The organism is Bradyrhizobium sp. AUGA SZCCT0160 (assembly GCF_018130105.1).
Lineage (GTDB): Bacteria > Pseudomonadota > Alphaproteobacteria > Rhizobiales > Xanthobacteraceae > Bradyrhizobium.
Genome location: NZ_JAFCMD010000002.1, coordinates 1 through 57,129, shown reverse-complemented (window position 1 = coordinate 57,129; position 57,129 = coordinate 1). Strand labels below are relative to the sequence as shown.

50 protein-coding genes (1 of these 50 only partly in view) are annotated in these 57,129 nt (G+C 63.0%); 23 read left to right on the top strand and 27 right to left on the bottom strand.

The window, feature by feature from the left end:
* Positions 1 to 660, bottom strand: partial view of a LysR family transcriptional regulator gene (locus JQ558_RS03830; RefSeq protein ID WP_212209581.1) — the 5' portion only. Its footprint begins 255 nt before the window's first position; 660 of the gene's 915 nt are visible here — the first part of the coding sequence; it begins with the start codon at positions 658 to 660; its stop codon lies off the left edge, out of view.
* Between the two features lie 41 nt (positions 661 to 701).
* Entirely contained in the window at positions 702 to 1,556 is an 855-nt protein-coding gene (locus JQ558_RS03825; protein ID WP_212292936.1) for a hypothetical protein, read from the bottom strand.
* Positions 1,557 to 1,833: 277 nt separating this feature from the next.
* Here JQ558_RS03825 and JQ558_RS03820 point away from each other — a divergent pair, with 277 nt between their 5' ends.
* From JQ558_RS03820 to JQ558_RS03805, 4 genes are all read left to right on the top strand, one after another.
* Positions 1,834 to 2,586, top strand: a complete 753-nt coding sequence (locus tag JQ558_RS03820; protein WP_212292935.1) for an SDR family NAD(P)-dependent oxidoreductase — start codon at positions 1,834 to 1,836, stop codon at positions 2,584 to 2,586.
* 73 nt (positions 2,587 to 2,659) lie between these two features.
* Entirely contained in the window at positions 2,660 to 3,358 is a 699-nt protein-coding gene (locus JQ558_RS03815; RefSeq protein ID WP_212209578.1) for a pirin family protein, read from the top strand.
* Between the two features lie 149 nt (positions 3,359 to 3,507).
* On the top strand, positions 3,508 to 4,107 hold the full coding sequence (wrbA, locus tag JQ558_RS03810) for an NAD(P)H:quinone oxidoreductase (RefSeq protein ID WP_212275696.1): 600 nt from the start codon (positions 3,508 to 3,510) through the stop codon (positions 4,105 to 4,107).
* A 295-nt stretch (positions 4,108 to 4,402) separates the two neighbouring features.
* Positions 4,403 to 5,350 carry a DUF5996 family protein gene (locus tag JQ558_RS03805; RefSeq protein ID WP_212292934.1) on the top strand — a complete coding sequence of 316 codons (948 nt, stop codon included), beginning with the start codon at positions 4,403 to 4,405 and terminating at the stop codon, positions 5,348 to 5,350.
* Between the two features lie 7 nt (positions 5,351 to 5,357).
* Here the strand turns inward: JQ558_RS03805 and JQ558_RS03800 are convergent, their stop codons facing one another.
* From JQ558_RS03800 to JQ558_RS03785, 4 genes are all read right to left on the bottom strand, one after another.
* Positions 5,358 to 6,212, bottom strand: coding sequence for a protein-L-isoaspartate O-methyltransferase (locus tag JQ558_RS03800; RefSeq protein ID WP_212292933.1), 855 nt, complete (start codon positions 6,210 to 6,212; stop codon positions 5,358 to 5,360).
* A 150-nt stretch (positions 6,213 to 6,362) separates the two neighbouring features.
* Positions 6,363 to 6,557 carry a hypothetical protein gene (locus JQ558_RS03795; protein WP_212292932.1) on the bottom strand — a complete coding sequence of 65 codons (195 nt, stop codon included), beginning with the start codon at positions 6,555 to 6,557 and terminating at the stop codon, positions 6,363 to 6,365.
* A 167-nt stretch (positions 6,558 to 6,724) separates the two neighbouring features.
* On the bottom strand, positions 6,725 to 7,921 hold the full coding sequence (locus tag JQ558_RS03790; RefSeq protein WP_212292931.1) for a GNAT family N-acetyltransferase: 1,197 nt from the start codon (positions 7,919 to 7,921) through the stop codon (positions 6,725 to 6,727).
* A gap of 13 nt (positions 7,922 to 7,934) precedes the next feature.
* On the bottom strand, positions 7,935 to 8,885 hold the full coding sequence (locus JQ558_RS03785; protein WP_212209572.1) for a hypothetical protein: 951 nt from the start codon (positions 8,883 to 8,885) through the stop codon (positions 7,935 to 7,937).
* A 257-nt stretch (positions 8,886 to 9,142) separates the two neighbouring features.
* On the opposite strand from JQ558_RS03785, the gene JQ558_RS03780 reads away from it, so the two are divergent.
* Positions 9,143 to 10,234, top strand: coding sequence for a glycosyltransferase (locus JQ558_RS03780; protein ID WP_212292930.1), 1,092 nt, complete (start codon positions 9,143 to 9,145; stop codon positions 10,232 to 10,234).
* Between the two features lie 3 nt (positions 10,235 to 10,237).
* Here the strand turns inward: JQ558_RS03780 and JQ558_RS38070 are convergent, their stop codons facing one another.
* From JQ558_RS38070 to JQ558_RS03760, 4 genes are all read right to left on the bottom strand, one after another.
* Positions 10,238 to 11,551 (bottom strand): O-antigen ligase, encoded by a 1,314-nt coding sequence (locus JQ558_RS38070; RefSeq protein ID WP_212292929.1) that lies wholly within the window; start codon positions 11,549 to 11,551, stop codon positions 10,238 to 10,240.
* On the bottom strand, positions 11,548 to 12,549 hold the full coding sequence (locus tag JQ558_RS03770; protein ID WP_212292928.1) for a glycosyltransferase family 2 protein: 1,002 nt from the start codon (positions 12,547 to 12,549) through the stop codon (positions 11,548 to 11,550). Before JQ558_RS03770 ends, JQ558_RS38070 begins: the two co-directional genes overlap by 4 nt.
* 169 nt (positions 12,550 to 12,718) lie before the next feature.
* Positions 12,719 to 13,642, bottom strand: a complete 924-nt coding sequence (locus tag JQ558_RS03765) for a glycoside hydrolase family 26 protein (protein WP_212292927.1) — start codon at positions 13,640 to 13,642, stop codon at positions 12,719 to 12,721.
* 52 nt (positions 13,643 to 13,694) lie between these two features.
* Positions 13,695 to 15,590 (bottom strand): acyltransferase family protein, encoded by a 1,896-nt coding sequence (locus JQ558_RS03760; protein WP_212292926.1) that lies wholly within the window; start codon positions 15,588 to 15,590, stop codon positions 13,695 to 13,697.
* Between the two features lie 511 nt (positions 15,591 to 16,101).
* Between JQ558_RS03760 and JQ558_RS03755 the strand changes: the two genes are divergently transcribed.
* The 6 genes from JQ558_RS03755 (at position 16,102) to galE (ending at position 23,393) form a co-directional block, all read left to right on the top strand.
* Positions 16,102 to 17,541 (top strand): lipopolysaccharide biosynthesis protein, encoded by a 1,440-nt coding sequence (locus JQ558_RS03755; protein WP_212292925.1) that lies wholly within the window; start codon positions 16,102 to 16,104, stop codon positions 17,539 to 17,541.
* A 6-nt stretch (positions 17,542 to 17,547) separates the two neighbouring features.
* Positions 17,548 to 18,354, top strand: coding sequence for a bifunctional 2-polyprenyl-6-hydroxyphenol methylase/3-demethylubiquinol 3-O-methyltransferase UbiG (locus JQ558_RS03750; RefSeq protein ID WP_212292924.1), 807 nt, complete (start codon positions 17,548 to 17,550; stop codon positions 18,352 to 18,354).
* A gap of 2 nt (positions 18,355 to 18,356) precedes the next feature.
* Positions 18,357 to 19,109 carry a polysaccharide deacetylase family protein gene (locus tag JQ558_RS03745; protein WP_249142332.1) on the top strand — a complete coding sequence of 251 codons (753 nt, stop codon included), beginning with the start codon at positions 18,357 to 18,359 and terminating at the stop codon, positions 19,107 to 19,109.
* Between the two features lie 156 nt (positions 19,110 to 19,265).
* Complete coding sequence (locus JQ558_RS03740; RefSeq protein ID WP_212275716.1) at positions 19,266 to 21,569, top strand: exopolysaccharide transport family protein; 2,304 nt, start codon at positions 19,266 to 19,268, stop codon at positions 21,567 to 21,569.
* Complete coding sequence (locus JQ558_RS03735) at positions 21,562 to 22,383, top strand: WecB/TagA/CpsF family glycosyltransferase (RefSeq protein ID WP_212209563.1); 822 nt, start codon at positions 21,562 to 21,564, stop codon at positions 22,381 to 22,383. Before JQ558_RS03740 ends, JQ558_RS03735 begins: the two co-directional genes overlap by 8 nt.
* Positions 22,383 to 23,393, top strand: coding sequence for a UDP-glucose 4-epimerase GalE (gene galE / locus JQ558_RS03730; RefSeq protein ID WP_212292923.1), 1,011 nt, complete (start codon positions 22,383 to 22,385; stop codon positions 23,391 to 23,393). Before JQ558_RS03735 ends, galE begins: the two co-directional genes overlap by 1 nt.
* Before the next feature lie 101 nt (positions 23,394 to 23,494).
* Here the strand turns inward: galE and JQ558_RS03725 are convergent, their stop codons facing one another.
* Entirely contained in the window at positions 23,495 to 24,445 is a 951-nt protein-coding gene (locus tag JQ558_RS03725; protein WP_212292922.1) for a DUF6492 family protein, read from the bottom strand.
* Between the two features lie 351 nt (positions 24,446 to 24,796).
* Here JQ558_RS03725 and JQ558_RS03720 point away from each other — a divergent pair, with 351 nt between their 5' ends.
* Together JQ558_RS03720 and JQ558_RS03715 are read left to right on the top strand one after the other, a co-directional pair.
* The gene (locus tag JQ558_RS03720; RefSeq protein ID WP_212209560.1) at positions 24,797 to 25,036 is read left to right on the top strand and encodes a DUF2171 domain-containing protein; all 240 of its coding nucleotides are present in this window, start codon (positions 24,797 to 24,799) and stop codon (positions 25,034 to 25,036) included.
* A 64-nt stretch (positions 25,037 to 25,100) separates the two neighbouring features.
* A complete protein-coding gene (locus JQ558_RS03715; protein ID WP_212209559.1) occupies positions 25,101 to 25,442 on the top strand; it encodes a hypothetical protein in 342 nt (113 codons plus the stop codon).
* Here JQ558_RS03715 and JQ558_RS03710 read toward each other — a convergent pair.
* Entirely contained in the window at positions 25,416 to 29,519 is a 4,104-nt protein-coding gene (locus tag JQ558_RS03710; RefSeq protein WP_212292921.1) for a GAF domain-containing protein, read from the bottom strand. The genes JQ558_RS03715 and JQ558_RS03710 overlap by 27 nt on opposite strands.
* Positions 29,520 to 29,896: 377 nt before the next feature.
* Between JQ558_RS03710 and JQ558_RS03705 the strand changes: the two genes are divergently transcribed.
* Genes JQ558_RS03705 through JQ558_RS03695 form a run of 3 tightly spaced genes read left to right on the top strand, consistent with a single transcriptional unit; the run spans position 29,897 to position 33,149 of the window.
* Positions 29,897 to 30,949 (top strand): Ldh family oxidoreductase, encoded by a 1,053-nt coding sequence (locus JQ558_RS03705; RefSeq protein ID WP_212275726.1) that lies wholly within the window; start codon positions 29,897 to 29,899, stop codon positions 30,947 to 30,949.
* 31 nt (positions 30,950 to 30,980) lie between these two features.
* Positions 30,981 to 32,348, top strand: a complete 1,368-nt coding sequence (locus JQ558_RS03700) for an LLM class flavin-dependent oxidoreductase (protein WP_212292920.1) — start codon at positions 30,981 to 30,983, stop codon at positions 32,346 to 32,348.
* Positions 32,349 to 32,363: 15 nt separating this feature from the next.
* Entirely contained in the window at positions 32,364 to 33,149 is a 786-nt protein-coding gene (locus JQ558_RS03695; RefSeq protein WP_212292919.1) for a fumarylacetoacetate hydrolase family protein, read from the top strand.
* A 5-nt stretch (positions 33,150 to 33,154) separates the two neighbouring features.
* Here the strand turns inward: JQ558_RS03695 and JQ558_RS03690 are convergent, their stop codons facing one another.
* The 7 genes from JQ558_RS03690 to JQ558_RS03660 all read right to left on the bottom strand — a co-directional run bounded on the left by JQ558_RS03690 (position 33,155) and on the right by JQ558_RS03660 (position 39,557).
* On the bottom strand, positions 33,155 to 34,138 hold the full coding sequence (locus JQ558_RS03690; RefSeq protein ID WP_212292918.1) for a tripartite tricarboxylate transporter substrate binding protein: 984 nt from the start codon (positions 34,136 to 34,138) through the stop codon (positions 33,155 to 33,157).
* 95 nt (positions 34,139 to 34,233) lie between these two features.
* Entirely contained in the window at positions 34,234 to 35,091 is an 858-nt protein-coding gene (locus JQ558_RS03685) for a D-amino-acid transaminase (RefSeq protein ID WP_212292917.1), read from the bottom strand.
* A gap of 182 nt (positions 35,092 to 35,273) precedes the next feature.
* Complete coding sequence (locus tag JQ558_RS03680) at positions 35,274 to 36,005, bottom strand: amino acid ABC transporter ATP-binding protein (RefSeq protein WP_212209552.1); 732 nt, start codon at positions 36,003 to 36,005, stop codon at positions 35,274 to 35,276.
* Between the two features lie 9 nt (positions 36,006 to 36,014).
* Positions 36,015 to 36,707 carry an amino acid ABC transporter permease gene (locus tag JQ558_RS03675; protein WP_212209551.1) on the bottom strand — a complete coding sequence of 231 codons (693 nt, stop codon included), beginning with the start codon at positions 36,705 to 36,707 and terminating at the stop codon, positions 36,015 to 36,017.
* Positions 36,708 to 36,710: 3 nt separating this feature from the next.
* Positions 36,711 to 37,442 carry an amino acid ABC transporter permease gene (locus JQ558_RS03670; RefSeq protein ID WP_212209550.1) on the bottom strand — a complete coding sequence of 244 codons (732 nt, stop codon included), beginning with the start codon at positions 37,440 to 37,442 and terminating at the stop codon, positions 36,711 to 36,713.
* Positions 37,443 to 37,522: 80 nt separating this feature from the next.
* Complete coding sequence (locus tag JQ558_RS03665; protein WP_212209662.1) at positions 37,523 to 38,374, bottom strand: amino acid ABC transporter substrate-binding protein; 852 nt, start codon at positions 38,372 to 38,374, stop codon at positions 37,523 to 37,525.
* A 91-nt stretch (positions 38,375 to 38,465) separates the two neighbouring features.
* Positions 38,466 to 39,557 carry a LysR family transcriptional regulator gene (locus JQ558_RS03660; protein WP_249142330.1) on the bottom strand — a complete coding sequence of 364 codons (1,092 nt, stop codon included), beginning with the start codon at positions 39,555 to 39,557 and terminating at the stop codon, positions 38,466 to 38,468.
* Positions 39,558 to 39,864: 307 nt separating this feature from the next.
* Between JQ558_RS03660 and JQ558_RS03655 the strand changes: the two genes are divergently transcribed.
* Positions 39,865 to 41,130, top strand: a complete 1,266-nt coding sequence (locus JQ558_RS03655; RefSeq protein WP_212292916.1) for a D-amino acid dehydrogenase — start codon at positions 39,865 to 39,867, stop codon at positions 41,128 to 41,130.
* A 14-nt stretch (positions 41,131 to 41,144) separates the two neighbouring features.
* On the opposite strand, the gene JQ558_RS03650 is transcribed toward JQ558_RS03655, so the two are convergent.
* Together JQ558_RS03650 and JQ558_RS03645 are read right to left on the bottom strand one after the other, a co-directional pair.
* Positions 41,145 to 42,008 (bottom strand): alpha/beta fold hydrolase, encoded by an 864-nt coding sequence (locus tag JQ558_RS03650; RefSeq protein WP_212292915.1) that lies wholly within the window; start codon positions 42,006 to 42,008, stop codon positions 41,145 to 41,147.
* Entirely contained in the window at positions 42,005 to 42,421 is a 417-nt protein-coding gene (locus JQ558_RS03645; protein WP_212209547.1) for a hypothetical protein, read from the bottom strand. The genes JQ558_RS03650 and JQ558_RS03645 overlap by 4 nt, the downstream gene beginning before the upstream one ends.
* Before the next feature lie 344 nt (positions 42,422 to 42,765).
* Between JQ558_RS03645 and JQ558_RS03640 the strand changes: the two genes are divergently transcribed.
* The 3 genes from JQ558_RS03640 to JQ558_RS03630 all read left to right on the top strand — a co-directional run bounded on the left by JQ558_RS03640 (position 42,766) and on the right by JQ558_RS03630 (position 45,912).
* Entirely contained in the window at positions 42,766 to 43,731 is a 966-nt protein-coding gene (locus JQ558_RS03640; protein ID WP_212209546.1) for a tripartite tricarboxylate transporter substrate binding protein, read from the top strand.
* Positions 43,732 to 43,910: 179 nt separating this feature from the next.
* Complete coding sequence (locus tag JQ558_RS03635) at positions 43,911 to 44,396, top strand: tripartite tricarboxylate transporter TctB family protein (RefSeq protein ID WP_212292914.1); 486 nt, start codon at positions 43,911 to 43,913, stop codon at positions 44,394 to 44,396.
* A gap of 7 nt (positions 44,397 to 44,403) precedes the next feature.
* The gene (locus JQ558_RS03630; protein ID WP_212292913.1) at positions 44,404 to 45,912 is read left to right on the top strand and encodes a tripartite tricarboxylate transporter permease; all 1,509 of its coding nucleotides are present in this window, start codon (positions 44,404 to 44,406) and stop codon (positions 45,910 to 45,912) included.
* 3 nt (positions 45,913 to 45,915) lie between these two features.
* Here the strand turns inward: JQ558_RS03630 and JQ558_RS03625 are convergent, their stop codons facing one another.
* Positions 45,916 to 46,752 carry an IclR family transcriptional regulator gene (locus JQ558_RS03625; protein WP_212292912.1) on the bottom strand — a complete coding sequence of 279 codons (837 nt, stop codon included), beginning with the start codon at positions 46,750 to 46,752 and terminating at the stop codon, positions 45,916 to 45,918.
* Positions 46,753 to 46,918: 166 nt separating this feature from the next.
* Positions 46,919 to 48,304: a M20 family metallopeptidase gene (locus JQ558_RS03620; RefSeq protein ID WP_212292911.1), complete on the bottom strand. Its 1,386-nt coding sequence runs from the start codon at positions 48,302 to 48,304 to the stop codon at positions 46,919 to 46,921.
* Positions 48,305 to 48,487: 183 nt separating this feature from the next.
* Between JQ558_RS03620 and JQ558_RS03615 the strand changes: the two genes are divergently transcribed.
* Positions 48,488 to 49,876, top strand: a complete 1,389-nt coding sequence (locus tag JQ558_RS03615; protein ID WP_212292910.1) for an LLM class flavin-dependent oxidoreductase — start codon at positions 48,488 to 48,490, stop codon at positions 49,874 to 49,876.
* A 185-nt stretch (positions 49,877 to 50,061) separates the two neighbouring features.
* Here the strand turns inward: JQ558_RS03615 and JQ558_RS03610 are convergent, their stop codons facing one another.
* The 3 genes from JQ558_RS03610 to JQ558_RS03600 form a co-directional block, all read right to left on the bottom strand.
* The gene (locus tag JQ558_RS03610) at positions 50,062 to 51,726 is read right to left on the bottom strand and encodes a thiamine pyrophosphate-binding protein (protein ID WP_212292909.1); all 1,665 of its coding nucleotides are present in this window, start codon (positions 51,724 to 51,726) and stop codon (positions 50,062 to 50,064) included.
* A 124-nt stretch (positions 51,727 to 51,850) separates the two neighbouring features.
* A complete protein-coding gene (locus JQ558_RS03605) occupies positions 51,851 to 52,366 on the bottom strand; it encodes a GFA family protein (protein WP_212292908.1) in 516 nt (171 codons plus the stop codon).
* Between the two features lie 104 nt (positions 52,367 to 52,470).
* Positions 52,471 to 53,598: an alkene reductase gene (locus JQ558_RS03600; RefSeq protein ID WP_212292907.1), complete on the bottom strand. Its 1,128-nt coding sequence runs from the start codon at positions 53,596 to 53,598 to the stop codon at positions 52,471 to 52,473.
* 138 nt (positions 53,599 to 53,736) lie between these two features.
* Here JQ558_RS03600 and JQ558_RS03595 point away from each other — a divergent pair, with 138 nt between their 5' ends.
* Complete coding sequence (locus tag JQ558_RS03595) at positions 53,737 to 54,114, top strand: winged helix-turn-helix domain-containing protein (RefSeq protein WP_212209537.1); 378 nt, start codon at positions 53,737 to 53,739, stop codon at positions 54,112 to 54,114.
* A gap of 147 nt (positions 54,115 to 54,261) precedes the next feature.
* On the opposite strand, the gene JQ558_RS03590 is transcribed toward JQ558_RS03595, so the two are convergent.
* Positions 54,262 to 55,758, bottom strand: a complete 1,497-nt coding sequence (locus JQ558_RS03590; protein ID WP_212292906.1) for an aldehyde dehydrogenase family protein — start codon at positions 55,756 to 55,758, stop codon at positions 54,262 to 54,264.
* Between the two features lie 217 nt (positions 55,759 to 55,975).
* Here JQ558_RS03590 and JQ558_RS03585 point away from each other — a divergent pair, with 217 nt between their 5' ends.
* On the top strand, positions 55,976 to 56,827 hold the full coding sequence (locus JQ558_RS03585) for an SDR family oxidoreductase (RefSeq protein WP_212275738.1): 852 nt from the start codon (positions 55,976 to 55,978) through the stop codon (positions 56,825 to 56,827).
* The last annotated feature ends 302 nt before the right edge of the window (positions 56,828 to 57,129 follow it).

Genomic DNA, 57,129 nt, shown 5'->3' with positions numbered 1-57,129 from the left:
GCCGGCCGGGCGCACGCTGGCCTGCTCGCCAGCGGCGTTGGTGTAGTGCCAGACGCCGGGCGTCGAGAGATAGGCGTAGCCGAAGCATTTGTGCTGGGACAGATGCATCGGATGCGTCGGCCGGCCGTGGCGCTTGAGATAGGACGGCGCGGCCACCGTGTAGCGCGGCATCGCGCACAGCCGCCGCGCGATCAGCGAGGAATCCGGCAACCGCGCGATGCGCAGGCCGGCATCAAAGCCCTCGCCGATCAGATCCACCGTCGCGTCGCTTAAGTGCAGGTCGATCGAGACTTCCGGATATCGCTCGAGGAATTCCGGCAATAGCGGCGCTACTGATTTCACGCCGAACGTCATCGGCACCGCGAGCCGCACCAGCCCGCGCGGCGCCGTCGATTGTGACAGCGCCTCGTTCTCGGCCGCCTCGCCGTCGACCAGGAGCTGCGTCGCACGCTCGGCCAGCTTTTGTCCGGCGTCGGTGAGCGCCAGCCGCCGAGAGGTGCGGTTGAACAGCCGCGCGCCGAGCCGTTGTTCGAGCCGGCTTACCGCCTTCGATACCGTGGCCTTGGACAGCGCGAGCTCGGTTGCCGCTGATGCAAACGACCGCAGTTCCACGACCTTCGCAAAAATCGCGAGCGCTTCGAAATCCGGGAGTTTCGGCATTCGGCCGCCTGTCGGATGTGATTGGTCGGGCCTCGCCCAACTCAGGATGCAAGCTTGACGATACCATAGGGATTGAATTTGAAATCGCCTTCCGCGTAATCGGACTCGAAGGACAGTTTGGCGCGGCGCGACTTGAGCGTTGCCTCCAGTCCTTGCCGCGCGATCTCGTCAGCGACCGCGTCCATGGTCGCGACGGCTTGCCGTTCACTGCCATGGGATTTCGGCACGAACACTTCGGGCAAGCCCGCCAGGTGAAAACCGACGCTTTCCAGATAATCGTCCGAGGCCAGCGGCCGTTTGGCGAATGCCAGGCGGCAAACGCGGCGCAACGCGAAGTCATCATCGGATTTCAGCGCGGCACTGGCCTGAAGGATGAGTTCGTTCCACCTGACGAGGCCGTGCGCGACACCGGCGCTCTCGCCCTTGACGGCGGTAGCCCCCGCCTTGATGACCTGGTGGACGAGCATCAAGGCACCGGTGGAAACGACGATGGCGGTTTCCGTCGTCATGGGCGGACCGAGCACGTACAGCACCGATTGGTGATTTTCCACCGCGTCATCATCGGCGCTGGAGCGGGCATTGGGATGCACGCGATCCCAGGAAACCCCAAACGAGCGGCTCATGCGCGGATCCGGTTTGTCCTGGGAATAGGTCTGATCGATGCCAAAGCCGGTGGCAAAATCGCGGATGGCCATCGAAGCCGCGTCCGACAGCTTCGCCAGGCCCTGTTTGCCGCCGAGGAAACACAGAACGTGCCGGGGCTTGACGGATGCACGCCGCGCTTTCGCCGCGGCGTCCTGACCGGACGCGGCCGGCTTCTGGCCGCCGGCGTCTGACGGGCTCGCCATCAGCAATACTCCTATCATTCCCAATAGTCCGCGGCGAACGGCGTTCATGCCTCACTCCTTGATGCGGCGCCGAACGGCGGTGCCCTGACCCTCCCCGTAGCTGACGCCCGAGTGACTAGGCATCAGTGTGGTCAACCCGCCCGGCGGTTCGGTCTGGGAGACCGGATTCCGCTGCCTTGGTGATCGGAAATATGGATTTGCCAGCCCGGCCTCCCCTTCCGCCTAGATCATAAATAGAAACAATGTGTTTCGATAGTTTCTATTTATATACCACGTCGGGAGGCATATCCAATGGCCATCGGAATTCAAGCAACGGAGAAATCCAATGGCCGGGAAACTTTCGGGCAAGGTAGCCCTCGTCACCGGCGGCTCCCGCGGTATCGGCGCAGCCAGCGCCCGCGCCCTCGCGGATCACGGCGCCAACGTCGCCATCAGCTATGTCGCCTCCCCTGACAAGGCCGAAGCCGTCGTCAAGGAGTTGAAGGCCAAGGGTGTCGAAGCCCGCGCCTTCAAGGCCGACCAGGCTTCCACTGTTGAAGTCGAGCAATTGGTGAATGACGTCGCCAAGCACTTTGGCCGGCTCGACATTCTCGTCAACAATGCCGGCGTCGCCGTCAGCGGCGCAGTCGATGATGCCAACGCCGACACCGCGGCACTGGCGCGGCAGGACGCGATCAATGTGCATGGCGTCGTCACCGCGATCCGTACAGCCTCGAAGCTGATGGGCGAAGGCGGACGCATCGTCACCATCGGTTCGGGCATTGCGACCCGCGCATCGTTCCCGGGCCTCGCCGACTACGCCGCCACCAAGGCTGCGATCGTCGGCTACAGCAAGGGCGCATCGCGCGACCTCGGCCCCCGCGGCATCACTGTGAACGTGCTGCAGCCGGGCTCGATCGATACCGACATGAACCCGAAGGACGGCGGCGATTTCGCCGAAGCCCAGCGTACGCAGCACGCGCTGCAACGCTACGGCACCGCCGAAGAGATCGCAGCCGGCGTCGTGTTCCTCACCAGCCCGGACGCCTCGTTCGTTACCGGCACCGTGCTCAACGTCGATGGCGGCTTCGGCGCCTAGTTCAATTCATGCAGGCGAGGCCGGGCGCGTGGCGCCTGGCACCTCGCACAAAACTTAACAAGGAGTATTTCCCATGATCGAACTCAGACCTTTTGCAGAACTCGGCGGCGCCGACCACGGCTGGCTGAAGGCAAAGCATCACTTCTCCTTCGGCAGCCATTATGACCCCGACAATATGGGTCACGGCTCGCTGCGGGTGTGGAACGACGACGAGATCGCCCCCAATACCGGCTTTCCCGCCCATCCCCACGCCAACATGGAAATCATCACCTATGTGCGCGAAGGCGCGATCACGCATCAGGATTCACTTGGCAACAAGGGCCGCACTGAAGCCGGCGACGTGCAGGTGATGAGCGCGGGATCCGGCATCCGTCACGCCGAGTACAATCTGGAGCCGACCAATACACGGATCTTCCAGATCTGGATCGAGCCGACCACGCAAGGCGGCCAGCCGACCTGGGGCGCCAAGCCGTTTCCGAAGTCGGACCGTTCCGGCAAGCTCGTCACCATCGCCAGCGGCATTGCCGGCGACAAGGATGCGCTGCCGATCCGCGCCGATGCCCGCGTGCTCGCCACCACGCTGAAGGCCGGCGAGAGCGCGGAATACGAAGCCGGCAAGGCGCGGCACCTCTATCTGGTGCCGGCGGCCGGCAGCGTCGAAGTCAACGGCGTGCGCGTCAACGCCCGCGACGGCGCGGCGATCCGCGATGAAGCCAGGCTGACGATTACGGCGCTGGAAGACAGCGAACTGGTGCTGGTCGACGCGGCGTAGTCCCCACACTCACTCCTCGTCATGCCCGGGCTTGGCCCGGGCATCCACCCCGCTCCGCGAGAATCTTCGAAGCCGATGGATTGCCGGGTCAAGCCCGGCAATGACAGCTACCAATTAACAACCACCTACAACCTCAAAGGAAAGCCATCATGGCCAAAGTACTCGTGCTCTATTATTCCGCTTACGGTCACATCGAGGCGATGGCGAACGCCATCGCCGAGGGCGCGCGCGAAGCCGGCGCTACCGTCGACATCAAGCGCGTGCCCGAACTGGTGCCCGCCGAGGTCGCCAAGGCTTCGTATTACAAGGTCGATCAGGCAGCTCCCGTCGCCAAGGTCGAAGAACTTGCCAATTACGATGCCATCATCGTCGGCACCGGCACCCGCTTCGGGCGGATGGCGTCGCAGATGGCGAACTTCCTCGATCAGGCCGGCGGCCTCTGGGCCAAGGGCTCGTTGCACGGCAAGGTCGGCGGCGCCTTCACCGCGACTGCGACCCAACACGGCGGCCAGGAGACCACGCTGTTCTCGATCATCACCAATCTGTTGCACTTCGGCATGACCATCGTCGGCCTCAACTACGGCTTTGCCGGTCAGATGAAGCTCGATGAAGTCACCGGCGGCGCACCCTATGGGGCGACCACGATCACCGGCGGCGACGGCAGCCGCCAGCCGAGCGACAACGAGCTCGCCGGCGCGCGCTATCAAGGACGCGTGATCGCGGAGACCGCCAGGAAACTCCATAGCTAACTGCATGGCTGATGCGAGACGGGCGGCATTCTCATTTGAGATTGCCGCCCCATTTATCCATTGGGGACGATGGATTCAGCATGGTCGAACTTCTCTTTATGGCTCAACTGGTGCGCCGTCCGCTGCAGGCGATTGCACGGCGGTGGTGGTGCCGCAGTCTCTACCGCGCCTCGCGCGGCCAGCGGCGATGCCCGGAATGCACCAGATTGTGAAATCGGTCTGACGGTTTCGTGGTACGAAACGGATTCGTGATACGGAATCCACCACTCGCTTTTCACCGATACGGGGTTTAGGCATGAGCAATTTTTCGCAACCCCCGTGGCCGGAATTGCCGACCGCGGCGTGGCGTGACACCTATGCGACGCTGCATCTCTGGACCCAGATCGTCGGCAAGATCAGGTTGAGCAAGACCCCCTGGCTGAACCATTCCTGGCATGTGGCGCTCTATGTTACTCCGCGCGGGCTGACGACGTCGCCAGTCCCGGACGGCACGCGAACGTTCCAGATCGATCTTGATTTCATCGATCACGTCCTGCGCATCTCGACCAGCGATGGCGCGAAGCGGCAGTTTGCGCTTTCGGGAAAATCGGTTGCCAGCTTCTACGCCGCCACCATGATGACGCTGACCGAGCTGGACATTTCCGTCACCATCGACGAAATGCCGAACGAACTACCGGACCCGGTCCGGTTTTCGGAAGATAACGTCCACGCTTCCTACGATCCCGAAGCGATCAAGGACTTTCTGCAGATTCTCGTGAACTGCGATCGCGTCTTCAAACAGTTCCGCACCGGATTCCTCGGCAAGGCCAGCCCGGTGCATTTCTTCTGGGGCAGCTTTGATCTGGCGGTGACCCGCTTCTCCGGCCGTCGCGCGCCACGTCATCCCGGTGGCGTACCGTATCTGTCCGACGACGTCGCCTGCGAGGCCTATTCGCACGAAGTCAGCAGCGCCGGCTTCTGGCCGGGAAGCGGCGCGATCGATTATCCCGCGTTCTACTGCTATGCCTATCCGGAGCCTGCGGGCTTTCGCGCGACGAAGGTGCGGCCCGACGCGGCGTTCTTCAGCGAAGCGCTCGGCGAATTCATCCTGCCCTACGATGCCGTGCGCACGGCTGATGATCCCGACCAGGCGTTGCTGGATTTCCTGCAAAGCACTTATGAAGCCGCGGCGATTTCAGCGAAATGGGATCGCGACGCGCTGGAATGCGACTTGGGCCAACCCGGCGTGGTGCGGCAGGTCTAGGCGCGGATCAATTCTCGTGGACAGCGTCGGCTTCTGCCGTTGAAAGCCACCAGCCATCGCCGGCAAACCAGCAGGTGTCGTCGATGGCGCCATCGAGCCGGAGCGACCGCACGTCTTCCCACCCCTGCAGAAACGCCTCCGTCAGGCGGCGGCCGGCATCCTCGTCCTGAAGACCGATGCAGCCAATAAACTGTGCCCGGCCACGGAACCTTGCCGGCCAAACCGCACCCTGATCGGGACGTGTGACCAGCAGCATCCCGCCATGCACACCCGCGGGCGCAAGCGGAAACAACAGCCGGCCACCGCGACGCAACGCATCGAGCCACTGTTGGGCTGGCTGGGCCGCACCGGCACACACGTAGATCAAATCCGCTTTCGGCAGATCCGCCGCAATGCCCGATTTTGACTGAACATTCACCTGTGGCAGGTCTTTCAGGTTGTCGCGCGCGCGATCCGCCAGGCCTCCGTCAATCTCATAGGCGTGCACCTGCCCGCGCGGCCCGACGAGTTGTGCGAGGATCGCGGTGTAATATCCCGTGCCCACGCCAACTTGTAGAACCGTCTCACCTTCCTTCAATTCGCAGCCATCGAGCCAATAAGCATGCGCGCTGGGCATTCCGATATTGAGATGTTGCGCGCTATCCAGCGCGACCAGCGTATTTTGATAGATAAACGCCGGATCATCGTTCGGGGTCGTTACGTAATCATGCGCGCCGAGCGCAATCAGCCAGGGCCCCGGGCCCACAAACGGTTCGCGCTTGACTACACGAAAGGCCTGTTCAATCCGGGAATCGCGGACCTTGGCGGCGGCGCAGACAAGGCTGGCATAGAATGAATGCAGATTTTCCGACCGCTCTTGCATGATCAACTTCCGGCATTGCGATGCTCGATCCTATTCGAGGCTGTCGCCTGCAGGAAGCTTCGCACGATGGGCAAAAACCGGGAAGCGCCGCCATCACGGCGAAACGGGATCGCGATATGCGTTCCAAGTCCAATCGGAAATGAAGCGGCGCTAATGCTGCAATTGCGGCTTCACGACCGTCTGCCGAACTTCGGCGCCGCAGTCGGCGCATTCAAAGGTGAAGTCGATCTTCGCCATGCTCCAATGCGGCTCGACGTCCCTTACAAACATCGGAATCCCGATGCAGCTCGGACAAATGACGAAAGCTGGCTCGATGTCGTCGTGCTGGTGGATATAGGCTGGCATGTCGGCACTCCCCACGGAAGCATTCAGCTGTAGCCCTTGACCCGACCATCAGCATACGCCGCTGCACTAAAGGCGATCATGAACTCTTGCGAACACAGGTAGAACAGCCGCACAATCCTGCCCAGTGTGACAGATTTGCACGACCGTGTCGTCTCTGCCACAGCGCGTCAGTTCTCTTCGCGCGGCAAGGGTTTACCGGGCGCCCGCTTCAAATAGGCGCTGAGCTTCGGATAGTTGCGCAGCTCGCGCGCGGCGCGGTCGCGCAATGCGTAGGGCAACCCGCGCAGGCTCAAGGCGGCGCTGATGTCGACCAGCGGCAGCGGTGTCACGCCAAAACGCCGCTTATAGTCATAATCGCCCACGCTGAAGTCGAACTCGCGCACGCCGTCGCTGTGCAAGGCGGCCATGGTACGTTCGATGACCAGCCGGCCCGGCGAACAACTCGACCATTTGTCGCCGGCATTGCTGACCCGCAGCATGACGTAGCGTGACCCACAGCGAACGCCGAGCAAGGTCGCGACGACTTCCTCGCCGACCGTCAGCGCCGACAACACGGCATAGCCCTCGCCGACGCCATCACGCACGAGGTTTCGATAGAAATCGGCACAGGCCCCGTCGCCGAGGATGAAGTTTACCCCTAGATGTTGCATCCGGGCGCTCTGTTGCGCATCCAGGGCGGCAAGAACGCGCAAGGCTTCGTCGTTCTCTCCTGCGATCTTGAATGTAGCGCCGGGATAGGCCGTAAACGCGCGCCAGCACCGTTCGAGAACCTTGCGCACGTCGCGCTTCAGCGAACGCTTGTACTGGTCGAAATCCTCGCCTGTGGTGACGAGATTGCCGTTTAGCGAGCACGGCCCGGCTCCATCCAGCATCGCCAGCGGATTGGATCCGCCCTGCAGATCGAGCGGCATTTTCTTGAAGCGAATGAGATCAGCGCCGCCAGGCAACCGGCGCAACGCCAGTCGCAGCTCGCGCCACAGGATGGCTGCCGCCTTTGGTTCGCGCGGCGCGGCCGGTCCGAGCAGCGGCGCGTTGTAGTCGGTCAGTTCGAGGTCGGCGAACTCCACGACGCACATGCGCTTCAGCTTGCGCCTGATCAGCGGCAGCAGCAGCGCGACTTCCCCTGTCGCACGATCCCTGACGGTTGCAACGAGTGGCTCGATATCCGGCTGTCCGGCGAACGCGCCATACCATGCCGCGAGCCACTTCTCGTGCTGGAAGATGGTCGTCTGTCCGCGACGATACGCACCGTCCCAGTTACCTGCGACGGTATCCCAATTGTCGAACTCCACGGAGAACGCCGCAACCTGCGACGTGCGGTTCCGCCCCACGTGCCGTGCTGCGTCGTTTGTCAGTGTTGTCACAATCAAGCCGCCTTCATGCCGCCCTGGAAAGATTGTTGGAAAGATCGACCACCTGCTCCGGATGGTCGTGGTCGAGCCGGAATTCGATCTCGTTCCGCGCCTTGCGCTCGCGCTTGATCCAGGACGTGTTGCGCAGCGCCTTCTGCATCACCGCCTTGCCCCAGAACGCCGGCCCCTTGAGCGAACGGCTCTTGGGCGTATATCCGAAGCGATTGCGCAACAGACCGTTGGCCAGATTGACGATCCGGGTCCGCCTGATCTCTTCATTCTCGTAACCCACCGTCATGGAGATGTTGACGGTGCCGAGATTGTCGACGCGATGCGGCGCGTTCAGCGGCCAGTTCAGCATTTGCCCAGGCTCGAGATCGAGCACGGTCGCATAGCGATCGTACCATTCGTGATAGGGCATATCGAGTTCGAGCTCGAACAGCTGGATGTCCTCGAGGTTCTTCGGAGTCACGAAGGGAGGGTTCGACGGATAGATATGGACGCGCTTGCGGCCGGCGATTTGAATCAGGCTCTGGCCGGGAAGATCGGCGTGGTAGTGAACCTGCGCCTTCGGCGCCGAGAGCAGAATGCCGGCGTTGTACTGGTGCGGCAGCGCGAAGTGCGGGACCTTCTCGCCGATTTCGGCGAACATCTGAGCCAGCAGGTCGCTGTAGCGGGAGTCGATATCCGAAACCATGCGCAGGTTGAGCCACAGGTCGCCCCTGGAAATCGCGTCGATGACCTGATGGCCGCTGAAATTGCCGATATCGCCGTGCCGCCAGATACGCTTGTCGCCCTTCACGCCGGTCTGCATCAGGCTGTAATGCTCGCGCGGATAATTCTCAATCAATGCGGCAAGCTGATCCATCGAGAACAACGGCGACTTGTGCATGTTGTGCGCAAGCCGGATTGGTTGGTGTCCCCACAGCACCGAATGGGTGTCGTCCCAATTACTGAAAATGCGATCTGCCGCCATCGTCCAACTCCTTTTGACCAAATTTTTTTCGCCCGGATGACGACCGATTTCGGCTGCGTCCTGCACGCTGTCCCGAAATCTCAGATGGCTGCCACGCCGTCGGTCATCCGATGTCCCGTTATGAGACGGCCGGATCACCTTCGCGCTCCAACTGGCAAGAAGGATGCCGCAGGGGTGTCGCACCCACTTACCGGACGATAAGGTCTGGGATGTATGGCTAACGCTGGCATAACCGAGAGAGCGCCGGCGACCCCACGATGGCTTCAGAACCGCAATATCGGGCGCTGTTTCTCGGCGCGGGACCGCAAATGCAGTGCGGCGTCGGGCAATTCACGCGATTGCTGGGCGAGTGGATCGAAAAGGCCGAACCCGGCAGTTGCACGACGTTAACCCTGACGCGATCGGAAGGGTCATTCACCGAAATCTGGGGCGCCGTCGGCTCCGCACGGAGCGTGGTCTGCAACTTTCCGATCGTGGCCTGGAAGCGCGTGATGTTCACACCGCTGCTGGCGATGGCCATGGCGCGGCTGCGGCGGCGCAAAACTGTCCTGATTCAGCACGAATGGGCCGGGCTGCATTGGCTGCGCCGGATCACCTATATCCCGGCCCTCCTGCTCGCCAACACCATCGTCATGTTCTCGCCGCTGGTGCGGCGGGAACTCGCCGAGGATTCCCTGGTGGGCTGGACCGCGAAGAAATGCGTGCTGGCCCCGCTGCCGCCGAACATAGAGGCGCCTGCAGGGATGGCGGCTTCGGACTTGCGCCGGCGTCTCGTTGCAGCAAGGCAAGACGGCCGGCTGGTGATCGGTCATTTCGGCTCGATCTATCCGGCCAAGCAACCCAATGCGCTGCTGGAGATCGGCGCGATCCTCAAGCAGCGTGGGCTGCGGCCACTGATCGTCTATGTCGGCTCCTTCATCCGCGGCACAGACAATGTCGAGGAGGAATTCCATGCCCGCGCCACCGAACTCGGGATCGCCGATGATGTGATCGTGTCCGGCTTCGTCGCCTCCGATCACGAGGTGTTCGGGCTGTTCGGCGCGGTCGACGGGTTCTGTTATCCGCTCGACGAAGGGCTCACCGCGCGCCGCTCCAGCGTTCTTGCCTGCGTGCAGGCCGGCCGGCCGCTGATCGTGACCGGCCCCGCGCTGCCTGACGAATTCGACCATCATGCGCGCTTCAAGGAATTGATCGATCGCGGCGCCATCGTGCTCGTGCCGCGCGGATCGAGCGCGGACGCCTACGCCGATGGCATCGTTGCTGCGCTGAAACGGCCGCCGGTGCAGGCCGCGTTCGACTTCGATGGGTGGTGGCAGGACGTCGCGAACGCGGTTCGCGCCCAGCTCTAAGCCTCACTCCCGGACGCGAAATCGCGCCAGATAGTGCAAGCCGAACACCGCCACCAGGAAGGTGAACCACAGGGGATCGGCGCGGTCGAGGAAGAAGCTCTCCATCGCCGACAGATAGAGTCCGAACAGCCAGATGCGCAACAGCGCCATCGCCAGCGGACCATTGTTGCCGCCCTGATCGGCTTGCTGGAAATTCCGTAGCGGCACGATCACCAGCACGACGACGAGCAGGATCAGTCCGGGCAGGCCCATGCCGAGCGCGGTATCGAGATAACCATTGTGGCTGTGCGCCGCGAACGCGGCCCATTCCTTGCCCGCCGGCAACTCCTCGAACGCCTTGCTGCCCCAAAACGCCACGAAGCCGTAGCCGGTTGCCAGCCGCTGCCGCAGCGCGTCCAGCGCAAAATTCCAGATGTCGGTACGGCCGGTGAAGGTCGAATCCAGCGGCAGCAGCTTGGCGACCGCAGCCAGACCTTCGCTCATGACGGTGCCGACGCTGAGCATGTTCAGCAATAGCAGCGGCGTCAGGAGCAGGATCGCCCGCACCCAGAACGAGCGAAACACCGAGGTAAGCGAGGTCAGCAGCAGCACGGCGAAGCACAGCGTCAGCGAACTCTTGCCGGCGGCATGAAACAGAAACAAGGAACTAAGGCCGATGATGACCGCGCCGGACAGAAGTGCGCCGGAGCGCGCGATGTAGATACCCAGGAACAGCAGCATCGCCATCACGCCGGCTGCCACGTTCTTGTGACCGAAGGCGCCGCGCCAGTCGCCGGCAAGAAGCGGCTCCTGCGGATCGGTTGCCTGATGGATCGCAAACTGCGGCGCCAGCAGGATTCCGAGGTAACAGACCGCGAGCAGGATCAGCGCTGCGATGCTGAGCAAACGCATCAGTTCGCTTTGCGATTTCGGCAACAAAAACATGGTCGACGTGACGGCGATAACACACGCCGTCAAAACAAACCGCCGCATCGATGTGGCGGGATCGACCGACAGAACCACCGTCACACAGACCCATCCGGCAAACAGCAAGAACGATGGCGTCAGCAAAGTCGCCAGCCCGCGCATGTTGTTGCGCGCCGCGAGCGCAATCATCAGCACCGCGAGGGCGCCGAACACCAGATAGGTCGGCGCCTCATTGCCGGTACTGACTTCGCCGATTTGTATGTCGCCGAGATCGGCGAACGGCCGCAATGAAATCCATGCCAGCACCAACGCTCCGACGAACGCGGCGCAGCGAACGACATCCAGCACTTGCTGCCGCCAAACCCCTCCTGCGACGATACGAAGCTGAGACGTGATGGCGAGTTGGCTCACGTGATCTTCGAGGCCTTGTAGGGTTGAGGTTCGATGCCGATTGCGGCCAGCACGCTCCCGATTGCCACCGTCATCGGATGCATCGCTATGATGCGGTCGCGCTCCGTCAGGGCCGCCCGCGCGGCCTGGAGAAACGACAGCGGAAACGCCGCCAGCAATTTCAGCGTCAGCCTGGCGCGCAGCCAGAGTGTCGGTGTCGCCTTGCGCTGGACGTGATAATTGATCGCGCCGATCCGCAAGCCGCGGCTGATCAGCCAGCTGAGCCTGGTTCGGCTCGGTGGCACCGTCTCGCTGATCGTGGCCTCCGCCACCCAGTGAAACCGCATACCCAGACGCAGGCAGCGGTAGAAGAAATCGGTGTCGCCGCCGCCGAGGAAATTGAAACGCAGATCGAACGCCGGGGCGTCGACGCGCTCGAACACCGAGCGCCTGATCAGGCAATTGCCGCAGCCATAGATCACCGGAACCGGTCCGGACGTGTCGTAGGCCGGCGCGAAGGCCGGATGACGACGCAGCCCGCGCTTTCGCGCGTCATCGAAGTCAGGCATGACCGGCCCGCCGACGATGTCAGCCCCGGTGGCTTCGGCCGTCAATATCATGCGCTCCAGCCAGTCCGGCGAGGCAATTTCGTCATCGTCGATCATCAGGAAACTTGACGCTGCCGGGAAGGTTGCCAGCGCCGTCTCGAACGCCGCGTTGATCGCATGGCAATTGCCCTGCCGTGGTTCGACCACGCAGAGACCGGGGAACTTGTTCGATGCCAGGAACTCGGTCGCAACCGGAACGCTCTCGCTCCGCAGCGCATCGTTCTCGACCATGACAACCGCAAAGCGGTGACCGGTACGCTGGCCGGCGAGCGATTCCAGGGTCTGCCGCAGATGCTGCGGCCGGCGAAAGCAGGGAATGCAGACGACGATCCCGATCGAAGCAGGATCGAGGGCCGGCGAGATCGCCGCCAGGGCGCGGGCGGCGTTCGGCATGGTGTCAGCGGTTTCCATCGGCGGGCAATCCGTTCAAACTCTGGCGCATGACGTTTGCTATGGGTCCAGACGATACAAGAGCATTGCTGCGATATCCGGTCCGACAGGATGCCTGGTGGTGGCGAATTGTTCCCGACGGTTAATGGACGGGGTTAAGTTTGAATTAAATCAGGTTCAGGCTCGGGGCTCAGCGGCTGAACAGCTTGCCGAACAGCTTCTGGGATTTGGGAAACTGCCCGTTGGAGATCCGCGTGGGCCACAATCCGTCGACGTCGAAATAAGCGGCGTAGGCGATGTTGTTCCTGTTCTTCACGAACCAGTCATGCATCTGCTGAATGAAGTACGGATTGTCGCCGAAATTGCCGACGCCCCATTCCGGATAGCTCATCGGCTTGCCGTGCCTGGCGGCAAAGTCGCGGTGCCATTCCAGGCCGAACGGCGCCTTGAGATAGAAGGTGTTCCACCGCTCTTCCGGCGAGCCCTCATGTTTGAAATCGTAGATATCCAGACCGATGTAGTCGACGACATCGTCACCCGGATAGGCCAGGTCCGCCGGCGTGTCCTGCGTTCCCCATCCCGGACACCAATCATATTTGAATGTGTCGGAGTGGCGACGGAAGATCCCGACCACGCGCCGGAACGCCGCGATGTAATCGGCTTCATGATCCTTGGCGAACCACGCCATCTGCGACAGATTCATCTCCCAGCCGAGACGGATGATCGCCCTTGGCTGCGCATCGGCAATCGCACGGGCAGCCGCCTCGAACTCGCCGTCGTGCACGCCATTGGCGACGTCGACGAGCGGCGTCCCCGGAACTGTCAGCGGCACCGACCAGACGACATTCCGCGACGGGTTGAGCTTCTTCCAGATGCCGGGAACCCAGGTCAGCTTGTGGAAATCCTCCCAATTCGCCTGGCCGTAGAAATCGACGCCCACCACCGACGATGGCGGCTGTTTCAACCATTTTTCCCAGGCCTGCAGGGTACGCTCGCGCCCAACGGGGCCCCAATCGACGAAGGCTCCGGCGAATTTTGCAGGACTGGAGTTGACGCGCGGAGCGGCGTTGCTGTCGACGCGGGCGAGCAACAGCAGGCTCAACACAAGGGCCACCAGGAAAAATACCAGGCGCCTGAGGCCAACCCGGCGGCGAGGCGCGGGACGCTCAGTTCGAAACATTAGACGTCCTCGTCAATTTGTTACCGAAGACAGCAGACAGCCTTCGGCCGACTTCGGCTGCGCCCTTGTCAGTGAGATGCCCCTCGTCGAACTGCATCGGAATATCGGCTTCGACAAACTCGTCGCAATGACCATCTCGGCAGACCGCGTCGTAGACGGATGAATAGCTCGCGCCGTGCGCCTTTACCAAGGCGCTCATGACGCGATCACGCTCCCGAATTCCGGGTGTGCGCTTCGTGCTGGCAAGGGCTGGATGGTCGCGAAGAATCCCGTCGATCAGGAGGCGTGGAAGAGCGGCGGCGTATTCGACGATCGGTCCAAGTACGACGACGTCGATTCCCCTGGATTTCAGGGTATCCAGCGTGGCCGACAGGTTCGGCAGATCCTCATCCTTCCATGAGGCAGCGAGTACGACCTTGTCGACACGGTTGTTGACGAGGAAGTCGTTGAACGCCAGTTCCATCACATCGCGGCAAGCCTTCAATCCGCCTCTCGGCTCCCCCGGAACGGCCGGGCGGCATTCGCTTGCAGTCGCCTGCAAGATGTTCACCTGCGGCATGGCGGCGGATAGCCCGGACCAGAGATGCGCGGCATGGCTGTCGCCAATGAGCAGATAATTCGGCCGCGCCGGATCCAGTTTCAGGCAGGTTTCGACATCGAACCGCTGGCGGTTGGCCGATATGAAGCAGCGTCCGGTCCGGAACGCGGCGGACGAATCGTAGGCAAGATAGGTGCCGATATCCACCACGCGTTGCGGAAAACGGTATGGCGCGCCGCCCACGACGAACACCAGGGCGCACAGCGCGAACGTCGAGCCCATCGCGGCTGACGCGGCGCCGAACACAGCGACCTTCGATGTCTGCCGCGCCATCGAACGGAACGGCAATTCGACCAGCTTCCACGACAGATAGGCGAGCCCCACCGCCAGCGTGATCAACGTCAGTTTGGTCGACGCTGCGGATTCTGCGCCGAACAGCAAATCGGTGCGCTGGAATACGATCAACGGCCAGTGCCACAAATAGAGCGAATAGGATATCAACCCGATCGCGACCAGAGGCGGCAGTGACAGCAATCGTCCGGCCATCGATATCCCGCTCTCGCTGGACGCGATTACCAGCACCGCACCGAGGCAGGCGAGTGACGTCATCAGCAGAAGCGGCACTGATGCCGATCCAAGCAGGATCACGCCAATCAGCAGCAGCAACCCGGCTCCGCCACAAATGTTCTTCCAGAACGTGGTTTCCGGCACCGGAATGAATTTGATCGCCAGCATCGCGCCCAGCGCCAGCTCCCAGGCGCGGAACGGCGTGAGATAGAATGTAAAGTTCGCATTTCTCATGCTCATGGCGATGGCTGCAGCAAACGAAATCGCAGCGATAACCGCAAACAGCAATCTGGCGCGCTTCGGAAACCGCCGATAGACAAAAAGCATCAGCAGCGGGGCGATGAAGTAGAACTGCTCCTCGACGCTGAGCGACCAGGTATGCAGCAGCGGTTTTGTTTCGGCCGGCGCATCGAAGTATCCAGAGGTCTGCGCAAAATAGGCATTGGAAACCGAGCCGATCGCGCTGGCAAGGCTCTTTGCATAGCCAATCAATTCGGCCGGCAAGAAATAGATATAGGCGAAGACGCTCGTCACCAGGAACATGACGAACAGCGCCGGCAGGATTCGCAAGATTCGTCGCTTGTAGAAATTGCCAAGCGAGAACGATCCGTTGCGGATGTCCGCATCGATCATGCCGCAGATCAGGTAGCCCGAGATGACAAAGAAGATGTCGACGCCGACGAAGCCGCCTGCGAAACCGGGCACACCGACATGGTAAAGAACCACCGGAACAACAGCGAGGGCCCGCAGCCCGTCAATATCCGCACGATACTTCATTGCAGGAACCTCGCGACGCTGCCGCAACCGCGACCGGCCTTCACCGTTTCAAAAGCGGACACTCTGGACAATCCAGGTGTGCCGAAACGGGCTGATGCCACCGCGACCTCCGCGGGCAACGGGAAATTGGCTTGGAATGGCGGACAATCTGTCATGGGGCACACTTCTGGCGATGAACATCGGCGATGCGGAGTAGCCTTCTGCAATATCCGGGCAACCTCGCCAAAAGCGCCGCTTCGCGCACGTATTGCGTTTCCATCGTGGTTACCGCGCGCGGTTAACCGGCTTGCGACGGTGAGACAAACACAGAATTAACCACATCAAATCGCGGCGACCGTTAGCGGAACCGTCCGGCACCGATCTTGCTCAAGGGTCAGGCAAAGGGATTCCGAGTCCAGAAAGCGCCCGCCTTGAACGTCATCGTCAACGAGATTTCCGAGATCGACCGAGTAGCGTCGTGCGACGCCGTGCTCGGGCGCGGAGTCACGGGCAAGCCCGCGGGGCTCGCAGCATGCTGATCGGACAAGCCAGCATCAATTTGACCGCCAATATCATCTCGGCCTTGCTGGGCCTGTTGAGCGTGTTCGTTTTCACGCGGCTGTTCTCGCCGCATGATTATGGCGTCTATCTGCTGGGCATCGGTTTTGCGTCCGTCATCAGCGTTTTCCTCGTCGGCTGGTTCCGTAATCTCATCCTGAGCGGTCACGCCCGCGACGACGGCCCCGACGTGCGCGGCCGCGTCATCTCGGGCTACCTGATCTGCTGTCTCACCGCGCCGATCGCCTATGTGCTTGGACGATTGGTTGGATTGGACACGCATGCGGCGCTGGCGGCAGTCGTGCTTTCGGTCGCGATCGGCCTGTTCGAACTGACCCAGGATCTGGTTCGCGCCCGGCTGATGGCATTTTCGGTCATGAAGGCGACGCTGGTCCGCGCCGGCGCCGTGCTCGCCCTCGGCATGATCGTGGCACTGGTCAGCCCGTCTGGCTTCCTGCTGCTGCTGTCGTCCGCGCTCGCCTACCTGCTTGCGGTGCTGGTGCAGTCGCGCACCGCCTGGCGCGGTACCAAGGTCAAGTTCGACGGCACCGGCCTTGCGGCGCTGGCGAAGACCGGCCTTCCCCTTACCCTCTCTCTCACTCTGCTCGCGATTTCCAGCGTCACCGATCGCTTCATGATCGCCAATCTGGTGGGTGCGGCGGACGCCGGCAAATATGTCGCCGCGCTCGATCTGGTCCGGCAGACCCTGATGATGCCGGCCATGAGCGCCGCCGCGGCGTTCTTCCCGATGGCGGTGCAGATTCACGCCAGCAAGGGCGACGCGGCGGTGCGGTCGCATCTGTCCGAATGCGTCGAGTTGCTGCTCAGCATCACGCTGCCGGCCTGCCTCGGCTTCGCGGTGATTTCCGCTCATGTCGCCAATATCATTCTCGGGCCGGATTTCCGCGAACTGGCGGCGCAGACCATGCCGATCATCGCGGTGGCCGTGGTCTTCCAGATCCTGACCCAGCAATATCTGCACGCCAGCTTCCTGCTCTCCGGACGCAACTCGTTCTATCTGATCAACACGGCTTCGATCATCGCGGCCAATGTGATCCTGTCCTACATCTTGGTCAGCCTTTACGGCACGGTCGGCGCGGCCTGGGCGCGGCTCGGCGCCGACGTGGTCGGATTTTCCTGCGCGCTGATCCTCAGCCGCTTTGCCTTCAAGGTCCCGCTGCCGCTCGGCCGGCTGGCGCTGATCATGATCGCCGGACTGGCGATGGCGCTGACCGTCGCGGCGCTCGACAGACACCTGCACGTCGCCGATCTCGCCGCCTGCGCCGTGCTGGCCAGTGCCGGACTCGTCACCTACGCGGCCCTGTGCTGGCTGTTCGACATCTCCCGGATTCGCGGCCGTCTGAAAACCGGCTTCGCGATGTTCCGGGCCAAATTCGCAAACATCAACGGATAAGAACAAATGACCAAGACATTTGCCCTCGATCCCCTTCATTCGGCTTTCACTGACGCCGCCGACCGGCCGGCCGCGCAGCATCCGCAGTCGCTGCTCGACCTGCCGCCCGGCGAGGCCCGGCAGAGTCTGCTGACCGTTCACAGCATTCTCGAGGCCAAACTGCCCGCGACCGATCTCAAGATCTATGAGGCCGGCGGCGGCTCGACCAGCTTCCTGCCGCTCAGCGTGCTCCGACGCGCTCATGTCACCGTGGTCGATATCGACGAAGACCAGATCCGCAACAATGATTACGCGCAGGAGACGATCCTCGGCGACATCCAGATCCATCGCTTCGCGCCCGACAGTTTCGATCTCGTGATCTGCTACAACGTGATCGAGCATGTGCCCGACGTGGAAGCGGCGCTGCTTGGCTTCTGCCAGGCGCTAAAAGAAAACGGACTGATCCTGATCGGCGCGCCGAATCCAAGGTCGCTGTCCGGCGTCGTCACCAAATATTCGCCGCACTGGTTCCATGTCTGGTTCTACCGCCATATCCGCGGCGACAAGAACGCCGGCTTGCCCGGCTGCGCGCCGTTCCCGACTCATTTTCATCCGCTTGTCACGCTGGCGAACCTGGAAGCCTTCGCCGACCGGCACGGGCTGCAGATGATTTATTGCAAGCAGTATGAGAGCCCGCGCTATCCGGAGATGCGCCGGCGCAAGCCGCTGTTCGCAAGCCTGATCGACGCCGCCGCCAAGGTGATGAACGTCTTCCTGCCCGGCAAGACCGACGTGCGGCACGGCGACTATCACGTGATCTTGAGGAAGCGCTGAGAATGAACGCTATGTTCTCAGAGGCGCGAGTAAAAGTCAGCCACCGGCTGGCGATGCATCTGCACGCCAATTCCTTCCGGATGCGCAATGCCACGCCGATGGTCAGCTTTACCTTTGACGATCTGCCGAAAAGCGCGGCGACGACCGGCGCGGATCTGCTCGAGGCGCACGGCGCGCGCGGCACATTCTATGTGTCGGGAGGCCTGGTTGGCGTCGAAAAGCGCGAATGGCCGGCCGGCGACGCCGACGACCTGCTTTCGCTCTACCGCCGCGGCCACGAGATCGGCTGTCATACGTTCTCGCACCTGCGTGCCAGCGATCTCGACGTGGCCTCCCTCGCCAGCGAGATCATGCGCAACCGGGGTTACCTCCGCGCGCTGGACGCCTCTATCGAGACTGAGACCTTTGCCTATCCCTACGGCCTGGGATCGTTCGGCCGGAAGAACCAGCTCAAGGACCAGTTCCAGACCTGCCGCAGCATCGTACCGGGTATCAACGGCGGCGAAATCGATCTGCAGTTCCTTCGCGCCGTGCCGCTGATCGACGGCCAGATGGACCGCGCCAGGATCGAACGCATGTTCGACGAGGCCGAAACCAATAACGGATGGTTAATTTTCTACGGCCACGACGTTGCTGAACGGCCGAGCCCCTGGGGCTGCTCGCCAGCCCTGCTCAACCATGCCCTGGAGGTGGCAGCGCGCCGGAAAATTCCGGCTTTGACAATGGCGGAGGCATTGCGATGCGCCCGCGCATAAACGCTTTGTTTGCCATTTCGGTGAATAGTCCCTCAATGAGTATGGTTAATTTTCCCTGTTGCGTTTTTGGCGCGTTGAAGTCCCGCGCGCGTGGCGTAAGGCGAACAGTAACCCCTCAGCCGATGTGTGCGGCAGTTGGAATGGAAGCTGGGGTCGATGCTTATCTATGACGAGCCGATAAATCAGGCCAAACCTGACCCCCGGCCCGCCGCAACGCCGGCATTGGGTGGCTTCAGCGTGCTCGATCTGGTTCAACTGCTGTGGCGGCGGAAGATCGCGATCGCCTCGGCGGCGCTGCTCTGCGCCTGCGTCGCGGTGGCGATCGGCAAGAGCCTGACACCGAAATATACCGCAACGGCCCAGCTCTACGTCGATCCCCGCGAATTGCAGCTGGTCGATCGCGAACTCACGCCGCGCGCGCCGGACCTGTCCGGCCTTGCGATGGTGGTCGAGAGCCAGGGGCGCGTCATCACATCGAACAACGTGCTGTTGCAGGTGATCCGCGAGACCCATCTCGAGAAGGACCCTGAGTTCGGCGGCGGCAGCGGCAAGGGCCTGTTCGGATCGCTGCTCGGCCTGTTCGGGATCGAACTGCGCCCGACCGCCGAGCAGCGCAAGCTCGTCGAGATGGCGGCGCTGGAAACCCTGATCCGCCACATCAATGTGAAAAAGACCGACAAGACCTTCATCGTCGACATCGAGGTCTGGTCGATCGACCCGGTGAAGGCGGCGATGCTCTCGAATGCGATCGCCAAGGCCTATTTGACCGAGAATACCCAATCGCAGGCCGCGCGGGTCCGTCGCGCCACCAGCGATCTTTCCAGCCGGCTCACGGAATTGCAGGATCGGCTTCGCACCGCCGAGAATACGCTCGCGGTCTACAAGGCGCAGAACAATTTCGTCGGCACGCAGGACACGCTGATCAGCGACCAGCAGCTCTCCGCCAGCAACCAGCGGCTTGCCGCGGCGCGGGCGCTGACGCTCGACGCGCAGGCCAAATACGATCAGATCGCGGCCAGCCGCAAGACGTCGGCGGACGCCGGCGCCATTCCGGAGGCGCTGCAATCGCCGACCATCGCCAATCTGCGTTCGCAATATGCCGAAGCCAGGAAGCGCCAGGCCGAATTGCAGAGCGAATTGGGGCCGCGCCATCCCGCCCTGCGCCAGATGGAGAAGCAGGTCGAGGATCTGCGCCGGACCATCGGCGAGGAAACCGATCGCTTTTTGCAGGCGGCGAAGAATGACCTGACCCGCGCCCGGGATTACGAAGCTTCCCTGAATAAGGCGCTCGAGACCCAAAAGCGCCAGAGCGTCCAGATGAGCCAGGCCGCGGTCAAGCTGCGCGAACTCGAACGCGACGTCGAAGCCAGCCGCGACGTCTACCAGTCGTTCCTCAAGCGATCGCGCGAGACCGAGGAGCAGGAGACGCTGAACACCTCGAGCGCCCGCATCATCGGCGACGCCACCGTGCCGCAGCGGCGCACCTTCCCGCCGGGCATGGCCTTGTTCGCCATGATCGGCTTTATGCTGGGCGGGCTCGCCTCGGCTGCGTGGATCATCGCTGTCGACCAGCTGGCGCCCGGCGCCAACCCGGTTCGACCCAACACACCGGTCAGGACATCGGCCTCGTCCGCCGCGCAAAATCGGACGCCTGCCGCGGCCACGAGGCAACCGTCGGCCACCCCGCAGCCCGCCGTCAGCCTGATCGCGAAGCCGTCGATCACCCGGCTGCAGGAATCGGACGTTGTACGCACGCTCGGCGGAATCCTGGCGACGGGCGGCACCCCCGATGTCGTCAGCCTCGGCTGGCCGACGCTCCGGGCCGGCTTCCCGCTGATGACATTCCTCAACACCATGCGCGAAATCCGGACCGCACTGGCGACGCGCGTCGCCAAGGACACCGCGCCCGTCATGGCCGTGATCGGCGCCGGCGATGGCGAGGACCGCAGCATTGCCGCGCTCAATGTCGCGCTCTCGGCCGCCCGCGATGGCGCCAGGGTGCTGCTGATCGATGCCGATCAAAAGAACTATACGCTGTCGAACAAGGTGGCCCACCTGGCTAAGGAAGAGACCGGCCGTCTCGGCTGGCTCAATATTGCCGCCAAGGCTGCGCGCGTCGTCAGGACCGCGAACGGGATTTCGATCCTGCCGGCCCTCAAGGCCTCGGATACCAAGGCAAGCGACACCATCCGCAAGGCGATTGCGCAGGCGCGCATCGGCGGCGACTACGATCTGGTGGTCCTCGACGGGCCTGCCATGCCGTGGAGCCCGGCCGACCACGCGCTGTTCGACGCCACCGTCGGGCTGGTCGCGATCCTTCCGGTCAAGCTCGACATTAACGAGAGCATGGAAGACATCATCACCGCGCTCGGCGAGACCGAGCGCAAGCTGGTCGGTGTCGTCATCAACGAACTTACCCCCACGGCCGTCAACCGTCAGCGAGACAAACAGTATGCGTGAGCGTCGCTTGAATCCCCTCGGGAGAGCCGCTACTGCCGGCGTTCCCCGAATCACACTGGGCGGGCTGCGGCTTGCCGTGCTCGACCTTGAGCAGACCGCGGACTTCATGATCGAGATGGTGTTCCCGCAACGCCGGCTCGCTCGCCCGCTGTATCTCACCTCGGCCAATGGCGAGGTGCTGGCGCGCTGCTCCACCGAACCGATGACCGACCGGCTGTTTCGCTCCGCCGATCTGATCAATGCCGACGGCCAGCCGCTCGTGACGGTGTCGCGGTTGAAATCGTCGACGCCGCTCCCCGAGCGGGTCGCGACCACCGACCTGTTCCACGTCGTCGCCCGCAAGGCGCAGGCGGCCGGCTTGACCTTCTACATGTTCGGCGCCGATGAGGCGGAGAACGCCGCTGCCGTCGCCAATGTTCGCAAGCGCTATCCGGACCTGAAGATCATCGGACATTCGCACGGCTTCCTCCGCGGCGACGCGCTGCGGGCCAAGGTCGACGAAATCAACGAGCTGGCGCCCGATTACCTCTGGCTTGCGCTTGGCGTTCCCTATGAGCAGGCCTTTGTCGAGGAATACACCTCGCGCCTGTTCAAAGTCGGCGTGATCAAGACCTCTGGCGGACTGTTCAACTTCCTGTCGGGCAGCCGGGCCCGCGCTCCGTATTGGATGCAGGCGGTAGGGCTCGAATGGGCCTGGCGCATCTGGCTGGAGCCGCGCCGGCTGTTCTGGCGCTATTTCACCACCAATCCGCGCGCGCTCTATCTGCTGTTCAACAAGAGCCGGCCTTCGGCCACCGAACGGGCCCGGGACTGATGGGCGCCGGTCTGGCGAGCGATCGTCCGGCCATCCTGGTCACGGGCGGCGCGGGCTATATCGGCTCGCATTGCTGCCGGGCGCTTGATGCGGCCGGTTATCTCCCCGTTTGCTACGACAATTTCTCGACCGGCCACCACAGCTTCGTCGCGAGTGCGCTGGTTACCGGCGACATCGCCGACAAGGCCACGCTGGCGCGCGCCTTCGCCGAGCACGACATCGTCGCGGTCATGCATTTCGCCGCATCCAGCCTGGTCGGCGAATCCGTGGTCGACCCGCAGAAATACTACGTCAACAACCTCGCCGGCACGTTGGCGCTGCTGGATGCGATGCGCGAGGCCGGCTGCAGCCGCCTGGTATTCTCGTCGACCGGCGCGGTCTATGGCAATGCCGACAGCAAGGCGCTGCCCGAAAATTATCCGTGCGCGCCGATCAATCCCTATGGCGCCTCGAAATGGATAATCGAGCGGGTGCTTTCGGATTATCGCGGGGCCTACGGGCTCGGCTCGTTCGCGCTGCGCTATTTCAACGCCAGCGGCGCCGATCCCGCCGGCGGCATCGGCGAGCAGCGCGAGGTGGAAACCCATCTCATTCCGCGCGCGATGATGGCGCTGCAGGGCCACGTGCCGGATTTCGCGGTATTCGGCGACGATTACGCGACGCCGGACGGCACCGCGATCCGCGACTACATCCATGTCACCGACCTTGCCGCCGCCCATGTGCTGGCGCTGAAGCTCTTGCTCGAAGGGCATTCCGGCGGCGTCTTCAATCTCGGCACCGGCAAGGGATTTTCGGTGCGGGAGATACTCGCGGCGATCGCGAGCGAGACCGGGCGCGAAGTACCGCACGTCGTCAAGCCACGCCGCGCCGGCGACCCGACCTATCTGGTCGCGGACGCTTCCGCCGCGCGCGAAACATTGCACTTCCGCCCCGCTTATTCGGATCTAGCGACCATCATCCGCACCGCCTGGGCCTGGCACAAGACAGCTCACCCGCTCAAGACCGGCTGAGTTCGCACAAAAGCGGTCCACCGGCGGCAATGCCGCCCGGCTGTTGGGCTAACCGGCGAAGGTCTAGGTGGAAACTGTTGCAGGGACGGCCGTCCGACGCCTCAGACGGCTTCCCTGGTCATGACCGCGTTCGCGCCCTGCGTCGAGGTGGGACCTTGCGGCTGCAACGGCGCGTCGTTATTCGACAAACCCGCGACCTTGCGGATAAGCGATACCGGGGTTGCCGAGAACGACTCGATGCAAAGTGCGACGACGTCAGGCGGCGACTTCTCGATCATGGCGACCACCGCTTTTTCATCCAGCTGATCCGGCTCCCAGTAGGAAGTCGCCAGGCTTTGCGTGGTCAGCCGGTGTGTCGCCCGGTGGGCCGGTGACTGGCTCACAAAGTACCCATAGAGGATGTATTCGGAAAACGAGCGCGTCTTGCCAAGCGCTACCGCCCAGGGCATGCCGGTGACGGCTTCGATCGTGGCGGTCATGTCGCGCAAGGTCGATCTGTCCCAGACGAGCACATTGCCGATATAGTCGTCGGCCGGGAACGCGGTGGCGCTGCCGCCCAAAAGGCGATCGCTGTTTCGGACCCAGACATTATGCGACGGCTTATCGGCCGGAATCGCCAGACGATCGACATAGAGCGGGGTCAAGTCAGCGCCGGCATAGGCGGCGACATCGAACGGACGAAAGAACGTGTTATCGGAATCGACGATGCAATAGCGCTGATGCGGCAGGTGCAAGGCGCCCGCGATCTTGAGAAGCTGCTGGATATGCCAGCCGTGCAGCGGACCCGACCGGAACGACCACCACGTCCTGCGCCCCTTGCGCGAGACAAAAGGCGGCAACGCCCTCAGCCAGGACGGCAAGAAGCGCGAACTCGGCAGCACGGTGCGGCGGCTATTTTCGAACCGGGCAAAATACGGCAGGTCGTCGTCATTGACGATGACGTAATGCCGTTCGTATCCGCTGACGAACCGATCGAGACTCTCGCAGAGCAATTCGAAGCGATCGAGATCGCCGCGATAGGTCGGGGTCATCAATGCTATGCTTTTAGTCACGCCACTTCCCGTCATGATGTCTTGTGTGACCGGCGATCGAGATCGATCCCGATCAGGTTGATATAATAGATGATCGCTTGAGGGCTTCAAACAACGCTTCGCTGTTAAGATAAACAGTGATTGATGAAACCCGCGCTCGATCCCATGACGAAGCCATGAAACGGCAGCGGCATTCCGGCGATCAATTTCGTGCAAGTGATGCCTGTGCTCCCGTGGAACCATGGATAAGCGAAGCTATGGTTACCGAACGGTTAAGGTGGCTTGGGAACATTTGTTCAAGAGCCACAGGCATCAGCAACCTTTCCGGAATTGGCGCGTTTCAAATGCCAGTTCATTCAACGGAGACGCAACATGGCGGTCGCTTCGCAGATCAAGGAACATATGGATGTCATCTCGTCCGACAAGAAGACCGTCGGAAAGGTCGATCACCTCGAGGGACCCGACAAGATCAAGCTGACCAAGCAGAGTTCGCCGGACGGCCAGCACCATCACTTCATTCCGGTGGATTGGGTCGATCACGTCGACCAGCACGTTCACCTCAACAAATCAGGCGCGGATGTGACGTCACACTGGCAACACGGCAGGCAGTAACCCTGACCATGTATTGTGCCGGCTGCGGATGAAGTTATCATCGGCAAGATAACAGGGCCTTCCGATGCATCCGGCGGCAAAACTGCAATTTGAGCGCGTTGTCGTCGAATTTGGGCGATGGCGCGCACTCGCTGAGGATGACCGGCCGCCCGCTCCAGCCTGGTGGTGGGGACCGGCGGTCGAGGTACGGGATATCGCCCAGGCGCTGCCGGCGCGTTGGAGCGCCAGATTGGGTTTGCCCGATGGCGCGACTTACGCCGACGGCGCGGGCGTCCTGTTCCATTCCCTGGCTGGCCAGGTCATCCAGCCCTGGCCCTATGACTTTTCGCGCAAGGTGAGGTCCACGGACTCCGACGTGCGCGATTTGCATGCGCAGCCGTCAGATGACAGTGCTTTCCAGCCTTGAAGGCGAAGCCGATTGGCGCGCATCGCCGGCGTCCGGTTGCAGCGGCGGCGAGGCCAGCAGCGGCTCGGCTCGAAGCATATCCGCCATCTGCTGCGGCGGCAGCGGTTTTGAGAACAGGAAGCCTTGCATTTCATCGCAGGCATGATTGCGCAGGAACGTCTGCTGCTCGATGGTCTCGACGCCCTCGGCGATGACGGTCATCCCCAGCGCCTTGCCCATACTGATGATCGCCTGCGTGATGGCCTGGTCCTCTGAATCAACAGGCAGATCGCGCACGAAGGAACGGTCGATCTTGATGGTGTCGATCGGGAATTGCTTCATCAGCGACATCGACGAATAGCCGGTGCCGAAATCGTCGATTGCAAGCCGGATGCCGCGGTTCTGGATCGCGTCGAGCACCTTGATCGCCCGCGAAACGTTGCGCATCACCATGCTTTCGGTGACCTCGAGCTGCAGCAGCACCGGCGACATGCCGCTTGCCAGCAACGCCTCGTCGACATCATGCAACAAATTAGCGTCGGCGAACTGCCGCGGCGACAGGTTGACGGCCATCGTCACCGGCCGCAGGCCGCGGCGTTGCCAGGCCATGTTCTGCGCGCAGGCTTCCGTCAGCACCCAGCGGCCGATCGGCACGATCAGCCCGGTCTCTTCCGCCAGCGGAATGAATTGCCCCGGCGATACCAGGCCGAGATCGGGATGGTTCCAGCGCAACAAAGCCTCGACGCCGGTGATCTGACCGCTCGCCATATCGACCTTCGGCTGGTAGTGCAGCGAGAACTGGTCACGCTCCAGCGCGCGGCGCAGGGCGCTCTCCAGCGTCAGACGCTCGATCGACTGCGCCTTGATCTCCCTGGTGAAGAAGCGGAAGCTGTTCTTGCCGTCCTCCTTGGCAAGATACATCGCCATGTCGGCGTTCTTGGTCAGCGTCTGCATGTCGGCGCCGTCAGACGGATACATCGCGATGCCGATCGAGGCCGTGGTGTGGCACTCGTGGCCGCTGAGCTGCAGCGGCTGGCTCAGCACGGACAGGAGTTCGCCGGCGATGCGTTCGACTTCGTGACGTTCGGCGGCTTCCTCCAGGATCACGACGAATTCGTCGCCGCCGAGCCGCGCCACCACGTCGCTCGAACGCAATGCGTTGCGCAGCCGGCCGCCGATTTCCACCAGCAGCATGTCGCCGGCGTCATGGCCCAGCGAGTCGTTGATGACCTTGAACCGGTCGAGATCGATGAACAGGACCGCAAACGACCGCTGATAGCGCTCCGCGGCATCGATCGCCTGGCGCAGCATCCCGTTGAACATCTCGCGGTTCGGAAGGTTGGTCAGGCTGTCATGCGAGGCCAGATACTCGATCCGCTCGTCCGCTCGCATCTTTTCGTCGGCGCGGTCAAAATTCTCCAGCGCCAGCGATACATTGTCGATGAGCCGCTGCAGCAGTTCGGAGAACTCCGGCGTGAACGTATCCTTCTCGATCGCAACGAAGATCATGACGCCGGCGACCCGCCCCCGCACCAGCAGCGGGTAGGCGGCGCTCGCACGGGTCCCATCCCTGCGGGCGCGCGCATGGAACACCTGGCTACGCGGGTCGGCCAGGTAGTCGTTGATGATGCAGGGCTTGCCCGAGCGGATCGCCATGCCGGCGGACCCGCGTCCTTCCGGATGGGCCTTGTTGGCGGACACCCGCACCTCGCGCGAACTGGCAGCGGTCGGTCCGGCGGCTGCGACAATGTCCAGATAATCGCTGTCCGTTCTCGTCAGCGCAATGGAAGTAGCGGTAAACTTGCCGCCGTTTGCCGTGGCCTGGCACACCAGATCGAACAACTCAGCGCGGGTCGTCGCCCGCACGATCGCTTCATTGGTCGCGCTGAGTGCCGCGAGCATGCGCGTCAGGCGTTCTTTCTGCTCCTCGGTCCTCGCCTTTTCGTCGGCCCGCTCGAACGTCTCCAGCGAGAACGATACGTTGTCGGCGAGCCGTTGCAGGAGCTCGGTAAATTCAGGCGTGAACGCGTCCTTGTACAAGGAGACGTAGAGCATGACGCCGACCACCTGCCCTCGCACCAACAGCGGAAAACCGGCGCCCGATCTGGAGCCCTCCCGGCGGGCCTTGGCGTGGAATGCCGCGGCCCTCGGATCCGCAAGATAGTCGTTGAAGATGCAGGCCTGGCCGGTGCGGAACGTGATGCCGCAGACACCGCGCCCTTCCGGATGCGCTTCATTGATCGACAGGGTGACCTGACGCGCGCTCTGGCCGGTCGGACCGGCGCCGGCCACGATATCCATGAAATCGCTGCCCGGCCTTGCCAACGCGATGGTGGTGGAGGTGAACCTGCCGCCTGTTGCCGCCGCCTCGCAAACCAGTTGATACAGTTCGTCGCGCGATCCCGCCCGAACGATCGCTTCATTGGTCGCGCTCAGCGCCGCGAGCATGCGTGTCAGGCTCTCCTTCTGCTGCTCGGTCTTCGCCTTCTCGTCGGTGCGATCGAAACTTTCGAGCGCAAAAGACACATTGTCGGCCAGCCGCTGCAGCAGCTCGGCAAACTCCGCGGTAAACGTTTCCGTCTGCGAGGAAATGAACAGCATCACACCGACGATCCGCTCCTCGACCAGCAACGGAAACGCGGCGCCCGACCTTGCACCGTCGCTGTTGATGACCTGATCGAACGCATCGTTCCGCGGGCCTGCCAGGAAATCGTTATTGATGCAGGCCTGCCGGGAACGGAACGCCGTCCCGCAGACCCCGCGACCTCCCGGCACAGCCGCGCTGGTCGAGACCTTCAGACGGCGGGCGTTTTCCGCCGTCGGCCCGGCCGAGGCAACCATGTTGAAGGAATCGCTGTCAGGTCTGACGAGAAGGATGCTGGTCGAATTGAACCGGCCACCGTGTGCCGCGGCCGTGCATACCAATTCGAACATTTCGGTGCGCGACCTGGCCCGCATGATCGCTTCATTGGTCGCGCTGAGCGCCTCGAACATCCGCGTCAACCGTTCTTTCTGTTCGTCGGCTTTCGCCTTGGCGTTGGCGCGTTCAAAGTTTTCGAGGGCGAACGAGACGTTTTCCCCGATCCGCGCCAGCAGCGCGATGATCTCCTCATCCGCCGCCCATGCCTTGCCGACAAAGAACATCACGACGCCGACGCTCTGTCCGGCCTTGATCAGAGGCACGGCGACGCAGGCGACGACGCCGGCCTCGCGTCCGGCCTGCTGCCACGGGCCACCCTGCGAGATGTCGTGGTTGACGCAAAGCCGCTGCGTCCGGTACGCCTGACCGGCAACGCCCTTACCGTAGTCATTGTCGGCATCGATCGAGAAGCGCGTCCGGGTCAGCAGATCCAGGCTCTCGCCGCTGCCGGCCGCAGGCTTCAGCCAGATCGAATGCGGCTCGGACAGCAGGACCACCGTCGCGACCGACTTTCCGCTGTAAACGGCGGCATCGCAAACGCGCTGGTAGAGCTCCTGTTCGGTCTTGGCGCGAAGGATCGCTTCATTGGTCGCGCTGATGGCGCCGAACATCCGGTTCAGACGCCGCATCGTCCGCTCGCCATCCTTGCGCGCCGCTTCATGATCGAAATTGTCGAGGGCGAATGAAAGGTTCGCCGACATGCGTTCGAGCAATGCGACGACGGGGGCATCGATCGACCCGGCTTCGCGCCGCGTGACGAGGAAGACGCCGATGCTGCGGCCGTTGCGGGTCAGCGGCAACCCGACGGCCGCGCCGACCTGCCCGGCAGCGGCACCCTGGCGCCAGGCCAGCGAATGCGCGTCGTTGAGATAATCGTTGCTGACGCAGAGCTTCTGATCGCGAAAGGCCTGCCCGCAAACCCCGGAGCCCTCAGGCGTATCCGCCACGATCGAAATGTCGATGCCGCGCAGCCTTGCGGTGTCCTCGCCGAAACCGGCCGCAAACCGCAGCAGATTGGTATGAGGGTCCAGCAAAAAGACGGCCGTCGCCAGGAAGTCCCCGCTGGAGAAAGCGGCTTCACAGACCTTTTCGTACAGTTCTTCCGGCGATTTTGCGTACAGGATCGCTTCGTTGGTCGCATTCAACGCTGCAAATGTACGCGCGATACTGGTCTTCACGGCTCTCGAGCTCCCAGCAGACAATACGGGCCTGCTGCCCCACGGAAATTTATGCGCGAAAGACGCCTAAATGGTCGTTATTGGCGGCCGGAAGTTGCGATTCAGAGTAAATGACCGCCCAACATCGCAAGCCCGTTCTCCGAAGAACTACGGTTCCGTTCACGATTTGTCAGCCATGAGAGCGACGGCGCGTCCGCGAGTAACGCCCTCTGCGACGGTAGCCAATTTTCGTCAGATGAAATCCGAACCGCGCGAGCCCGCCTCACGGGCATGCCGGTACGGACATTCTGCCCTTGCTCTCATGCCACTGCTTTGAGACCATGCTTCGACAACAACAAGCAAGACCCGCTGCTCGCGGGCATTCGATGAGGAAACCCATGCCGATCGTCCAGGCCGACCGTCTCACACGCATCGGCGCGGCACTGCTCAGGGCTGTCGGCGCATCGGACGAGGAAGCCAAAGCGGTCGCTATCGGCTGCGTCAACGCGAACCTCGCCGGCCACGATTCCCACGGTATCATCGCAATCCCGACCTATATCGACCGCGTCAAGGCCGGCCACATCGTGCCCGGAGCGAAGTGGACCATCGTGCAGGAATCGCCGACCACGACCGTGATCGACGGCCACTGGGGTTTTGGGTTTCACGTTAATGCCAAGGCGATGGCGCTGACGATCGAGAAGGCGAAGACCGCGAACGTCGCCGCCTGCACGGTGTTTCGCCAAAGCCATGTCGGTCGGCTCGCCGCCTATCCATTGATGGCGATGCAGGAGGGCATGATCGGCATTGCGACCGCCGACTCCGGCCGCTCGCCGAAGATCGTGGCGCCGTTCGGCGGCCGCGAGGCACGGCTCGGCACCAACCCGATCTCGATTGCCGTTCCCTCCGACCTCGACGCGCCGTTTTATCTTGACATGGCAACCTCCGCCGTCGCCGCTGGCAAGATTGCGCTGGCCGTGTCGCGCAACGAGGAAATCCCGAAGGGTTGGATCGTCGATGCCGAGGGACGGCACACCACCGACCCCAGGGAGTACAGGAAGGGCGGCGCCCTGCTGCCGCTCGGCGGCAGCGAGGGTTACAAGGGCAGCGGCCTTGCCGCGATGGTCGAGGTGTTGTGCGGGCTGCTCACCGGACTTGGCTTCGGCGTCGAGCCGACCGGCCGCCACAATGACGGATGCTTCATGGCGGTGTTCAACGTCGCGGCGTTTCGCCCGCTGAAGGATTTCAAGAAGGAAGTCGCCGAATTCGCGCGCTATCTGAAAGAGACGCCAACGTCCGAAGGTTCCACCGGCGTGTTCTATCCGGGTGAGGTCGAGTATATCCGCGAGCAGCAGCGCAAGGTTTCCGGCATCGAAATCGAGGACGCGACCTGGGACAAATTGCGCGCGCTGGCCGGCGAGTACAAGCTCGCGGCCGAACTCGATCTGACATGAAGCCACGCTTGGCCGATACAGGGAGAACGATATGACACGGCAAATGGCGATGGTCGGCTTCCTGCAGGCGCAGAACTGCACCAATTTGCCGAGTTCGTGGCGGCACCCGGAATCGCGCGACGATTCGATGTCGACCGATTACTATCAGGAGATCGCCCGGATTCTGGAAGCCGGCAAATTCCACATGGCGTTCTTCGACGATCGCCTGGCGATGCCGGACCGCTACGGCAACGACCACGCCCACACGGTCGAATACGGCATCCGCTGCGTGAAGATGGATCCGATCGTGGTGCTGACCACGATGGGCATGGTCACCGAGAAACTCGGATTGGCCTCGACCTGCTCGACCACCTATTTCGAGCCGTTCGACGTCGCGCGCCGCTTCGCCACGCTCGATTTGATGACAGGCGGACGCGCGGGGTGGAACGTCGTCACCTCGCTCAATGACGGCGAAGCCCACAACATGGGCAAGGATGCCCATCTCGAGCATGACTACCGCTACGACCGCGCCGACGAATTTATGGAAGTCGTGCTCGGCCATTGGGACACCTGGGAAGACGGCTCGCTGATCATGGACAAGAACAGCGGCCGCTTCGCCGATCCGGCCAAGGTCAGGCGGCTCGACCACAAGGGTCAATTCTTCAAGTCGCGCGGTCCATTCACCGTGCCGCGCTCGGCGCAGGGCCATCCCGTCATCATCCAGGCCGGCGCGTCCGGCCGCGGTCAGCGCTTTGCGGGACGATGGGGCGAGGTGATTTTCACCGCCGCGCGCAACGTCGCCGCCGCCAAGGAGGGCTATGCCGCGGTCCGCAACGAAGCGGCGAAGGCCGGCCGCGATCCCGACCAGATGTTCCTCTGCAACCTCACCACACCCGTCTGCGGCGCGACCAGGAGCGAGGCCGAGGACAAGATGGCTGTCATCAACAAGCTGCCGCTGCAGATTGACGCGCTGTCGCTGCTCGCGGAAGCCTTGAATTACGACTTCGCCTCCAAGCCGCTCGACGAGCCCCTGACAACAGAAGAGCTCAAGAGCATGCAGGGCATCCTGGGCATTCGCGACGGCGTGCTCAAGAATTCAGGCAAGGCCAATCCCAGCGCGCGCGACTTCGTCACCTTCTCCGGCCGCGGCCAGGTGCAGGACGCGATCGTCGGCGGCCCGAAGGAGATCGCGGACAAGTTGGAGGAGATGTTCGTCGAGCGCGGCTGTGACGGCTTTGTCATCGCCGCCACCATCGTGCCCGGCTCCTACGCCGACTTCGTCAAGCATGTGGTGCCGGAACTGCAGCGCCGCGGCCTGTTTCACAAGGATTATGCCGGCAAGACGTTGCGCGAGAATCTCGGCCTGCCGCGCACCAAAGCCGGCGCCTGGAAAACCAGGCCTCAGGCCGCAGCCGAATAAAACAAAGGACACTTCATGCGTTGGCTCAAATTCACCGCCGCCGGCAACACATCCTGGGGCCTCGTCGAGGGCGACAAGGTCATATCAGTTAGCGGCGACCCGTTCGGCGAATGGCAGCGCGGCGCGCAAACCCATGCACTCAGCGAAGTGAAGATCGAATTGCCGCTGATCCCGCGCACGTTCTATTGCGTCGGGCTGAACTATCTGAAGCATTTGAAGGAAGCCGCCGACAAGGCCGGCACGGTTCCGAACGTGCCTGATCGTCCCGAGATCGGCTACCGCGCGCAGAACGCCCTGATCGCCCATGATGAAGACGTGGTGATTCCGGCAACCGCGACCGAGAAAATCCACTACGAAGGAGAACTGGTCGTCGTCATCGGCAAGAAGGCAAAACACCTGACCGAAGCCGACGCGATATCCTGCGTGTTCGGCTACACCATCGGCAACGACGTCAGCGAACGCACCTGGCAGAAGGCCGATCGCTCGCTGTGGCGATCCAAGAACGCCGACACCTTCAAGCCGATGGGGCCCTGGATCGAAACCGATGTCGACCTCGACCGGATGGAAACTGCGATCCGGGTCAATGGCAAGGAGACCGGCCGCTTCCGCACCAACGAGATGATCTTCGGCATCGTGCCGTTCATCGTCGAGCTGACGAAATATTTCACGCTGTGGCCGGGCGACGTGATCTGGATGGGCACCGACGGCGCCTCGCCGGATCTGAAGGCCGGCGACGTGGTCGAGATCGACATCACCGGCATCGGCACCCTGCGCAACAGGTTCGTGGCGGATAAACGTTAGCGCGCCTACTCGATCTTGATCCCGGCGTCCTGAATCACCTTGCGCCAGCGCGTTTCCTCGACGCTGAAATAGCGGTCGAGTGCCTCGGGCGGCTCCGCCACCATGACAAGCCCTTCGTTGACGCCGAGCTTCTTGAATGCCTCCGACTGGACGGCCTTGGCGGCCGATTTGTTCAGGAGGCCGATGATGTCAGGCGGAGTTTTGGCGGGCGCGTACACGCCATACCAGGCCTCGGCCGCGTAGCCGGGAACGCCGGCTTCCGACACCGTCGGCAATTCCGGGAAGGCCGGCGAGCGCTCGGCCGACGTCACCGCGATTGCGCGCAACTGGCCGGCCGCGACCAGCGAGGCGGCGCTGGCGACCGTGGTGAAGATCACCTGGATCTGTCCGCCGAGCAGGTCGGTGATCGCGGGCGCCGCGCCCTTGTACGGCACGGCGGTCAGGTTGACCTTGGCCATGTGCTTGAACAATTCGCCGGCCAGATGCGCCGAGGTGCCGGTGCCATAGGTGCCGTACGACAGTTTATTGGGCTCGGCCTTGGCCACCGCAATCAGGTCGGCAATCGATTTGATCCGCGACGCCGGATTGACCACGACGAGGTTGAAGGAACGCGCGATCAACGCCACCGCCGCAAAATCCTTATGCGCATCGTAAGGCAGCTTCGCGTTCAGGCTTGGATTGACCGCATTGGCGAAGGTTCCCATCAACAGCGTGTAACCGTCTGGCGCGCTGGCCGCGACCGACTGCGTACCGACGATGGTGCCCGCGCCCGGCTTGTTCTCGATGATGATGGAGGCGCCGAGATCTTTTGCCATCTCCTGCGCCAGCGTCCGCGCGATCACGTCAGTGCCGCCGCCCGGTGCAAACGGCACGACGATCCTGATGGTCCGGTCGGGATAGGCTGCGAAGGCCTTCGCGCTCGACGGGACGGAAACCGCGACCAGCGCGAGCAACGCAACAAGGCTTTTCGTGTGGCGCCGAATTCTCATGTTCGCATCCACCAAAGTTCGCGGTCGATCAGGGCCGCATACCCATAAACCTGGCGGCGCCCCACATCGATATTGAAGCCGAAGACCGGTAGCGCCTAAACCGCGGTCGCCTTGGCGAACTCGACATAGATTTCGCGCAGCCGATCGGTCATCGGGCCGGGCTTGCCGGTCGCGACTTTCTTGCCGTCGATCGATACCACCGCCTGCACGAACACGGAGGCGCTGGTGATGAAAGCTTCCTTCGCGGCCAGCGCTTCTTCCACCGTAAAGGCGCGCTCCTCGATCCGGAGCTGGCGTTCTTCGGCCAGCTTGACCACCGCCTTGCGGGTGCAGCCCGGCAAGATCTCGCTGCCGTTCTGCCGCGTCACCAGCACATCGTCCTGCGTCAGGATGAACGCTGAAGACGAGCCGCCCTCGGTGACCTTGCCGTCCTCGATCATCCAGGCTTCGCCGGCGCCGGCCGCGGCCGCCGCCTGCTTTGCCAGCACCTGCGCCAGCAGCGCCACGCTCTTGATGTCGCGGCGGGTCCAGCGCAGATCGGGCACGGTGATGACGGCAATGCCGGTCTTGGCCGACGGTGCGTTGATGATGTCTTTCACGGAGGTAAACATGACCAGCGTCGGCTTGACGCCCTTTGGAAACGCAAAATCGCGACCGGTGTCGGCGCCACGCGTCACTTCCAGATAGACCATGCCGCTGACGAGATTATTGCGCGTCACCAGTTCCTTCTGGATCTCCTGAATCCGTTCAATGGTCTCCGGCAGCGCCAATTCGATCTCGCCGACCGAACGCTCCAGCCGCGCCAGATGCGAGGCATTGTCGATCAGCTTGCCGTCGAGCACGGCCGCGACCTCATAGATGCCATCGGCGAACAGGAATCCGCGGTCGAGAATCGACACCTTGGCGTCGGCCATGGGCACGAATGAACCGTTGACGTAGGCGATCTGTTCCAAGCGAAGTCTCCTGAGAGCGCGAAGAGGGGTTGAGGACTCATATACGCAAATTGTTAATGCGGATAAACCCTCACAGCGTCATTCCGAGGCGCGCCCTTTGGCGCGAGCCCGGAATCCATACTCCCGACCGTGGTTATGGATTTCGGGCTCGCGCTTCGCGCGCCCCGGAATGACGGTCAGGCTTAATGCGACAGAATCTTCGACAAAAATTTCTGCGCGCGGTCGCTGCGCGGCTTGCCGAAGAAGTCGTCCTTCAGCGCATCCTCGACGATCTCGCCCTGGTCCATGAAGATCACGCGATGCGCCACCTTGCGGGCAAAGCCCATTTCGTGGGTCACGACCATCATGGTCATGCCCTCGCGGGCGAGGTCGACCATCACGTCGAGCACTTCGCTGATCATTTCGGGGTCGAGCGCCGAGGTCGGCTCGTCGAACAGCATGGCGATCGGGTCCATCGCCAGCGCGCGTGCAATCGCCACGCGCTGCTGCTGTCCGCCGGACAATTCGGCCGGGTATTTGTTGGCATGAACCTTCAATCCGACGCGGTCGAGCAGCTTGGCGGCCTTGGCCATCGCCTCGTCGTGGGACCGGCCCAGTACCTTCTCCTGCGCCAGGCACAGATTCTCGATGATCTTCAGGTGCGGGAACAGTTCAAAATGCTGGAACACCATGCCGACGCGGGCGCGCAGCTTGGGCAGGTCGGTCTTCGGATCATTGACCTTGATGCCGTCGAGGATGATGTCGCCCTCCTGGATCGGCTCCAGCGCGTTGACGCATTTGATCAGCGTCGACTTGCCCGAGCCCGACGGGCCGCACACCACGACCACTTCGCCCTTGGCGACCTTGGTCGTGCAGTCCTTCAGCGCCTGGAAGGTCGACCCGTACCATTTACTGACGTGATTGATTTCGATCATGCGCGTTCCCTAACGAACAATACTGATACGCGCCTGCAGGCGCCGGACGCCAAACGAGGCGACGCAGGAAATCGTGAAATAGACCACCGCCGCGAACAGGTACATCTCGACCAGCCGGCCGTCGCGCTGCGCAACCTTGCTCGCAGCGCCGAGGAAATCCGGCATCGACAGCACGTAGACCAGCGAAGTGTCCTGGAACAGCACGATGGTCTGGGTCAGCAGCACCGGCAACATGTTGCGGAACGCCTGCGGCAGCACGACGTAGCGCATGGTCTGGGCGTAGGTCATGCCGAGCGCATTGGCTGCGGCAGGCTGGCCCTTGGAGATCGACTGGATGCCGGCGCGCATGATCTCGGAAAAATACGCCGCCTCGAACATGATGAAGGTGACGAGCGCGGAGGTGAAGGCGCCGACGCTGATCGGACGCGACGCGCCGGTCAGCCATTGCCCGAGATAGGGCACCAGAAAATAGAACCAGAAGATCACCAGCACCAGCGGCAGCGACCGCATGAAGTCGACGTAAAGCCCGGCGATCCGGCCGAGCACCTTGAAACCGGACAGCCGCATCAGCGCGATCAGCGTACCGAAGATGATCCCGCCGAGCGCAGAGAGCGCGGTCAGGGTCAGCGTAAACGCCATGCCGTCGAGAAACAGGTAGCCGAGCGAACGGCGGATGACGTCGAAATCGAAACTGGCGAACATGCGCTATTTCCCCGTGATGTAGCCGGGGATCGCCAGGCTGCGTTCGAGGAAGCGCATGCCGGTGACGACGACGATGTTGATCAAGAGATACATCACGGTCGCGGCGGTGAAAGCCTCGAACACCTGGAACGAGAATTCCTGCATCGATCGCGCCTGGCCGGTCAGCTCGATCAGGCCGATGGTGATCGCGACCGCCGTGTTCTTGATGGTGTTGAGGAACTCCGAGGTCAGCGGCGGCATGATGATTCGAAATGCAATCGGCAGCAATACGTAGCGATAACCTTGAAACGTCGTCAGCCCGAGCGCAGTCGCGGCCTGTTTTTGTCCGCGCGGCAGCGAGGCGATGCCGGCGGCCAGTTGCACGGCGACGCGCGCCGACATGAACAGGCCGACCCCGATCGCCGCGGTATAGAACGGCGCGTTAGGCATCTGCTTCAGCCACAGCCCCCAGCTCCGCGGCAGCAGTTCCGGCAGCACGAAGAACCAGAGGAAAAGCTGCACCAGAAGCGGCATGTTGCGGAAGAATTCGACCCAGGCGAAGCCGATCCAGTAGGCGGTCTTCGATGGCAGCGTCCGCAACACGCCGACGATCGAGCCGAATATCAGCGCGATGATCCAGGCGAAGATCCCGGTCTGGATGGTCAGCCACAGCCCCGACAGCAGCATATCGAAATAGGTGCCGGTCCCGCCCGGGGCCGGCTCGAAGAAGATGCTCCAGTTCCAATTGTAATTCACGAAGGCCTACCGTCCGCTACGTCGCCGAAACGTGCCCATGCAATGGTTGGGCCATTGCATGGGCAGAAGCACCTGTTTGCTTATTTGTAGGCGTCCGGATCCGGCGAATCCGACGGCTTGGCGTACTGGTTCTTCAGCTCCGCGCTCATCGGCGAGTTCAGGTTCAGGCCCTTCGGCGGGATCTTCTGGGTGAACCACTTGTCGTAGATCTTCTGGCCCTCGCCGCCCTTATAGAGCGCTGATGTGGCGGCATCGACCACCTTCTTGAAGGCCGGGTCGTCCTTGCGCAGCATGATGCCGTAGGGCTCCGGCTTGGAGAACGCGTCCTTGGAGATCACATAGTCATCCGGCGCTTTCGAGCCGGCAACCAGGCTCGCCAGCAGGATGTCGTCCATCACGAACGCCACCGCGCGGTCGGTCTCGACCATCAGGAAGGCTTCGGCGTGGTCCTTGGCCGGAATGATGTTGGCGCCGAGCTTCTTTTCCGCATTGGCTTCGGTCAGCTGCTTGATGTTGGTGGTGCCCGATGTCGAAACCACCGCCTTGCCCTTCAGATCGTCGATCGAGTTGATCTTGCTCGACTTCTTCGAGACGTAGCGGCTCGCGGTCAGGAAGTGGGTATTGGTGTAGGCGATCTGCTTCTGGCGCTCGGCGTTGTTGGTGGTCGAGCCGCATTCCAGATCGATGGTGCCGTTGGCCAGCAGCGGAATCCGGGTCGACGACGTCACCGGATTGAGCTTGACCTCGAGCTTGTCGAGCTTGAGCTCCTTCTTCACGGCATCGACGATCTTGTAGCAGATGTCCATGGCGTAGCCGACCGGCTTCTGGCTGTCATCGAGATAGGAGAAGGGAATCGACGAATCCCGGAAGCCGAGCGTGATGGCCCCGGTATCCTTGATGTTCTTCAACGTTCCGGTGAGTTCCTGCGCCATCGCCGGCGTGGCGCACAACGCGCCGGCCAGCAGACAGCCGATAATATGACGGTGTTTCACGTAACTTCTCCCTCTATTGGTTTGAAATTCATCATCCACTCGATCTCGACGACCTGGAAGGTGATTTGGCCGACGATCTCGAGGCGGTCCTTTCCTGATTGCCCCCATCGTGTCCGGCACTATACCTGCATAACTCGGACCAAAACAGATTTAGCGACCGCTGGCTATTCGTCCTATCTCTAAAGGCGACCATTGACAAAGGCAGCGCCCATTTGTCACCGCCGACCGCCGTCAGCCCCTTGCGGCCGGAGGCTGCCACCGTGCTCTCGCAAAGCCAGGCGACGCCGCGGCCGGCGAGCGCCATTTCGCACAGCACGTCCGACATGTCGCTTTCGATCACCCGGGTGCCGGAAACCGGGGCATTTTCCAGGATGAGATCGACCAGGCGCGCAAAATACACGCCCGGCGAGTACATCAGAAGCGGCACCGGATGCGTCGGCCGGCCGGGCAGCGAGGCACTCCCCTTCGTCACCAGCGCCTGGCTGGCATAGGGCCGCAGGAATTCGGTGCCGAGGATCGCACGTTCATAGCGGTCCGGATCGAGATGGATCGGCTGCTGGGCGTGGTGGTAGCAGATCATCAGGTCGACATTGTTCGAGACCAGCGAGGTGACGAGGTCGTGGATATTGCCGACCACGACCGAGCAGCTCAGGCGCCGCTCCTGCGACCAGAGCTGCCACCAATGCGGCAGGCGGGAAGTCGCCATCGCAAACGGCAACGCGATCCTGATATGTTCGTGACGCCGAACCGGCTTGCCGCCAAGCTCCACCCGCGCGTCCAGCATCTGCCGCAGCAGCTCGCCGGCATGTTCGCGAAAGCGCTCGCCCTGCGGCGTCAATTGGGTCGGATAGACGCTGCGGTCGATCAGGTCGAAGCCGAGCCAGGCCTCCAGCGATTTGATCCGGCGGCTGAACGCGGCCTGCGAGGTATTTCGTCGCTCGGCCGCCCGCGTAAAGTTGCCGGTCTCGGCCACCATCAGAAAATCCTGCAGCCAGCGCAGCTCCATCACGCACCTTGCCTGGACGCGTGGCGCCGCCGCGCCGGCCTGCGGCGCCTCTCCAGGCGGCGCAAGGCAGCGAACAGCGTCGGGTGCTCGTTGCCGGTCAAGAATGTGATCCCCCATGCGCGGAACCTAGCCAATCGGCATGCGCCTTGACCAATGCAAGCTTTGCATCGCGGCGCCCGGCCGTCGCCGAAAGGTCCATCCCGATCAGTCGGCGCCCTGTCATAACCCGGCCCGCAACCCGCCCAAAACCGCCACCCATCGCTAGCGTGCTACGCCGCGGCCGATGATGCAAGTTTTGCATTATGCGACCTTCGCATCAGTGGCGGCGAGTGAACGCCCTAGTCTGGCGGTGCCCACACCATCCAGTTCGTCCCCGGTCAAGTTACGTTTCGATCGGGCGGCCGTTTCAAAAAGAGACATCGAAATGAAAATTTGCGTACTCGGCGCCGGCGTCATCGGCCTCACCACAGCATGGCGCCTCGCCGAAGCCGGACATGATGTCACCGTCGTCGACCGCAACGTTTCCACCGGAGCAGACGCCAGCGCTGCGAATGGCGGCCAGCTCAGCTACGCCTTCGTGGCGCCGCTGGCCTCGCCGGCGCTGCTGATGAAGCTTCCATCGCTATTGATGTCGAAGGGTTCGCCCATTCGCATTCGGCCCGGCCTGGACCCTGCTTTGGTGGCATGGGGCGCGCGTTTCCTGCTGGCCTGCCGCTCGAACGCCGTGCAAGAGACCATTGGCGCCCAACTTGCGCTCGCCGCCTTGAGCCGGAGCGAGTTGGCGCAGCTGTCCGAGGCCCTTGGGCTCGCGTTCGGATTGAGGACCGCGGGCAAGCTCGTCGTATTCCGGACAGGCAAGGAATTCGACACGGCGCGAGGCGCAATCGCCAGGATGGGCACGAGTGATGATCAGCAACAGGTCCTGACACCTGCCGAGTGCCTGGCGCTGGAGCCTGGGCTCAAACTCGACGTGCGCGATCTCGCGGGCGGGGTCTACACGGCCTCCGAGCAGGTCGGCGATTGTGCGGCATTCTGCGCCGCACTCACGGCCCGCATGAAGCAGCGCAGCAACATCGAATGGCTGCTGGGCGCGCCGGTGGTTGGGCCGGTCAGGTCCGGCGGCCGCCTCTGCGCGGTCGAGACCACGAAAGGGCGTGTGCAGGCGGACCGCTTTGTGCTGTGCATGGGCGCGGCATCGCGTGCCTTTGCGCGCGCTTGCGGATTCTATCTGCCGATCTATCCGGTCAAAGGATACAGCATCACCCTGACACCGCCTGACGGTACCCACGCGCTGCGCCACAGCGTCACCGATATGGAACGCAAGCTGGTGTTCGCGCCGCTCACGTCCGGCGAAAGGACGACGATAAGGGTCGCGGGCATCGCCGACCTCGAGAGTGATGATGCCAGGATCGATGTCGGGCGCATCGACACGCTGCGCCGCGCTTCAGCCGAGTTGCTCGGTATCAATGCTACCGGTGACGTCCAGCCCTGGTGTGGGCTGCGCCCGATGACGCCCGACAGCCGGCCGATCATCGGCTGGTCGCCGCTTGATGGCCTGTTCATCAATTCAGGCCACGGCATGCTCGGTTGGACGCTTGCCTGCGGCAGCGCGCGGCTGACGGCGGATTTGATTGATCGCAAGCGGCCGGCGATCGAAGGCGGACCCTTCGCCTTGCACCGCGCGGCTTGAAGCGGCAACGGCTGCTAGCCGGTGACTTTAGCCGACGCGACGATCTGGGCCAGCACCGGCGCAATGTAGCGACGAAACTGTTCGGGATTCTCGCTCATCGGAAAATGGCCGAGCTGCTCCATGATGGTGACATGGGCACCCCTGATCGCCGCCGCCGTGCGCTTGGTGTCTTCCGGCGTGCAGGAGAAGTCATATTCGCCGGTGAGCAGAAACAGCGGGCAGACATCAGTGTCGATGTTCTCGACCCGGCCGCGCAGATCGCCGTCGACCCGATAAAAATAGAGATCGCCCTTGAAGACGCCGGGTCCGCCCTGCTTGTACCCCCACAGCGTCTCGGTCCGCGCCGCTTGCGGGCCCTGCGGCGCAATCAGACCCGACACCAGCGCCGCGCAGACTTCGCCGCCATGGACGTCGGGGCGGTTGAGCCATGTGGTATCGTACCACGGCGCCTGGAAATCAGCCGCTTCCAGGCCAATCAACGCCCGGAATTCGGCGGCGTGATCGATCGCCAGATTGAGCACGATGCGGCCGCCGATCGAGCAGCCCATCACCACCGGCTTGTCGAGCTTCAGCGCCTTGCAGAAGGCGCGGATGGTTTCGGTGTAGCGCGCCGTGGTGAGCTGATATTCGTCGCCGTTCCAGCTGGCCGGCGGATTGGATTTGCCGTGCCAGGGCATGTCGAACGCGATGATCCGAAAATGCTTCGCGAACTCCGCGTCGGCCAGCAGATGCCGCCATTGCCGCGCATCGGAACCCGCGGTGTGCAGGCACACCAGCGGAATGCCGGTGCCGTTTTCCTCGAAATAGATGCGATGCATTTCGGCGCCGATGTCGACATGGACATAGCGGCCGATCATCGGCTCGACATAGCCGCTCATGATGCCGCTACCGCGAAATGCTGCCGCGGTAACGCCAGCACATCCTTGAAATATTGCAGATGCGTCATGAAGGGATGCAGATCGCCCTCGATAGCGGCCTCGCCGCGCTTGGTCAGGGCGAGCAGATCATGCCAGCCCGGCCGCGGCGCGGGCTGCCAGTACGCCGCCCAGGCGGCCGGCGAAGCGCGATAGGCAAACCGCCAGGAGCGCATCAGCACCGGCGCCGATGTCAAATCGACGATACGGCCGGCACGGATCGAGGCGTGAAGAGGATGGCCGGTCGGTCCGAGCAGACACTCGCAGTCGAGAAACCGGCCGCGAACGATCAGCTCCGGCGCCTGTTCGAGCAGCGCGGGGATTGTCGCGAATGCTTTGAGGACCGCATTGTCGGTCGCGTTCGAAGCTGAACTCATGCGCTCCAGGGGGTTTTCGGCAATAACGGCATCGGGAGAACGGAACCCTGCCGTCATATCGTGATATGATGGCCCGAACGTTCCATGGTCGCAAGGTTGGCGGCACGGCGTTGACGCCGTGCAACCATGCTTGCCGCACACGTGCGACCCGGTAAATTCCGTATCTCGGGATGCCGCGGCAGACCAATTGTCGCAGATGTCAATTCCAGCCAATTGCTGAGCCGATTGCATAGGTTAGCGCGGTCAATGCGCTTTTCTTCGCCTGCGTTTTCAGAGAAGATTGAAGGCATCAAAGAGCAACAAAGCGGCCTCGCTTCCAACGGGGCCGCAAGGGAGAGTTTGAGATGTCGAGACCAAGCCGTTTGATGTTCGCTGTCGCCGCCGTCGGCATGCTGATTTCCGCCGCCGCCGGCGCGCAGGAATATCCCACCAAGCCGATCACCCTGATCGTGCCGTGGCCCGCGGGCGGATCGACCGACCTTACGATGCGCGCAATCGCCGAAAGCGCCTCCAAGATTCTCGGCCAGCCGATCGCGATCGACAACAAGGCGGGCGGCGGCGGCACCGTCGGTCCGGCCACCATGGCGGCCGGAGCCAAGCCCGATGGCTACACCATCGCGCAGCTACCGATCACCGTGTTCCGCCTGCCGCTGATGCAGGAAGTATCCTGGGATCCGTCCAAGGATTTCTCCTACATCATCCACCTCACCGGTTATACCTTCGGTGTCACCACCAATGCCGAGTCGCAGTTCAAGACCTGGAAGGACGTCGTCGACTTCGCCAAACAGAATCCCGGCAAGGTGACCTACGCGACCCCGGGCGCCGGAACCTCGCTGCATATAGGCATGGAACAGATCGCGACGCTCGCCGGCATCAAGCTGACGCAGGTGCCGTTCAAGGGCGGCGCGGAGACCAACGCCGCCGTGCTTGGCCAGCACACCATGCTGCAGGCGGATTCGACCGGATGGCGTCCGCTGGTCGACGCCGGCAAGTTGCGGCTGCTGATGGTGTGGACCTCGGCGCGCTCGCCGAATTTTCCCAACGTGCCGACGCTGAAGGAACTCGGCTATCCCATGGTCTATGACTCGCCGTTCGGCATCGCCGGACCGAAGGGCATGGACCCGAAGATCGTCGCCAAGCTGCACGACGCCTTCAAGAAGGCCCTCGAGGACCCGGCCGTGATCGCAACGCTCGCGAAATACGACATGGTGCCGAATTACAAGAATACCGAGGACTACAAGAAGTTCGTCGTCGAGGTCACCAATTCCGAACGCAAGGTGATCGACTCGCTCGGGCTGGCGAAGAAGTAGCATAGACCATCCTCGTGTCCGGACGCGGTGCGGCGCAAAGCGCTGCTCCGCAGAGCCGGGACCCACAACACAGCAAGACCGACCTCGGCTCTGCAGCGCCGTCGCCATAGCGTGTGGAAACCACACGTAAACGCGCTTATGGTGCTGCGCAGTCCGGGGAACGGCTGAGAGAACAATCCATGAGCAATAACAGCAACGTCAAATTCCGCTTCAACAATTCCGAATTGTGGGGTGGATTGATCGGGCTCGGGCTCGGCCTTTTCGTCATCCGGTCCGGGCTCAAGCTGAAACTGGGCACCATCAACGATCCCGGCTCCGGCTACGTGCTGTTCTACACCGGCATCCTGATGTGCCTGTTCGCGGCATCGATCATCATTGCGTCGCTCACCGAGGGCGGACCGACATTCGGTTCGCGCTGGGAGAATGCGCGCTGGACCAAACCGTTGATCGTCATCGCCTCCCTCACCGCATTCGCCTTCTCGCTCGATACGTTCGGCTTTCTGCTGTCGTCGATCCCGTTGATGGTGCTGCTGTTGCGGCTGATCGATCCGGTGCGCTGGTCGCTGGCGATCCCGATCGCCGTCATCGCCCCGCTCGGCATGTGGTGGATTCTGAAACGTTTGCTTTTGATCCAGCTGCCTTCGGGCATCTTCGAAATCGGTTGACCGCGACATGGACACGATCATCAACGTCGCGCACGGTTTCGGCATCGCTCTGTTGCCGGTCAACCTGGTCTATTGCTTCATCGGCGTCTTCATCGGCACGCTGGTCGGCGTGCTCCCCGGCATCGGGCCGATCTCGGCCATGTCGCTGTTGCTGCCGGTCACGCTGTCGGGAACGCCGGAATCCGGCATCATCATGATGGCCGGCATCTATTACGGCTCGATGTATGGCGGCTCGACCACGTCGATCCTGGTCAACATCCCCGGGGAAGCGGCTTCCGTCGTCACCTGCATCGACGGCCACCAGATGGCGAAACAAGGCCGCGCCGGGCCGGCGCTCGGCATCTCCGCGTTCGGCTCCTTCATCGCCGGTACCTTCGCGCTGATCGCCTTGATGCTGGTGGCGCCGTCCCTGGCCAGCGTCGCGATCGCGTTCGGGCCGGCTGACTATTTCAGCCTGATGGCGCTGGGCCTCGTGGTGCTGACCTTCCTCACGCAGGGATCGATGGCGAAGGCGCTGCTGATGGCCTGCATCGGCATCGTGCTTGGCCTGATCGGGCTGGACAGCATCACGGCGCAGCCGCGCCTGACCTTCGGCCGGATTGAATTGATCGACGGCATCGGCCTCGTCCCCGTGGTGATGGGCCTGTTCGGCGTCGCCGAGGTGCTGCTCAATACCGAGCACATCATCAAGCGCGACATCATCAACGCCAAGATCACGCAGCTGTTTCCGAGCAAGGAAGACTGGAAGGCCAGCACCGGGCCGGTCGCACGCGGAACCGTTCTTGGATTCTTCCTCGGCATCCTGCCGGGCGGCGGCGCCGTGATCTCGTCATTCGCGTCCTACGCGCTGGAGAAGCGGCTGTCGAAAACGCCGGAGCGTTTTGGCAATGGCGCGATCGAAGGCGTGGCGGGACCCGAAGCCGCCAACAACGCCGCGGCCGGCGGCGCCTTCATTCCGCTGATGACGCTGGGCATCCCGCCAAACGTGGTGATGGCGCTATTGTTGGGGGCGTTCGTGATTCACGGCCTGCAGCCCGGACCGCTGCTGATCACGCAGAACCCGGGTCTGTTCTGGGGCATCGTCGCCAGCATGTATATCGGCAATTTGATGCTGCTGGTGCTCAATCTGCCGCTGATCGGGATGTGGGTTCAGCTGCTGAAGCTGCCGTACAACATCCTGTTTCCGCTGATCGTCCTGTTCACGATCATCGGCGTCTATTGCTCCAGCAACAACGTGTTCGACGTCTACGTCATGATCGCGTTCGGCGTGATCGGCTATTTCATGCGCAAGCTCGGCTACGAGCCGGCACCGCTGGTGCTGGCCTTCGTGCTCGGACCGATGCTGGAGAACAACCTGCGCAAATCGTTGATCCTTTCCCAGGGCGACCTGATGACCTTCGTGACACGGCCGATCTCGGCTACCTGCCTGGCGCTCGCGGTAGTGCTGCTGGTCGGACCGCTGTTGCCCTCGCTGCGCAAGAAGCGCGAGCTGGTCGCGCTCGATGAAGGGGTTTGATCCCTAGCTCGGCTTGATCACCTTCAGCGCACCCGGTTTCACCGGCTGCGCCATTGCCCGTGTCAGGATCAGCGCTTCCTTCTTCAGCATCTCCGCAAGCTCGGTTTCGCGCCGCCTGATCCGGTCGCTGGAGGCGCCGACGCTCAGCGCGGCAATCACCTGCCCGGCATCGTCGCGGATCGGGACGCCGACCCCGCCCATGCCGGGAAGGGCAACGTCGATCTGCACGGTATGGCCATGCTTGCGGGCAGCTATGATCCGCTCGCGCAGATATTTCGACGTGATGCGCGGCGATTTCGCCAGCCGCGGCATGATGACTTCGATGATGGCGTCGATCTCGGCGTCCGGCAGCCACACCATCAGCGCAAGGCTGCCGGCGCCGACGCCGAGCGGCCGGCGGCTGCCGATCTGCAGGTAATTGGGCTGCAAAGGATGGCTGCCGACGGAACGCGCCAGATACAGCGCCTCGACGCCGCTGCGCACCGACAACAGCGCGGTATCGGCGGATCGCTCCGAAAGCCGCAGCAGGCTCGGCTGCGCCAGTTCGGCGATGTCGACGGTGCGGCGCGCGCTGACCGCCATCACCCGCGCCTCCTGGCCGAGCTCGTAGGTTTTTGCGCCGGTCACGCGGGTGACGAAGCCCTCCTCGATCAGCGAGCCGAGGATGCGCAGCGCCGTCGCCTTGTTCAGCGAGGTGGAGTCGGCGATCTCGGTGAGCCGCAGCGGCGAGTTCTGCGCCAGCACGCGCAGGATCGCGCAGACCTTTTGGATGGCGTTGAAGTTGGCCGGCTGCCCGGCGACGGACAGCGCTGGCTTCTTCTTAGGTGACGTCGCGTTCATGCCGCCCTTCCCCGCATCGCGCTTCCCCCGATCCTAGAGAGCGCGGCGCGCGGGCGACAGAGCAATATTTCGCCTGACGATACGCAGAGCTAAATTTTTATAGCATGAAACGGCGTTTTCGCGCCGCAGCATCGTTCTTATTCCGTCACACGAACCATTAACGGCATCACGGTTTACGCGGCACCTCGCCGAGATCCCAGAACAGGCCCGCCATGATGGCCAGCGCTTCCTCGGTGACCGGCAGCAGGATGTGTTCATCCGGCGCGTGCTGCGAGCAGCCGGGATAGGAATGCGGAATCCAGATCGTCGGCAGGCCGAGCCCTTCGGCAAAGACGCCGTTGGGCAGCGAACCGCCGATATTCGGCAGGATCGCCGGCGCCTTTCCGGTGGTCTGCCGGATCGAGTTCGCCGCCCAGTTGACCCAGGGGCTGTCCAAATCGGTACGCGACGCGCCAAACCTCTGCTGCCCGCTGACATCAACCATCGCAAAGCCATTGGCGTGCAGATAGGTCCTGACAGCGTCGACCACCTTTTCGTATTCGGTGCCGACCACGAAGCGAAGCTGCAGCACGGCGCGAGCCACGCCTGGAATCGCGTTCGCCGGCTCATCGATATTGCCCGATGACATCGCCAGCACTTCCAGCGTGTTCCAGGCATAGACGCGTTCGGCGGCGGAGAGGCCATCCTCGCCCCAATTCTCGGAGACCTGCGGCTCATCCGCCATCGGCTCGACCTCGACATCGGCCAGTGCCGCGCGGATCTGGTTCGTGATGCGCGGCGGCTTCATGATGTCGAGTTTCATCCGCCCCCGGTGATCGACCAGCGCGGCGATCGCGTTGGCCAGGATGGTCGCGGGGTTGGCAAGCAGGCCGCCCCAATTGCCGGAGTGATTGCCGCCTTCACGCAGGTTGACGTCGAGATGGATGCGCACGCCGCCGCGGCAGCCGAGGAAGATGGTGGGACGATCCGCCGACAGCCGTGGGCCGTCGGATGCGAGCAACAAGTCGGCCTTGAGTTCCTGCTGCAGCGCCTCGCAGACCTCAGCCAGGTCCGGCGAGCCGATCTCCTCGCTGGTCTCGATGATGAACTTGGCATTGAAGCCGAGCTTGCCGTCGCGGGCTTCGCGGACGGCGCGCAACGCCGCCATGTTGATGCTGTGCTGCCCCTTGTTGTCGGCGGTGCCGCGGCCGTAGACGCGATCGCCCTTGGTCGTGGTTTGCCACGGATTGAGGTTGTCGCGCCATTCACCGACCATGCCACCCACAACGTCGCCATGACCGTAGGAGAGAACCGTCAACAATGACGGATCCTCGCGATAGTCCGCCAGCAGATACGGGCCCTTGCCGAGCGGCGACTCGATCAGCCGGGTCGAGAACCCGAGCTCTTCAAAGGCAGGCTGCAGTCCTTCCACCAGATAGGCGCGCAAGGGATCGCCCGGCAGCGGCTCCTGGCTCTGCGTAGGGAAACCGACCCGGCGGTTGAGCTCGGCGAGGAATTCGCCCGAATGAAACTGCTGACGGACATTTTCAATCGCGTCGGCTCTCGTCGTCATGCTGTTTCCTTTTGCGTTCGCGAACGTATCACTGGTTAGTGTAGTTAGACAACTCATCTACTGGAAGTAGTATCAGTCGGGGCGAATAAGGCCTTGCTAAGCCTCATGCAATGCAACAATTTCCGCCAGCAGCCCGGCATCCGACCGGGCGGCGTATCCGGGAATAGCCAAGGTTCCACCACCATGAAAAAACAGATCCGGCTCAACGCCTTTGCCATGAACTGCGTGGCGCATCAATCGCCCGGGCTGTGGACCCATCCGCGCGACCGTACCCTTGACTATAACCGACTGCCCTATTGGCTGGATCTCGCCAGGACGCTGGAACGCGGGCGTTTCGACGGCTTGTTTCTCGCCGACGTGCTCGGCGTCTATGACGTGTTCGGCTCCAGCCCCGACGCGGCGCTGCGCAACGGCGCGCAGACCCCCTCGAATGAACCGCTGATGCTGATTCCCGCGATGGCGGCGGTGACGAAGCATCTCGGCTTCGGCGTCACCAGCAATCTGTCGTTCGAGCCGCCCTATCCGTTCGCGCGGCGGATGTCGACGCTCGATCACCTTACCGAGGGACGGCTCGGCTGGAACGTGGTGACCGGCTATCTCGACAGCGCCGCGCGCGGCGCCGGCAAGGACAAGCAGACCGCGCACGACGACCGCTACGAGATCGCCGATGAATATATGGAGCTGGTCTACAAGCTCTGGGAAGGCAGCTGGGAGGACGCCGCCGTGCTGCGCGATCGCGCGCGCGGCGTCTTCGCGGACCCGGCGAAGGTGCACCCCATCGCGCATGAGGGCAGTCATTACCGGCTCAATGCGATTCATCTGAGCGAGCCGTCGCCGCAGCGCACGCCGGTGCTGTACCAGGCCGGCACCTCGCCGCGCGGCCGGCAGTTCGCCGCCCGGCACGCCGAATGCGTGTTCATGTCGGGCCCGTCGGCCAAGATCATCGGTCCGCGCGTCGCGGCGATCCGTGACCTGGCACGCGAGATCGGGCGCAACCCGGCCGAGATCCTGATGTTCAGCATGATGACGATCATCCTCGGGCGCACCGAGGCGGAGGCGAAGGCGAAATACGCCGACTATCGCAAGCACATCAATCCCGAGGGCGCGCTGGCGCTGATGTCGGGCTGGACCGGCGTCGATTTCTCCGGCTACGACCTCGACCAGCAGGTCCGCCACGTCCAGAACGACGCCGGCCGCACCGCGCTCGACAACGTCACCCGCGCCGATCCGGATCGGGTCTGGACCGTGCGCGAAGTCATCGAACATGTCGGCATCGGCGGCGCCGGGCCCGTCGTGGTCGGCACGCCCGAGAAGGTCGCCGACGATATCGAGGCCTGGTTCGAGCAGACCGACGTCGACGGCCTCAACGTCGCCTTCGCGACCTCGCCCGGCGATTTCGAGGACATCGCCGACATGCTGGTGCCCGAACTGACCCGTCGCGGGCGATACAAGAGCGCGTATGCCGAGGGCACGCTGCGCGAGAAGCTGTTCGGCAAGGGCCGCGCGCGGCTGACGGCGCAGCATCCGGCGAGCCAGTATCGGCCGGGTGCGCGGGTGAAGGCGGCGGAATGACAACGCTGCTACTTCCGTCATCCCCGCGCAACGGCTTCGCCGTTGTCGCTGGAGGTGCGAACCCTGCGGTGCACTTGCACCGCTGGGCGAGCCTCGAGGGATGAATCGGCCACAGCCGGGCCGTCGTGCTTCGAGGCGCGCAAGAGCGCGCACCTCAGCATGACGGGGATAGTTTGCATTACCTCTCAATTCACCGAATTGCTCACCACCACCTCGATCAGCTTGGTGCCGGGCCGACCAATAGCTGACGACAGCACCGACTTCAGTTGCCCTGGATCGGTGACACGCATAGCTTCGAGCCCGAGTGATTTGGCGACGCCGGTGAAATCGACCGGCGGATCGACGAAGTCCATGCCGACATAATGATCGTCGCCGTGGAAGGCGAGCAGACGCTGCTTGATGATGCGATAGCCGCCATTGTTGACGATCACGAAGGTCAGCGGCAGCTTGTGGTTCGCGGCGGTCCACAGCGACTGGATCGAATACATCGAGCTGCCGTCGCCGGAATAGCACACCACCGGGCGCTCGGGATTGGCAAGGCTGACGCCGACGGAAGCCGGCAGGCCCCAGCCGATGCCGCCCGAGGCCAGCGCGTGATAGCCGTAGCGGTCGCGGTGCGGCCGCAATGCCAGGATCTGCCGCGACGACGTCAATCCTTCATCGACCAGGATCGCATTGTCGGGCATCGCCTCGACCACTTGCAGCGCCAGCCAGTCCGGATCGATCGGCGATTTGGTGCTGGCCTTCGATATCTGCTCGATCAGCGGTTTGCGCTTTGCGGTCCAGTTCTTTGAGGCCAGCGCGGCCACGCCCTGCTTGGCGCGCGTTTCGAGCGCGCCGCCGCCGGCCGCCTTCAGCGCCGGCACCAACGCGCGCAGGGTTTCCTTCACGTCGGCCTTGAGCGCGATCTCGGCGCCGTAATTCTTGGCGAGATCCCAGTCGACCAGACCGATCTGCACGATGCCGAGCCCGTCGGGCAGCGGATCGACTTCGCTGTAGACCGACATCCGCAACGGATCGGCGCCGAGCACGATCATCAGATCGTAAGGCGACAGCACTTCGCGAACCTGCTTCTGCAGGCGCGACAGCGCGCCCATGAAGCACGGACTTTCCGACAGGAAGTGCGCGCCGTAGGGCGTCGAACATTGATAGGCCGGCGCGCCGATCGCTTCCGCGAACTGCGCGGCTTCCTTCAACGCGTCGCTCTTGACGATCTCGTCGCCGGTAATGATCACCGGCCGCTCCGCTTTGAGGATGCGCGCGACCAACGCCCCGAGCGCTTCGTCCGATGGTTTGACGCGGGTATCGACGCGGGTGGAGCGGCCGAGCTCGATGCCGGCTTCGGCGTTGAGGATGTCGCCCGGCAGCGAGATGAACACCGGCCCGGTCGGCGGCGTGGTTGCGATCTTGGCGGCGCGGCGCACGATCCGCGGCAGATCCTCCAGCCGCGTCACCTCGACGGCCCATTTCACCAGCGGCTCCGCCATCTGCACCAGCGGGCCATACAGCACCGGCTCCATCAGCCCGTGGCCCTGCTCCTGCTGGCCCGCAGTCAGGATCATCGGCGTGCCGGTGAAGGCCGCGTTGAACAGCGAGCCCATCGCATTGCCGAGCCCGGGCGCGACGTGGACGTTGCAGGCGACGAGCTTGCCCGAGGCGCGGCTGTAACCGTCGGCGATCGCGACCACCAGGCTCTCCTGCATCGCCATCACATAGGTGAGGTCAGGACGATCCTTCAGGGCGTGCATGATCGGCAGTTCGGTGGTGCCGGGGTTGCCGAACAGATGCGTGACGCCCTCGTCCTTCAGCAGCGCGAGAAAGGCCGAGCGCCCGGTAATGCGATTTTTCATACTTCCTCCTGCCCGAGGTTCGTTGACCTCTCGGGATCAGGCCATCATGACGATCGGCAATGGTGAGATCAAATGGAGCGCGGTCATGGCTGCCCTGCGTGATCAGGCATGAAGCTGGTTATGGCTAGAACATCCCCTCGCGATCACTGCGCTTCTTCTTTTTCGAGCGCTGCCAGACCACGCCGGGATAACCTTTCAGCGGCACCAGCGGTTCGCCGGTATAAGCCCATTCCTGCAGCTCCTCGATCGCGATGTGGTAGAGCGGCTGGCGGCCGGTGCGGCCGGTGAACAGCGCGCGCGGAATGTTGACCATGTGCGGCGAACGCGGGCGCTCGTAGGCGATCGGCGTGCCGCAGCTGCTGCAGAAGCTGCGCGCGGTCTTGGTCGCGTTGTCTTCATAGCGCGTGATGGAGGTCTTGCCCTTGGTGATGCGGAAGCGCTTGCGCCAGCTTCCGACATAGGTCGCGTAGGCCGCGCCGTGGGCGCGGCGGCTCGACGGCGTATGATCGTGCCAGGCCCAGCGCGCCGGCACGTCGATTTCGAAGCAGACTTTGCCGCAGAGGCATTGGCCGGCGGCGGGTTTTCCCACCGCCACCGGTTTTGCCTTTTTCTTTTCGGTTTCTTCGAGCTCGGGAAACATGCTCGGTCCTCACGTTTCGTCATTGCGAGCAAAGCGAAGCAATCCATTCTTTCGTTACGTTGTGAGATGGATTGCTTCGCTTCGCTCGCAATGACGGTGGAGTGCTATGCCTGCGCCAACTCGTCGTGTGCGGGGTAGTCGGTGTAGCCGGCGACGTCGCCGCCATAGAAGGTCGCGCGGTTATAGGGCGTCAGCGGGAAGCCGCGTTGCAGGCGGCGCGGCAGGTCCGGATTGGAGATGAAGATCCGTCCGAACGCGATCGCATCGGCATGGCCGGCCGCGATCGCGGCGTCAGCGGTCTCGCCGGTGAAGCCGCCGGCCGTGATCAGCACGCCTTTCCAAATGGGGCGGAACAGCACCATCGCCGACGGCACGTTCTGATGGTTGACCTCGGCGCGGCCGGCGCCGCTGGAGCGCGGTTCGATGAAATGCAGATAGGCAAGCCCGAACGGATTGAGCGATTGCACGACATGGCTATAGAGCGGCATCGGGTCCGGCTCGCCGCTGCCATTGGCGATACCGTACGGCGACAGCCGCAGGCCGACGCGGCTCGCGCCCCAGACCTCGACCACGGCCTCTGTCACTTCCATCAGAAAGCGCGTGCGGTTTACGATGGAGCCGCCATATTGATCGGTGCGCAGATTGGTGTGCGACTGCAGGAACTGCTCGATCAGATAGCCGTTGGCACCGTGGATCTCGACGCCGTCGAAGCCGGCGGCAAGCGCATTCTTCGCCGCCTGCCGGTAGGCATCGACCACGCCAGGGATTTCGGATGTCTCGAGCGCGCGCGGCGTCTCGTAGGTCACGGCTTTGCCGTCGGCCGTCCCGGTCTTCAGATCGGGCGGGATTGCAACCGCCGAGGGTGCCACCGGCAGCACGCCGCCGGGCTGGAACGAGGAATGCGAAACGCGGCCGACATGCCAGAGCTGCAGGAAGATCACGCCGCCCTTGGCGTGAACGGCATCGACGACCTTTCGCCAACCCGCGATCTGCTGCTCGTTATAAATTCCGGGGACGCCGGGGCTGCCAAAACCCGTCGCCATGACCGGCGAGGCTTCGGCAATCAGCAATCCGCCCGGCGTCGCGCGCTGGGCGTAATATTCCGCGTTCAGCGGCCGCGGCGCGAGGCTGGGCTTTTCCGCCCGCATCCGCGTCAGCGGCGCCAGCGCGAGACGATGTTTGAGCTGGTAGGGACCGATCTGCAGCGGAGAAAACAATGATGGATGATTCATGCCGGTGGGGAACTCCAAAGTATCCGTATTCATACGAGTATGTAACCGGTTCCGCTTGCCCGTAAAAGACTGGAGCAGCTTTTGTTTTGAAAGCGAAGCGGGCGCCCGCTCGAACCGATGTAGTGAGCAAGTATTTTCATGCCGAAATCGAGTGCCAAATCGCTTCCTTCGCTCAGCGTTCGCATCGATCTGGATGCGAACGCCCGGATCGGGCCGGGCAAGATCCAGCTGTTGGAGAACATCCAGACCTGCGGCTCGATTTCGGCTGCCGGCCGCGCGATGGAGATGTCGTACAAGCGGGCATGGGATCTGGTCGACGAGATCAACCGCATCTGCCGGCAGGCCGCCGTCGAGCGGCAGACCGGCGGCAAGAACGGCGGCGGCGCGGTGCTGACGTCGTTCGGCATCTCGCTGGTCAAGCGCTACCGCAAGATCGAACGCAACGCCGCGAGCGCGGCGCGCAAGGAGTTGCAGGCGCTGCGCAGCGAGATCGGCCGGAAGAAGCGGGCGGGGTGACGACCGATTTTTAGTAGTCGTCGTCCCGGCGAACGCCGGGACCCATACGCCGCAGCGGTAATTATTGAGCACAATGGGAGACGGCTTCTTTCAACAACAGATGACCGGGGTTATGGGTCCCGGCTCAAGGCCGGGACGACGTAAACCCTACCCCGTCTTGATCCAGACCGCCTTGACGTTGAGATACTCCTCCAGGTGCTGCTTGCCTGACTCGCGGCCGTAGCCGCTCATCTTGTAGCCGCCGAACGGCACTGCCGGGTCCATCGCCTGGTAGCAATTGACCCAGACCGAGCCGGCGCGCAGCGATTTTGCCACCTGATGCGCCTTGCTGACATTGGTGGTCCAGACGCCGCTGCCCAATCCGAACGTGGTGGCGTTGGCGCGTGCGATTAGTTCGTCGGTGTCCTTGAACGAGATCGCCGAGATCACCGGGCCGAAGATTTCCTCCTGCGCGATCCGCATATTGTCCTGCACGTTGGCGAACACCGTCGGCGCCACGAAATAGCCCTTCGACAGCGCGCCTTCGGTCAGCGGCGTACCGCCGGTCAGCGCCTTGGCACCCTCCTGCTGGCCGATCGAGAGATAGCCGGAAACGCGCTTCATCTGCTCCGCCGACACCAAGGGTCCGATCTGGGTGTTGGGATCGAGGCCGTTGCCGACCTGCAGCTTCTTGCCGAATTCGGCGACGCGGCCGACGAAGTCGTCATAGATCTTGTGTTCGACGAACAGGCGCGTCCCCGCGCTGCAGATCTGGCCGGAATTGGCGAACACCGCCATCGCCGCGCCCGGCACCGCCGCATCGAGGTCGGCGTCGGCGAACACGATGTCCGGCGATTTGCCGCCGAGCTCCAGCGACACGCGCTTGAGGTTGCCGGCGGAGGCCCTGACGATGGCTTGCCCGGTGACATGCGAGCCGGTGAAGGCGACCTTGTCGACGCCGGAATGCGAGGACAGTGCCGCGCCCGCGGTCTCGCCGTAACCAGGCACCACGTTGACGACGCCGGGCGGGATGCCGGCCTCCATGCAGAGCTCGGCCAGCCGCAGCGAGGTCAGCGGCGATTCCTCGGCCGGCTTCAGGATCACGGTGCAGCCGGTCGCGATCGCCGGACCGATCTTCCAGACGCTGGCGCTGAGCGGGCCGTTCCAGGGAATGATCGCGCCGACGACGCCGACCGGCTCCTTCAGCGTGTAGGAGAAGATGTCGCCGGGCAGCGAGTTCTCGATCGTCTCGCCATGCAGCGCGGTGGCCTGGCCCGCATAATACCTGAGCATACCGAGCACGCGCAGCCGGTTGCCGCGGGTGCGGCTGATCGGCGCGCCCATGTCGAGCGTATCGAGCTGCGACAGCTCCTCGAAATTCTTCTCGACGAGATCGGCGAGCTTCAACAGCAGGTTCTGCCGCTCGAACGGCTTGACCTTGCTCCACGGACCCTCGAAGGCCCGCCGGGCTGCCGCCACCGCACGGTTGATGTCCTCGGCGTCGCCCTCGGCTACCGTGGCGAGCAGTTCGCCGGTCGCCGGGTTATGGGTCTCGAACTTCTTGCCGGAGGCCGCATCGACCCATTGGCCGTCGATCAGCATCTTCTTGTAGGAACCATCCGCATAGGGGTGGCGCGTGATCGGAATTGCCTGTGATACAGCCATGTATTTACTCCCTTGGATCGATAGCCGTTCTTGTGATGAAGATCGTTATATATGGATAACTATAGCGTTGGGCTCCGAACCGTAAAGCGGAACGAGCCTCCGGAAGCGGGACGGGAAATGAAGACCTGCCATGCCGGTTCGTACGTGCCGATATTGTCCTGATGAAGATTTGCGCTGATAAGTAGTGTAACCCGATTTGTGTCCGGAGGAAGTCTGCATGCCCCACCCTGCCATGTCCACCAATCATGTCGCCGTGATCACCGGAGGCGCGTCCGGCATCGGGCTGGCGGCCGCGATGCGGTTCGCCGGCCTCGGCATGAAAGTCTGCATTGCCGATATCGGCGCCGCGCGGCTGGCGGAGGCTGCCACAAAACTGTCGTCTGTCGCCAAGGGCGGCGACGCCGATGTGATGACCGCCGAGGTGGATGTCAGCCGGTTTGAGGACGTCGCCAGGCTCGAAGCTGCGGTGCAGAAGCGGTTCGGCGGCACCGACATCCTGATGAACAATGCCGGCATCGGCCCCGACAGCAACAGCTTTGGGCCGCTGGAGAACTGGCAGCGCATTCTGAACGTCAACCTCTGGGGCATCATCCACGGCACCCAGGTTTTCGCGCCGCACATGATCGAACGCGGACGGCCCGGGCTCATCATCAATACCGGCTCCAAGCAAGGCATTACGACGCCGCCCGGCAATCCCGCTTACAATGTCTCCAAAGCCGGCGTGAAAGCGCTGACCGAGGCGCTGCAGCATGAGCTGCGCAACACCGAAGGGTGCCAGATCAGCGCGCACCTGATGATCCCCGGTCACGTCTTCACAGCCCTCACCTCCCGCGGCCGCACCGAGAAACCTGATGGTGCCTGGACGCCGGAGCAGACCGTCGACTTCATGATTGAACGCATCGATGCCGGCGATTTCTATATCCTGTGCCCCGACAATGACGTGCCGCGGCAACTCGACGAACGGCGCATGCTGTGGGCCGCCGGTGATATCGTCGAAAACCGCCCGGCGCTGTCGCGCTGGCACAAGGATTACGCGGAGGCGTTTGCGCGGTTTGTGAAGGGGAAGTGATAAGACTCGGTGTCGTCCCGGCCTTGAGCCGGGACCCATACCGCGTGATGCTCATTGTTGCAGAAGGTCGCTAACGCCAGTGCTCTCATCGATGGGCCGCGGCGTATGGGTCCCGGCTCAAGGCCGGGACGACGGCGGTGTTTGTATCTGCACCGTCATCCAAACGCAGTTTCGCATTCTCGCGACGCATTGCGCCCGAGCTATGCCAGACACTTCCCGCCCTCCAATGAGAGGGCGCAGGGAAGACCGGGTGCGCGCTGCACCCGCGGTCCCGTGTGCGGTTAGCACAAGAAATGCTGCAC

What these genes read in the sequence shown, in the direction of transcription:
- JQ558_RS03605 (WP_212292908.1), bottom strand. Translation starts at nt 52,366, where the DNA reads ATGTTTCCCGAGCTCGAAGAAACCGAAAAGAAAAAGGCAAAACCGGTG.
- JQ558_RS03755 (WP_212292925.1), top strand. Translation starts at nt 16,102, where the DNA reads ATGCTGATCGGACAAGCCAGCATCAATTTGACCGCCAATATCATCTCG.
- JQ558_RS03750 (WP_212292924.1), top strand. Translation starts at nt 17,548, where the DNA reads ATGACCAAGACATTTGCCCTCGATCCCCTTCATTCGGCTTTCACTGAC.
- galE (WP_212292923.1), top strand. Translation starts at nt 22,383, where the DNA reads ATGGGCGCCGGTCTGGCGAGCGATCGTCCGGCCATCCTGGTCACGGGC.
- JQ558_RS03780 (WP_212292930.1), top strand. Translation starts at nt 9,143, where the DNA reads ATGGCTTCAGAACCGCAATATCGGGCGCTGTTTCTCGGCGCGGGACCG.
- JQ558_RS03785 (WP_212209572.1), bottom strand. Translation starts at nt 8,885, where the DNA reads ATGGCGGCAGATCGCATTTTCAGTAATTGGGACGACACCCATTCGGTG.
- JQ558_RS03815 (WP_212209578.1), top strand. Translation starts at nt 2,660, where the DNA reads ATGATCGAACTCAGACCTTTTGCAGAACTCGGCGGCGCCGACCACGGC.
- JQ558_RS03800 (WP_212292933.1), bottom strand. Translation starts at nt 6,212, where the DNA reads ATGCAAGAGCGGTCGGAAAATCTGCATTCATTCTATGCCAGCCTTGTC.
- JQ558_RS03590 (WP_212292906.1), bottom strand. Translation starts at nt 55,758, where the DNA reads ATGGCTGTATCACAGGCAATTCCGATCACGCGCCACCCCTATGCGGAT.
- JQ558_RS03595 (WP_212209537.1), top strand. Translation starts at nt 53,737, where the DNA reads ATGCCGAAATCGAGTGCCAAATCGCTTCCTTCGCTCAGCGTTCGCATC.
- JQ558_RS03795 (WP_212292932.1), bottom strand. Translation starts at nt 6,557, where the DNA reads ATGCCAGCCTATATCCACCAGCACGACGACATCGAGCCAGCTTTCGTC.
- JQ558_RS03625 (WP_212292912.1), bottom strand. Translation starts at nt 46,752, where the DNA reads ATGAACGCGACGTCACCTAAGAAGAAGCCAGCGCTGTCCGTCGCCGGG.
- JQ558_RS03760 (WP_212292926.1), bottom strand. Translation starts at nt 15,590, where the DNA reads ATGAAGTATCGTGCGGATATTGACGGGCTGCGGGCCCTCGCTGTTGTT.
- JQ558_RS03690 (WP_212292918.1), bottom strand. Translation starts at nt 34,138, where the DNA reads ATGAGAATTCGGCGCCACACGAAAAGCCTTGTTGCGTTGCTCGCGCTG.
- JQ558_RS03715 (WP_212209559.1), top strand. Translation starts at nt 25,101, where the DNA reads ATGCATCCGGCGGCAAAACTGCAATTTGAGCGCGTTGTCGTCGAATTT.
- JQ558_RS03585 (WP_212275738.1), top strand. Translation starts at nt 55,976, where the DNA reads ATGCCCCACCCTGCCATGTCCACCAATCATGTCGCCGTGATCACCGGA.
- JQ558_RS03720 (WP_212209560.1), top strand. Translation starts at nt 24,797, where the DNA reads ATGGCGGTCGCTTCGCAGATCAAGGAACATATGGATGTCATCTCGTCC.
- JQ558_RS03640 (WP_212209546.1), top strand. Translation starts at nt 42,766, where the DNA reads ATGTCGAGACCAAGCCGTTTGATGTTCGCTGTCGCCGCCGTCGGCATG.
- JQ558_RS03610 (WP_212292909.1), bottom strand. Translation starts at nt 51,726, where the DNA reads ATGAAAAATCGCATTACCGGGCGCTCGGCCTTTCTCGCGCTGCTGAAG.
- JQ558_RS03660 (WP_249142330.1), bottom strand. Translation starts at nt 39,557, where the DNA reads ATGGGGGATCACATTCTTGACCGGCAACGAGCACCCGACGCTGTTCGC.
- JQ558_RS03820 (WP_212292935.1), top strand. Translation starts at nt 1,834, where the DNA reads ATGGCCGGGAAACTTTCGGGCAAGGTAGCCCTCGTCACCGGCGGCTCC.
- JQ558_RS03650 (WP_212292915.1), bottom strand. Translation starts at nt 42,008, where the DNA reads ATGAGCGGCTATGTCGAGCCGATGATCGGCCGCTATGTCCATGTCGAC.
- JQ558_RS03740 (WP_212275716.1), top strand. Translation starts at nt 19,266, where the DNA reads ATGCTTATCTATGACGAGCCGATAAATCAGGCCAAACCTGACCCCCGG.
- JQ558_RS03600 (WP_212292907.1), bottom strand. Translation starts at nt 53,598, where the DNA reads ATGAATCATCCATCATTGTTTTCTCCGCTGCAGATCGGTCCCTACCAG.
- wrbA (WP_212275696.1), top strand. Translation starts at nt 3,508, where the DNA reads ATGGCCAAAGTACTCGTGCTCTATTATTCCGCTTACGGTCACATCGAG.
- JQ558_RS03665 (WP_212209662.1), bottom strand. Translation starts at nt 38,374, where the DNA reads ATGGCGCAGGAACTCACCGGAACGTTGAAGAACATCAAGGATACCGGG.
- JQ558_RS03645 (WP_212209547.1), bottom strand. Translation starts at nt 42,421, where the DNA reads ATGAGTTCAGCTTCGAACGCGACCGACAATGCGGTCCTCAAAGCATTC.
- JQ558_RS03635 (WP_212292914.1), top strand. Translation starts at nt 43,911, where the DNA reads ATGAGCAATAACAGCAACGTCAAATTCCGCTTCAACAATTCCGAATTG.
- JQ558_RS03655 (WP_212292916.1), top strand. Translation starts at nt 39,865, where the DNA reads ATGAAAATTTGCGTACTCGGCGCCGGCGTCATCGGCCTCACCACAGCA.
- JQ558_RS03700 (WP_212292920.1), top strand. Translation starts at nt 30,981, where the DNA reads ATGACACGGCAAATGGCGATGGTCGGCTTCCTGCAGGCGCAGAACTGC.
- JQ558_RS03615 (WP_212292910.1), top strand. Translation starts at nt 48,488, where the DNA reads ATGAAAAAACAGATCCGGCTCAACGCCTTTGCCATGAACTGCGTGGCG.
- JQ558_RS03695 (WP_212292919.1), top strand. Translation starts at nt 32,364, where the DNA reads ATGCGTTGGCTCAAATTCACCGCCGCCGGCAACACATCCTGGGGCCTC.
- JQ558_RS03735 (WP_212209563.1), top strand. Translation starts at nt 21,562, where the DNA reads ATGCGTGAGCGTCGCTTGAATCCCCTCGGGAGAGCCGCTACTGCCGGC.
- JQ558_RS03825 (WP_212292936.1), bottom strand. Translation starts at nt 1,556, where the DNA reads ATGAACGCCGTTCGCCGCGGACTATTGGGAATGATAGGAGTATTGCTG.
- JQ558_RS03620 (WP_212292911.1), bottom strand. Translation starts at nt 48,304, where the DNA reads ATGACGACGAGAGCCGACGCGATTGAAAATGTCCGTCAGCAGTTTCAT.
- JQ558_RS03770 (WP_212292928.1), bottom strand. Translation starts at nt 12,549, where the DNA reads ATGGAAACCGCTGACACCATGCCGAACGCCGCCCGCGCCCTGGCGGCG.
- JQ558_RS03745 (WP_249142332.1), top strand. Translation starts at nt 18,357, where the DNA reads ATGAACGCTATGTTCTCAGAGGCGCGAGTAAAAGTCAGCCACCGGCTG.
- JQ558_RS03630 (WP_212292913.1), top strand. Translation starts at nt 44,404, where the DNA reads ATGGACACGATCATCAACGTCGCGCACGGTTTCGGCATCGCTCTGTTG.
- JQ558_RS03705 (WP_212275726.1), top strand. Translation starts at nt 29,897, where the DNA reads ATGCCGATCGTCCAGGCCGACCGTCTCACACGCATCGGCGCGGCACTG.
- JQ558_RS03675 (WP_212209551.1), bottom strand. Translation starts at nt 36,707, where the DNA reads ATGTTCGCCAGTTTCGATTTCGACGTCATCCGCCGTTCGCTCGGCTAC.
- JQ558_RS03805 (WP_212292934.1), top strand. Translation starts at nt 4,403, where the DNA reads ATGAGCAATTTTTCGCAACCCCCGTGGCCGGAATTGCCGACCGCGGCG.
- JQ558_RS03680 (WP_212209552.1), bottom strand. Translation starts at nt 36,005, where the DNA reads ATGATCGAAATCAATCACGTCAGTAAATGGTACGGGTCGACCTTCCAG.